The organism is Streptosporangium sp. NBC_01469, from assembly GCF_036227305.1.
Classification (GTDB): domain Bacteria; phylum Actinomycetota; class Actinomycetes; order Streptosporangiales; family Streptosporangiaceae; genus Streptosporangium.
On sequence record NZ_CP109465.1, the window covers coordinates 8504377 to 8561240 of the forward strand.

At 70.6% G+C, this 56864-nt stretch carries 50 protein-coding genes, 4 tRNA genes and 1 riboswitch; of the genes, 32 read left to right on the forward strand and 22 right to left on the reverse strand.

Going from position 1 to position 56864, the window contains the following annotated elements; all coding sequences use genetic code 11:
- Positions 1 to 68: 68 nt before the first annotated feature.
- The 4 genes from OG587_RS36960 to trxA form a co-directional block, all read right to left on the reverse strand.
- Positions 69 to 1220 carry a glutathione-independent formaldehyde dehydrogenase gene (locus OG587_RS36960; RefSeq protein ID WP_329083443.1) on the reverse strand — a complete coding sequence of 384 codons (1152 nt, stop codon included), beginning with the start codon at positions 1218 to 1220 and terminating at the stop codon, positions 69 to 71.
- A 186-nt stretch (positions 1221 to 1406) separates the two neighbouring features.
- A complete protein-coding gene (locus tag OG587_RS36965) occupies positions 1407 to 1856 on the reverse strand; it encodes a DUF1931 family protein (protein ID WP_329083444.1) in 450 nt (149 codons plus the stop codon).
- 27 nt (positions 1857 to 1883) lie between these two features.
- Positions 1884 to 3554, reverse strand: a complete 1671-nt coding sequence (locus OG587_RS36970) for an FAD-dependent oxidoreductase (protein WP_329083445.1) — start codon at positions 3552 to 3554, stop codon at positions 1884 to 1886.
- Positions 3538 to 4308: a thioredoxin gene (gene trxA / locus OG587_RS36975; RefSeq protein ID WP_329083446.1), complete on the reverse strand. Its 771-nt coding sequence runs from the start codon at positions 4306 to 4308 to the stop codon at positions 3538 to 3540. Before trxA ends, OG587_RS36970 begins: the two co-directional genes overlap by 17 nt.
- A gap of 305 nt (positions 4309 to 4613) precedes the next feature.
- Between trxA and OG587_RS36980 the strand changes: the two genes are divergently transcribed.
- The 5 genes from OG587_RS36980 to OG587_RS37000 all read left to right on the forward strand — a co-directional run bounded on the left by OG587_RS36980 (position 4614) and on the right by OG587_RS37000 (position 9309).
- Positions 4614 to 5054: a Tn3 family transposase gene (locus tag OG587_RS36980; protein WP_329083447.1), complete on the forward strand. Its 441-nt coding sequence runs from the start codon at positions 4614 to 4616 to the stop codon at positions 5052 to 5054.
- 645 nt (positions 5055 to 5699) lie between these two features.
- Complete coding sequence (locus tag OG587_RS36985; RefSeq protein WP_329083448.1) at positions 5700 to 6614, forward strand: SRPBCC family protein; 915 nt, start codon at positions 5700 to 5702, stop codon at positions 6612 to 6614.
- 22 nt (positions 6615 to 6636) lie between these two features.
- The gene (locus OG587_RS36990; RefSeq protein WP_329083449.1) at positions 6637 to 7806 is read left to right on the forward strand and encodes a zinc-dependent alcohol dehydrogenase; all 1170 of its coding nucleotides are present in this window, start codon (positions 6637 to 6639) and stop codon (positions 7804 to 7806) included.
- A 216-nt stretch (positions 7807 to 8022) separates the two neighbouring features.
- Positions 8023 to 8466, forward strand: a complete 444-nt coding sequence (locus OG587_RS36995) for a ribosomal maturation YjgA family protein (protein WP_329083450.1) — start codon at positions 8023 to 8025, stop codon at positions 8464 to 8466.
- A 33-nt stretch (positions 8467 to 8499) separates the two neighbouring features.
- Entirely contained in the window at positions 8500 to 9309 is an 810-nt protein-coding gene (locus OG587_RS37000) for an Fpg/Nei family DNA glycosylase (protein ID WP_329083451.1), read from the forward strand.
- 200 nt (positions 9310 to 9509) lie between these two features.
- Here the strand turns inward: OG587_RS37000 and OG587_RS37005 are convergent, their stop codons facing one another.
- A complete protein-coding gene (locus OG587_RS37005; RefSeq protein WP_329083452.1) occupies positions 9510 to 10364 on the reverse strand; it encodes a tryptophan 2,3-dioxygenase in 855 nt (284 codons plus the stop codon).
- A 149-nt stretch (positions 10365 to 10513) separates the two neighbouring features.
- Here OG587_RS37005 and OG587_RS37010 point away from each other — a divergent pair, with 149 nt between their 5' ends.
- Positions 10514 to 10957 carry an Lrp/AsnC family transcriptional regulator gene (locus OG587_RS37010; protein WP_329094113.1) on the forward strand — a complete coding sequence of 148 codons (444 nt, stop codon included), beginning with the start codon at positions 10514 to 10516 and terminating at the stop codon, positions 10955 to 10957.
- 72 nt (positions 10958 to 11029) lie between these two features.
- Here the strand turns inward: OG587_RS37010 and OG587_RS37015 are convergent, their stop codons facing one another.
- Together OG587_RS37015 and OG587_RS37020 are read right to left on the reverse strand one after the other, a co-directional pair.
- Complete coding sequence (locus tag OG587_RS37015; RefSeq protein ID WP_329083453.1) at positions 11030 to 12292, reverse strand: alpha/beta hydrolase; 1263 nt, start codon at positions 12290 to 12292, stop codon at positions 11030 to 11032.
- A gap of 28 nt (positions 12293 to 12320) precedes the next feature.
- The gene (locus OG587_RS37020) at positions 12321 to 13007 is read right to left on the reverse strand and encodes a GntR family transcriptional regulator (protein WP_329083454.1); all 687 of its coding nucleotides are present in this window, start codon (positions 13005 to 13007) and stop codon (positions 12321 to 12323) included.
- Between the two features lie 122 nt (positions 13008 to 13129).
- Between OG587_RS37020 and OG587_RS37025 the strand changes: the two genes are divergently transcribed.
- From OG587_RS37025 to OG587_RS37045, 5 genes are all read left to right on the forward strand, one after another.
- Positions 13130 to 14524: an MFS transporter gene (locus OG587_RS37025; protein WP_329083455.1), complete on the forward strand. Its 1395-nt coding sequence runs from the start codon at positions 13130 to 13132 to the stop codon at positions 14522 to 14524.
- Positions 14525 to 14759: 235 nt separating this feature from the next.
- Positions 14760 to 15788 (forward strand): SPFH domain-containing protein, encoded by a 1029-nt coding sequence (locus OG587_RS37030; RefSeq protein ID WP_329083456.1) that lies wholly within the window; start codon positions 14760 to 14762, stop codon positions 15786 to 15788.
- Between the two features lie 214 nt (positions 15789 to 16002).
- Positions 16003 to 16560, forward strand: a complete 558-nt coding sequence (locus OG587_RS37035) for a GNAT family N-acetyltransferase (protein ID WP_329083457.1) — start codon at positions 16003 to 16005, stop codon at positions 16558 to 16560.
- Between the two features lie 183 nt (positions 16561 to 16743).
- On the forward strand, positions 16744 to 17559 hold the full coding sequence (locus OG587_RS37040; RefSeq protein ID WP_329083458.1) for a sirohydrochlorin chelatase: 816 nt from the start codon (positions 16744 to 16746) through the stop codon (positions 17557 to 17559).
- Between the two features lie 66 nt (positions 17560 to 17625).
- Complete coding sequence (locus OG587_RS37045) at positions 17626 to 18033, forward strand: nitroreductase family deazaflavin-dependent oxidoreductase (RefSeq protein WP_329083459.1); 408 nt, start codon at positions 17626 to 17628, stop codon at positions 18031 to 18033.
- 84 nt (positions 18034 to 18117) lie between these two features.
- Here the strand turns inward: OG587_RS37045 and pgeF are convergent, their stop codons facing one another.
- Complete coding sequence (gene pgeF, locus OG587_RS37050) at positions 18118 to 18804, reverse strand: peptidoglycan editing factor PgeF (RefSeq protein WP_329094115.1); 687 nt, start codon at positions 18802 to 18804, stop codon at positions 18118 to 18120.
- 96 nt (positions 18805 to 18900) lie between these two features.
- On the opposite strand from pgeF, the gene OG587_RS37055 reads away from it, so the two are divergent.
- Positions 18901 to 19266, forward strand: a complete 366-nt coding sequence (locus OG587_RS37055; RefSeq protein ID WP_329083460.1) for a PH domain-containing protein — start codon at positions 18901 to 18903, stop codon at positions 19264 to 19266.
- A 20-nt stretch (positions 19267 to 19286) separates the two neighbouring features.
- Here OG587_RS37055 and glgA read toward each other — a convergent pair whose 3' ends face one another.
- Positions 19287 to 20477, reverse strand: coding sequence for a glycogen synthase (gene glgA / locus OG587_RS37060; RefSeq protein ID WP_329083461.1), 1191 nt, complete (start codon positions 20475 to 20477; stop codon positions 19287 to 19289).
- Between the two features lie 48 nt (positions 20478 to 20525).
- Between glgA and glgC the strand changes: the two genes are divergently transcribed.
- The 3 genes from glgC to OG587_RS37075 all read left to right on the forward strand — a co-directional run bounded on the left by glgC (position 20526) and on the right by OG587_RS37075 (position 23171).
- Positions 20526 to 21752: a glucose-1-phosphate adenylyltransferase gene (gene glgC / locus OG587_RS37065; protein WP_329083462.1), complete on the forward strand. Its 1227-nt coding sequence runs from the start codon at positions 20526 to 20528 to the stop codon at positions 21750 to 21752.
- 385 nt (positions 21753 to 22137) lie between these two features.
- Complete coding sequence (locus OG587_RS37070) at positions 22138 to 22803, forward strand: TetR/AcrR family transcriptional regulator (protein WP_329083463.1); 666 nt, start codon at positions 22138 to 22140, stop codon at positions 22801 to 22803.
- The gene (locus OG587_RS37075) at positions 22800 to 23171 is read left to right on the forward strand and encodes a VOC family protein (RefSeq protein ID WP_329083464.1); all 372 of its coding nucleotides are present in this window, start codon (positions 22800 to 22802) and stop codon (positions 23169 to 23171) included. The genes OG587_RS37070 and OG587_RS37075 overlap by 4 nt, the downstream gene beginning before the upstream one ends.
- 318 nt (positions 23172 to 23489) lie before the next feature.
- Here OG587_RS37075 and OG587_RS37080 read toward each other — a convergent pair whose 3' ends face one another.
- From OG587_RS37080 to OG587_RS37105, 6 genes are all read right to left on the reverse strand, one after another.
- The gene (locus OG587_RS37080; RefSeq protein WP_329083465.1) at positions 23490 to 24641 is read right to left on the reverse strand and encodes a mechanosensitive ion channel family protein; all 1152 of its coding nucleotides are present in this window, start codon (positions 24639 to 24641) and stop codon (positions 23490 to 23492) included.
- 61 nt (positions 24642 to 24702) lie between these two features.
- Positions 24703 to 25698, reverse strand: a complete 996-nt coding sequence (locus OG587_RS37085) for a ribonucleotide-diphosphate reductase subunit beta (RefSeq protein WP_329083466.1) — start codon at positions 25696 to 25698, stop codon at positions 24703 to 24705.
- An 86-nt stretch (positions 25699 to 25784) separates the two neighbouring features.
- Positions 25785 to 28199, reverse strand: a complete 2415-nt coding sequence (locus tag OG587_RS37090; RefSeq protein ID WP_329083467.1) for a ribonucleoside-diphosphate reductase subunit alpha — start codon at positions 28197 to 28199, stop codon at positions 25785 to 25787.
- Positions 28200 to 28315: 116 nt separating this feature from the next.
- Positions 28316 to 28518, reverse strand: a riboswitch (cobalamin riboswitch).
- A gap of 4 nt (positions 28519 to 28522) precedes the next feature.
- Positions 28523 to 29542: a tripartite tricarboxylate transporter substrate-binding protein gene (locus OG587_RS37095; RefSeq protein WP_329083468.1), complete on the reverse strand. Its 1020-nt coding sequence runs from the start codon at positions 29540 to 29542 to the stop codon at positions 28523 to 28525.
- Between the two features lie 266 nt (positions 29543 to 29808).
- Complete coding sequence (gene glmS / locus OG587_RS37100) at positions 29809 to 31629, reverse strand: glutamine--fructose-6-phosphate transaminase (isomerizing) (RefSeq protein ID WP_329083469.1); 1821 nt, start codon at positions 31627 to 31629, stop codon at positions 29809 to 29811.
- 43 nt (positions 31630 to 31672) lie between these two features.
- Entirely contained in the window at positions 31673 to 31948 is a 276-nt protein-coding gene (locus tag OG587_RS37105; protein WP_329083470.1) for a hypothetical protein, read from the reverse strand.
- Between the two features lie 153 nt (positions 31949 to 32101).
- Between OG587_RS37105 and OG587_RS37110 the strand changes: the two genes are divergently transcribed.
- The 8 genes from OG587_RS37110 to OG587_RS37145 all read left to right on the forward strand — a co-directional run bounded on the left by OG587_RS37110 (position 32102) and on the right by OG587_RS37145 (position 37861).
- Complete coding sequence (locus OG587_RS37110; RefSeq protein ID WP_329083471.1) at positions 32102 to 34321, forward strand: N-acetylmuramoyl-L-alanine amidase; 2220 nt, start codon at positions 32102 to 32104, stop codon at positions 34319 to 34321.
- Between the two features lie 88 nt (positions 34322 to 34409).
- Positions 34410 to 34481, forward strand: a tRNA-Gly gene (locus tag OG587_RS37115).
- Positions 34482 to 34506: 25 nt separating this feature from the next.
- Positions 34507 to 34577 (forward strand) — tRNA-Cys (locus OG587_RS37120).
- 74 nt (positions 34578 to 34651) lie between these two features.
- A tRNA-Gly gene (locus tag OG587_RS37125) sits at positions 34652 to 34723 on the forward strand.
- Positions 34724 to 34736: 13 nt separating this feature from the next.
- A tRNA-Val gene (locus tag OG587_RS37130) sits at positions 34737 to 34808 on the forward strand.
- Between the two features lie 263 nt (positions 34809 to 35071).
- Positions 35072 to 36358, forward strand: a complete 1287-nt coding sequence (locus tag OG587_RS37135; protein ID WP_329083472.1) for a YibE/F family protein — start codon at positions 35072 to 35074, stop codon at positions 36356 to 36358.
- A 232-nt stretch (positions 36359 to 36590) separates the two neighbouring features.
- The gene (locus OG587_RS37140) at positions 36591 to 37022 is read left to right on the forward strand and encodes a PPOX class F420-dependent oxidoreductase (RefSeq protein WP_329083473.1); all 432 of its coding nucleotides are present in this window, start codon (positions 36591 to 36593) and stop codon (positions 37020 to 37022) included.
- A gap of 314 nt (positions 37023 to 37336) precedes the next feature.
- On the forward strand, positions 37337 to 37861 hold the full coding sequence (locus tag OG587_RS37145) for an NUDIX domain-containing protein (RefSeq protein WP_329083474.1): 525 nt from the start codon (positions 37337 to 37339) through the stop codon (positions 37859 to 37861).
- Positions 37862 to 37961: 100 nt separating this feature from the next.
- Here the strand turns inward: OG587_RS37145 and OG587_RS37150 are convergent, their stop codons facing one another.
- Entirely contained in the window at positions 37962 to 38543 is a 582-nt protein-coding gene (locus OG587_RS37150; RefSeq protein WP_329083475.1) for a hypothetical protein, read from the reverse strand.
- Between the two features lie 376 nt (positions 38544 to 38919).
- On the opposite strand from OG587_RS37150, the gene OG587_RS37155 reads away from it, so the two are divergent.
- From OG587_RS37155 to pcp, 5 genes are all read left to right on the forward strand, one after another.
- Positions 38920 to 39807 (forward strand): hypothetical protein, encoded by an 888-nt coding sequence (locus tag OG587_RS37155; protein WP_329083476.1) that lies wholly within the window; start codon positions 38920 to 38922, stop codon positions 39805 to 39807.
- Positions 39808 to 39838: 31 nt separating this feature from the next.
- Positions 39839 to 40897: a hypothetical protein gene (locus tag OG587_RS37160; protein WP_329083477.1), complete on the forward strand. Its 1059-nt coding sequence runs from the start codon at positions 39839 to 39841 to the stop codon at positions 40895 to 40897.
- 113 nt (positions 40898 to 41010) lie between these two features.
- Positions 41011 to 42864: an endonuclease/exonuclease/phosphatase family protein gene (locus OG587_RS37165; protein WP_329083478.1), complete on the forward strand. Its 1854-nt coding sequence runs from the start codon at positions 41011 to 41013 to the stop codon at positions 42862 to 42864.
- 28 nt (positions 42865 to 42892) lie between these two features.
- Positions 42893 to 43318 (forward strand): thiol-disulfide oxidoreductase DCC family protein, encoded by a 426-nt coding sequence (locus OG587_RS37170; protein WP_329083479.1) that lies wholly within the window; start codon positions 42893 to 42895, stop codon positions 43316 to 43318.
- On the forward strand, positions 43315 to 43941 hold the full coding sequence (pcp, locus tag OG587_RS37175) for a pyroglutamyl-peptidase I (RefSeq protein ID WP_329083480.1): 627 nt from the start codon (positions 43315 to 43317) through the stop codon (positions 43939 to 43941). Before OG587_RS37170 ends, pcp begins: the two co-directional genes overlap by 4 nt.
- 47 nt (positions 43942 to 43988) lie before the next feature.
- On the opposite strand, the gene OG587_RS37180 is transcribed toward pcp, so the two are convergent.
- Both OG587_RS37180 and OG587_RS37185 read right to left on the reverse strand, forming a co-directional pair.
- The gene (locus OG587_RS37180) at positions 43989 to 45035 is read right to left on the reverse strand and encodes a hypothetical protein (protein WP_329083481.1); all 1047 of its coding nucleotides are present in this window, start codon (positions 45033 to 45035) and stop codon (positions 43989 to 43991) included.
- Positions 45036 to 45124: 89 nt separating this feature from the next.
- Positions 45125 to 46561: a glutamate--cysteine ligase gene (locus OG587_RS37185; protein ID WP_329083482.1), complete on the reverse strand. Its 1437-nt coding sequence runs from the start codon at positions 46559 to 46561 to the stop codon at positions 45125 to 45127.
- Between the two features lie 407 nt (positions 46562 to 46968).
- Between OG587_RS37185 and OG587_RS37190 the strand changes: the two genes are divergently transcribed.
- Complete coding sequence (locus tag OG587_RS37190) at positions 46969 to 48006, forward strand: alcohol dehydrogenase catalytic domain-containing protein (RefSeq protein WP_329083483.1); 1038 nt, start codon at positions 46969 to 46971, stop codon at positions 48004 to 48006.
- Between the two features lie 81 nt (positions 48007 to 48087).
- Positions 48088 to 48480 (forward strand): hypothetical protein, encoded by a 393-nt coding sequence (locus OG587_RS37195; protein ID WP_329083484.1) that lies wholly within the window; start codon positions 48088 to 48090, stop codon positions 48478 to 48480.
- Positions 48481 to 48544: 64 nt separating this feature from the next.
- Here the strand turns inward: OG587_RS37195 and OG587_RS37200 are convergent, their stop codons facing one another.
- Positions 48545 to 49618: a class I SAM-dependent methyltransferase gene (locus OG587_RS37200; RefSeq protein WP_329083485.1), complete on the reverse strand. Its 1074-nt coding sequence runs from the start codon at positions 49616 to 49618 to the stop codon at positions 48545 to 48547.
- 239 nt (positions 49619 to 49857) lie between these two features.
- On the opposite strand from OG587_RS37200, the gene OG587_RS37205 reads away from it, so the two are divergent.
- Positions 49858 to 51774 (forward strand): S9 family peptidase, encoded by a 1917-nt coding sequence (locus tag OG587_RS37205; protein WP_329083486.1) that lies wholly within the window; start codon positions 49858 to 49860, stop codon positions 51772 to 51774.
- 358 nt (positions 51775 to 52132) lie between these two features.
- Here the strand turns inward: OG587_RS37205 and OG587_RS37210 are convergent, their stop codons facing one another.
- From OG587_RS37210 to sigJ, 3 genes are all read right to left on the reverse strand, one after another.
- Positions 52133 to 52810: a DoxX family protein gene (locus tag OG587_RS37210; protein ID WP_329083487.1), complete on the reverse strand. Its 678-nt coding sequence runs from the start codon at positions 52808 to 52810 to the stop codon at positions 52133 to 52135.
- Between the two features lie 17 nt (positions 52811 to 52827).
- Positions 52828 to 54036 (reverse strand): cytochrome P450, encoded by a 1209-nt coding sequence (locus OG587_RS37215; protein WP_329083488.1) that lies wholly within the window; start codon positions 54034 to 54036, stop codon positions 52828 to 52830.
- A gap of 173 nt (positions 54037 to 54209) precedes the next feature.
- A complete protein-coding gene (sigJ, locus tag OG587_RS37220; protein ID WP_329083489.1) occupies positions 54210 to 55208 on the reverse strand; it encodes an RNA polymerase sigma factor SigJ in 999 nt (332 codons plus the stop codon).
- Positions 55209 to 55492: 284 nt separating this feature from the next.
- On the opposite strand from sigJ, the gene OG587_RS37225 reads away from it, so the two are divergent.
- Entirely contained in the window at positions 55493 to 56686 is a 1194-nt protein-coding gene (locus OG587_RS37225; RefSeq protein WP_329083490.1) for an NAD(P)/FAD-dependent oxidoreductase, read from the forward strand.
- Positions 56687 to 56864 lie beyond the last annotated feature (178 nt).

Genomic DNA, 56864 nt, shown 5'->3' on the forward strand with positions numbered 1-56864 from the left:
CAGCCCCGAGCGAAGGCCGGCCGCCGTGATGGCGTGCGCACTCGCGGCGGTGGTCCGGGCGCCGCTTGTCAGCTGAGCTCGCCGGGATGGATGACGACCTTGGTCCAGCCGAGATCCCTCCGGTCGAAGTGCTCGTAGCCGTCCGGTGCCTCGTCCAGGTCCAGTTCGTGCGAGACGACCCAGGACGGCCGGGCCTTTCCTTCGTGGATGAGCGTGCGGAGCTGCCGGTTGTAGCGCTTCACGTTGCACTGGCCGTTGCCGATCATCTGGCCCTTGAACCAGAACATCCCGTAGTCGAAGGCGATCTCGCCCTGCTTGAAGAGATCGTCCGGGCTGCCGGGGTCCGACGGGATGAAGACGCCGACGACGCCGATGGTCCCGGTGAACTTGACCGATTTGACGAGGTTGTTGAGCGTCATGTTGGGGTGCTCGTGTCCCTGTGGGTCGTGTGCCTGGTAGCCCACGCACTCGCAGCCCCGGTCGGCGCCCAGGCCCTTGGTGAGCTCCATGACCTGATCGACCGGTGGCGACTGGGAGTCGTCGATCGCGATCGCGCCGATCTCCTCGGCTTTGGCGAGCCGGTCGGGGTGGCGGTCGACGACCATCACCTTGCTCGCGCTCTTGAGCGTGGCGGAGTAGGCGGCCATCAGCCCGACGGGCCCCGCCCCGTAGATCACGACCGAGTCGCCCGCCTCCACCTGGGCGAGTTGAGTCGCGTGCCAGCCGGTCGGCCAGATGTCGGCGAGCATCACGTAGTCGTTCTGCTTCTCCTTCGCATCGTCCGGGAGGATGAGGCAGTTGAAGTCGCCGTAAGGCACGCGCAACAACTCGGCCTGGCCGCCGTTGTAGGGTCCCATGTCCGCGAAGCCGTAGGCCGCCCCGGCCATGCCCGGCTCGGGATTGGTGGTGAGGCAGTAGGCCGTCAGGCCCTTTTCGCAGTTCGCGCAGAAGCCGCACGAGATGTTGAACGGGATGCAGACCACGTCGCCGACGCGGACGTGGTCGACGGCCGATCCGACCTCGACCACTTCGCCGAGGTTCTCGTGACCGAGGACGCGGCCCGTCTCGAAGTCGGTCCGGCCTTCGTACATGTGCAGGTCCGACCCGCAGATGTTGGTCGTGGTGATGCGAACCAGGACATCGGTGGGCCGCTCTATGTGCGCGTCCGGGACTTCCTCGACGTTGACCTGTCGGGGTCCGTTGTACACGATCGCTTTCATGATTTCCTCGCATGCGGTTGATTGCGAAGGATCGCCTTACCCGTCGACGACGGGGCGAGAGGTTCTACGCCGTACAGCAGGTCAACGGTTCGTTCCTCCTTCCTTGCTCACCGCGACCGCACCCCCTGGGAGGGCTCGGCGCCGGATTCATCGGGCGTCCGGGGCGGGCCGGCCGTCCCGGCCGCCTCAGAGCAGCAGGTCGAAGACACGTGTCGTGCGCTCCCACTGCTCGGTCGCGGGGTTCTTCACCTCCGGATCCACGATCTTGAAAGCCTGAGCCAGTGCCACTGACAGGCCGCCGACGATCTCGGGCAGGCGTCCGACGGTCTCCTCGCCGACCGACAGGTCGAGCGGAGGCAGCGCGGCGAGCTGCTCCAGGATGGGTTTCAGCTCGATGTCCTCGTCGAGGAGGCGGAACCGGTGGATGCTCTCCTGGAGGCCCTTGGTGACGGGTAAATCCCAGGGTTCGATGATGTCGCGACGGTTCGCCTTGGCGTGGGCCTGGCCGATCACCAGAAGGTCGTAGAGCTTGTCGTTCACGAAGTCGCCGTAGCGCCGCAGGTCGTCCTTGTCGACATCGACACCTGCGGCGCTGCGGAAGAAGCGTTCGAATCTCGACACCGCCATGACAGCCATGGAGGTCTCCTTCCTTCCGGCCCGGAGTCACTCTCCGGCCCGGAGGTAGTCGTGGATCAGCCGTACGGCCATGGCGCCTTCACCGACCGCCGCGGCCACCCGCTTGACCGACCCGCTCCGCACGTCCCCGGCCGCGAACACGCCCGCCCTGCTCGTCTCCAGCGGAAACGGCCGGCCGGCGGAGCCGGGCGTGCCTTCCTTGCCGGACCGGGTGGCGTCCGCGCCCGTCAGGATGTAGCCCCGCGGGTCGAGCGCGATCTCGTCAGCCAGCCAGGCGGTGTACGGCTTCGCGCCGATGAAGATGAACATCGCGCGGGCCTCGATCGTGGAACGCTCGCCGGTGACGTTGTTCTCGGCGATGACCGCGGCGAGCCTCTCTTCTCCCATCAGTTCCCGGACCTCGGTGTTCAGCATGATCTGGATCCGGGAGTGCCGTTCGATCTCGACGGCCAGGTAGCGGGACATGTTCGCAGACAGCGCGTCCTCGCGCACGAGCAGCCGGACGCGGGCGGCGTGCCGGGCCAGGAAGAGGGCGGCCTGGCCGGCCGAGTTGCCTCCGCCCACGACGACGATCGGATCTTGCTCGCACATCTGGGCTTCGAACATGGTCGCCGCGTAGTAGACGCTCGTGGGCTCGAACCTTTCCAGGTTCCCGACATCGAGCCTCCGGTAGCGGACGCCGGTCGCGACGATCAGGGTGCGCGCGTGGATCGTGCCGCCCTCCCCTACGGTGACGATGTGATCGCCCGCGTCCAGGTGCAGTCCGCACGCCTGTGCGGGGACGCGGAAACCCGCGCCGAACTTGCCGGCCTGGATCGCCGCCCGCTCCGCCAGTTCGCCGCCGGAGATCCCGGACGGGAAGCCGAGGTAGTTCTCGATCCGCGAGGAGGTACCCGCCTGGCCGCCCGTCGCGACATCGTCCAAGACCATCGTCGCGAGGCCCTCCGACGCCCCGTAGACCGCCGCCGCCAGCCCCGCCGGCCCGGCCCCGATGATGAGCAGGTCGCATCGGCTCTCCTGCACCTGTGGTGCGAGGAGTCCGACCGCCCGGGCCAGCTCCGCGTTGCTCGGGTTGCGAAGCACCCTCTCGCCACGCCAGATCACGACCGGGGTCTCCTGCGGGGTGAGGCCCATGCTCCGCAGGAACCGCTCCGCCTCCTGGTCCTGCTCCAGGTCGATCCACCGGTGCGGCAGCCGGTTGCGTGCCGCGAACTCCCGCAGCCGCCGGGAGTCGGCCGAAAAACGGGAGCCGATGATGCGAAAGCCCGCCCCCAGTCCGATGAGCATCGTGCGGCGGATGAGGTAGGCCCGCAGGATGAGGTCGCCCAGTGCCGAATCCCCGGCGACCAGGCGGCGCAGCGCGTCCGCCGGCACGGCGAGAACCTCGCCGTCCTCGGCCACCACGCCGGTGACGAAGCCCACCTGGCCGGTGAGCACGTTGAGCTCTCCCAGGAACCGGCCTGCCCCGTGGACGCCGATCACCTGGTCGTCCGCTCCGAATCCCTCGACCGTCGCCACCTTGCCGGCCAGGATCGCGAAGAACTCGGTGCACGGAAGGCCCTCCGCGTACAGGACCTCGTCCTGGCGGACGCGGCGCCGCTCACCGTGCGGAGCCAGCGCCTGGAGCCGCGCGTCGCTCAGCCGCGGGTAGGCCCCCTGCGGGTCCGGCGTCTCGCGGAGCTCAGGCGGCCAGCGCATCGTCTATCCATTCGCGGAGGGCGGGAGCCGGCGCCGCGCCCGACCGCCGGGTGACGACCCGGCCCTGATCGATCACGACAAGCGTCGGGATGGCCTGTACGGTGAAGCGTTCCGAGAGCCGGGGCGCTTCGTCCACGTTCACCTTCACCAGCTTCAGGCGACCGGCCAGATCGGCCGCGACCTGTTCCAGCGCCGGGCTGACCATGCGGCACGGCCCGCACCAAGGGGCCCAGAAGTCGACGACCACCGGGATCCGGGCCGCCTCGACGACCTCGCTGAAGTCGTCGTCCCCCGCCTCTGCGACCCAGGGAAGCGGCTGGTGGCATTCGCCGCACCGCGGGATCCCCGAGGCGGCACGGGGCAGCCGGTTCTTCCGTCCGCATTTCGAGCATGGGACGACGCTCGTGTCCTTGGCCTGTGACCGCATGGTCAGACCTCCGGATTCTCGTACATCACCCAGAGCGTGCCGCCGGTCATTCCGGCACGGATGACAGCGCCGTCGCTCGTAGCTGCCGGTCACGGCCGCGGGCAGCGACGTGAACGCCCTGCGCTGCATGGCGTAGCCGATCGCACCCCAGATCAGGCCGAGCATGATCGCGGAGCCCGGGACCCGCCCCGACCAGGGGCTGACGACCAGGAACGCCAGGCCGATCGGCAGACCGATCCAGACACCGGTGCTCGCGCCGGTGAGCAACGCCCGGCCGAGCGTCCAGCGGCCCAGCACCTTCTCCTCCCACCGCAGGGCCGTCCTCACGATGGAGACATGTTCGACGCGAAGTCGTGCCGGGCGAGTGTGTCCACCGCAGGCTGGACCGCTTCGTAGGCGCGTAGGTCACCAGCACCGTCTTGTGGCTCTCGTGGATGTCTCGGGTTCTCATGGATCAAGTCCTGCTGGTTGATTGTTCCGGCTACCGAGAAGCCTCGGTCACGCGCCGTCAGCCATAGCCTGAAGATCAGCCCTCCGCTCTCTGACCCCTACCGATCCAGTCAAAGGGCTCGGATGGCCCCCCGAAACCCCCAAATATCCATTTTTGGATCAAACAGCAGAAGCCGCGGTGATTGAACCGCGCCGGGATTGCTGGAGGCCAGGAAGACCGGCTTGGCGCGCTCGGCTTCATCACCAACGTCTGCATCCTGTGGAACACCGTCTACACCGCCCGCGCCCTGGACGAGATCCGCGCCGAGGGCCGGCAGATCGCCTCAGCCGACATCGCCCGCCTCAGCCCGCCCGGCTTCGACCACCTGAACTTCCTGGGCCGCCACCACTTCTCCCTGCCCGAGACCATCCGCGACGGCCGTCTGCGGCCACTGCACGCCGTCCGCCGCCTGAACCGTGGCCGGCCACCGACGCTGGGCCCGGCGTCATCGCCGCTTCACCGAACACTCACCCGCTCGCCATCGACCCGAGCCGTAGGGGGTGTCTCACTCCGTACTCTTCCGGCGAAGGCCGGCCGAAGTGGCTCCCGAACTGAACGACATCCACGCAGCCGCAACGTGTGAAGCGGCTCCCGAACGAGCGGATATTCGGCTCTCGTCCCCGCTGATATAGCCAGGACGACCCGCGCGCGAGCCACCCTGCCGTATTCCCTGCCGGGGACACCTGGCGGAAATCACTGACATCAAATCCGTGCGAACCACTGACAGTTTCTCCGCGCACAACACCGGAAGACACATATGCACTGGTCCCATGGTGGATATTTTAGAAGATCTCCGGTCAGGCCCTGCCCTGCGGGCGGTGACGGTGGCCTCCGGGATTTATCCGGGGTGATCGGAAAATGATGTTTGGCAGGTAATGACCGGCCGGTTACCCGGGCGGCCTCGGCGGCGTAGAACTTGAACAGACGTTTCCTCCCGCCTCTTTTCCGTGACCGGGATTGAGGGCAGCCTGAAAAAGGGAGGGTCTTTCCCCATATGCCGGGACACCGTAGCGGCGGACCGCAAGCAGGAGAGGCCCACGGCGGCTGGAACGGCTTCACGGGTTCCCGCGGATCGCGAGATCTCCTGGCTGCGCAGGACGGCGACGTGCCCCGGAGCTCGTGACCGGCACCACGCACTCCGGCCGCGGTTTCCGGTGCCCGCCGCCTGCGGGCGGGCACCGCCGGTGCCCGCTCACCGTCACAGAGCAACCAGCCATACGGAGACGACATGAGCGAAGAATACGATCGCACGACCGACCGGCTTGCCCGCGCGCTGGGCTGGGCCAGTCTGGGGCTGGGCGTGGCACCGCTCGTCGCGCCGGGCGCCGTCAGTCGGTTCTGCGGCGTCGACGACTCGGCCCAGGCCCGTGGCGCGGTGGTACTGGTGGGCGTGCGGGAGATGTTCCACGCGGCGACCCTGCTGGGCAGCCGTAAACCCGTCCCCTGGGTGTGGACACGCGTTGCGGGCGACATCATGGACTTGACGACACTGAACCGGGCACTCTCCAACCGCACCGGCTGGAGGCGCAGCCGCGTCGCGACCGTCACGGCGGCGGTCGTCGGGATCACGGCCGTCGATCTGTACACCGCGATACGGGCGTGGCACTCGGAGCGAGGGCACGAGGGCCCGATGAGCCTGCACGCGGCCATCACGATCAACCGCCCTCGCCAGGAGGTGTACCGGTACTGGCACGACTTCGAGAACCTTCCCCGCTTCATGACGCACTTGGAGTCGGTGGAGATGACCGGCGACGGGCACTCGCACTGGAAGGCGAGAGGCCCCGTGAAGACCGTCGAGTGGGACGCGGAGATCGTCGACGACCGGTCCGACGAGCTGATCGCCTGGCGTTCCATGCCGGGCGCCCTGGTCGGCAACAGCGGTTCCGTGCGCTTCTCCGACGCCCCCGGCGGACGCGGCACGGAGGTGCGGGTGAACCTCGCGTACGCCCCGCCGGGCGGCAGGGCCGGCCTGGCCTTCGCCAGGCTGCTCGGCGAGCATCCCGAACAGCAGGTGCGCGACGACCTGCGCCGGTTCAAGCAGGTCGTCGAGACCGGCGAGGTGGTCCGCTCGGAAGGCAGCCCGGAGGGCACCCGCGCGCTGCGGCAGGCCATGCAGCGTCCCGCCCAGCCCGTGCCGATGTGAACCGTGACGTGAGGAGAATTCCATGAAGGCCACCTGCTGGATGGGCCGCAACACCGTCGAGGTCCGGGAGGTTCCGGACCCCAGGATCCTGAACTCCCGCGACGCCATCGTCCGTATCACCTCGTCCGCGATCTGCGGCTCCGACCTGCACCTCTACGACGGCTACATCCCGACCATGGAGAGGGGCGACATCCTCGGCCACGAGTTCATGGGCGAGGTTGTGGAGGTGGGCCCGAAGGTGTCGACCCTGAAGGTCGGCGACCGGGTGGTCGTACCCTTCCCGATCGCCTGCGGCAACTGCACCGCCTGCCAGCACGGCATGTACTCGGTGTGTGAGAACTCCAACCCCAACGCGGGCCTGGCGGAGAAGCTCATGGGTCACGCCCCCGCGGGCATCTTCGGCTACTCCCACATGCTCGGCGGCTATCCGGGAGGCCAGGCACAGTACGCGCGCGTGCCCTTCGCCGACGTGGGACCGATCAAGATCGAGGACGACCTGCCGGACGAGAAGGTGCTGTTCCTGTCCGACATCCTGCCCACCGGCTGGATGGGCGCGGAGATGTGCGACATCAAGCCCGGCGACACGATCGCCGTGTGGGGGGCCGGTCCGGTCGGCCAGTTCGCGGTCGCCAGCGCCTACCTGATGGGCGCCGAACGGGTCATCTGCATCGACCGCTTCCCCTACCGGCTGAGGACCGCCGAGCGCGCGGGCGCGGAGACGCTCAACTACGAGGAGGCCGACGTCCTCGACACGCTGCGGGAGATGACCGCCGGGCGCGGCCCGGACGCCTGCATCGACGCCGTGGGCATGGAGGCCCACCACCCCGTCCCCGCCATGTACGCCTACGACCGGGCCAAGCAGGCGGCCAGGCTGGAGACCGAACGGCCGTACGCGCTGCGCGAGGCGATCATGGCCTGCCGCAACGGCGGGATCGTGTCCGTGATCGGCGTCTACGGCGGCATGCTCGACAAGTTCCCGATGGGCTCCCTGATGAACCGGTCGCTGACGCTCAGAAGCGGTCAGTGCCACGTCCAGCGATACCTGAAGCCCCTGCTGGGAAAGATCCGCAACGGCGACATCGATCCCAGCTTCGTCATCAGCCACCGCATGCCGCTCGAGGACGCCCCGCGCGGCTACGAGATGTTCAAGAACAAGGTGGACGACTGCAACAAGGTCGTTCTCACCCCCTAGCCGGCCCGGCCGACGCTCCGGCCCCCCGGCCATCGGCAGGCCGGTGGTCACGAGGGTGGCGGCCGGGACCAGGGGCGGCGGTCACGAGGCCCGTGGTCACAAGGGTGGCAGGACCGAGGTAGGCAGGCACGAGGCCCGTGGTCACAAAGGTGACGGGACCGGGGGCGGCGGGGCCGGGGCCGGCTCACGGATCGGCGCGATCGCTATCGTGGGCGGGTGCCTCCCGTCCCCCGTGCCCGCCCGCCCCTCTCCCCCCGCACCCGCACCCGCCTGCTCGCCGCGCTCGCCGCCGCCGTGACCGTCGCCGCCGGGCTCACCGTCCGCGCGGTCACCGGCGGCTGGTTCGGCAAGTACGCGGGCGACGCCCTCTACACCGTGCTCGTGTACGCGCTGGTGGTGCTGGTGTGGCCCCGGGTCACACCGGTGCGGGCCGCGATCGGCGCGCTGGTGTTCAGCTGGGCGGTCGAGCTGGCCCAGCTGACGCCCGTCCCCGCCGCGCTCTCCGAGGCGAGCGTCGTGGCCAGGCTGGTGCTCGGCAGCACCTTCGGCGCGGCCGACCTCGTGGCGTACGCGGCCGGGGCCGTCCTCTCCGCGTCGGCCCACACCCTGCTCGGGCGCCGTGCCCGGCACCGGCCGGAGCGGGCGTCCGCCGCGCCCTGAGCATCACCGGGCGGCTCGTATGATTTTCTGACCATGCCAGAAGGACACACCATTCACCGCCTCGCCGGAGAGCACCGGCGGGCGTTCGGCGGGCGGATCGTGCACGCGGAGAGCCCCCAGGGGCGGTTCGCCGCCGGAGCCCTGCGGATCGACGGGCGAGTGCTCACCGAGGCCGACGCCCACGGCAAGCACCTGCTGCTGGGGTTCGACGACGAGCGGTGGCTCCACGTCCACCTGGGCATCTACGGCAAGTACGCCTTCGGTCCGGTCCCCGTGCCCGCGCCGACGGGGACGGTGCGCCTGCGCCTCCGCAACGCGGGCGAGTACGCCGACCTGCGCGGCCCCAACACCTGCGAGCTGCTCGACCCGGCCGGGAAGGCCGCGCTGCACGCCAGGCTGGGGCCCGACCCGCTGCGCGCGGACGCCGATCCCGAGGTCGCCTGGCGGCGGATCAGCCGCAGCCGCGTCTCCGTCGGGGTCCTGCTGATGGACCAGTCGGTCGTCGCGGGCGTGGGCAACATCTACCGGGCCGAGGCGCTGTTCCGCCAGGGCGTCGATCCGTCACGGCCCGGCCGCGACCTCACCCACGCCCGGTGGGAGGCGATCTGGGCGGATCTGGTGCTCCTGATGGCCGACGGCGTCCGGGTGGGCCACATCGACACGGTCAGGCCCGAGCACACCCCGGAGGCGATGGGCCGCCCGCCCCGCGTCGACGGCCACGGCGGCGAGGTCTACGTCTACCGGCGCTCCAGCATGCCCTGCCTCCTGTGCGGCACCGAGGTCCGCACGGAGGTGCTCGCCGGGCGCAACCTCTTCTGGTGCCCGGTCTGCCAGGTCGGCTGACTCCCCCGCGCCGGAGCGGGAAGGGCGGAGGACCGGGATGCGGGAGGCCGCCGTCACCGGCACTCGACCGGTGAGGGCGTCACCCGCCACCCCGGCCGTGGCGTACGAGGCGCCGGGATGGGGAAGGGCCATCGGCCCTGGCTCCGGGAGCACCGGGAGCACCGGGAGCACCGGGAGCACCGGGAGCACCGGGAAGCGCCTCACATCAGGGTTCTGGCCGTCCAGAGTTCGGGGAAGATCTCCCGTCGCATGCTCCGCTCAAGCCAGCTCAGGCCGCTGGACCCGCCGGAGCCCGGCTTGGCACCCATCGAGCGGCGTACCGCCATCAGGTGCCGGTAGCGCCACTCGGAGAACTGCTCGGCCAGGTCGGTCAGCGCCTCGGCCAGCGGGGCGAGCGGGCCGCCGTAGACCTCGACCCAGACCGCCTCGACCTCGGGGTCGGGCTCGTGTTCGATGGCGGGGTCGCGGTCGAGCGCCGAGCGGGGGACGGCGTGGCCCGTGCGGGAGAGGAAGGCCAGGACCGAGTCGTAGAGGCTCGGCCGGTGCAGCGCCTCCACGAGTTCCTCGTACGCCTCGGGGTTGCGGCGGTGCGGCCGGATGAGCGCCTCGGACTTGTTGCCGAGCAGGAACTCCACGTGGCGGTAGAGGGCCGACTGGAAGCCGGAACCCTCGCCGAGGGCGTCGCGGAAGGAGTTGAACTGCGCCGGGGTGAGCCAGCTCAGCGCGGCCCAGGCGGCGTTGAGCGCCTCGAAGTGCCGTACGGTGCGCCTGATCGTCAGGGTCGCGGCGGTGACGTCGTCCTCGTCGAGCTGCCGCTGGGCGAGGAGCCACTCGGTGCGGAGCAGTCCGAAATAGAGCTCCATCACCTGGGTGGTGACCAGGAACGGCAGTTCCTCCGGGATGTCGGTGAGGGGGCGCTGAAGCCCGCGCAGGACGGCGGTGCCCACGTAGTCGTCGTAGGGCGTGCCGGCTTCGAAGCCCAGCGTCGGCAGCCCCTCGTTGGCCTCGGCGCGCGCCTTGCGGTCCTGCTCCGTGAGCTGCTTGATGCCGGTCATCACTCCTCCTTCGTCTGTACACCTCCATCGTGGTCTGTATCGGTCTGTACGGAAATAATGAAAGAAAGGCGATTATTGGATTGGGCCTTCGGAACGGAAGGCATCGAGCAGATCAAGTTACGATGTGACGGAGCGTGACCGTGGACGCGATGGATTGGGCGTTGCTGGCCGAGTTGCAGGACGACGCGCGGCTGTCGTACAGCGAGCTCTCGCGCCGGGTGCACCTGTCGGCTCCGGCGGTGGCGGAGCGGGTACGGCGGCTGGAGGAGACCGGGGTGATCACCGGCTACCACGCCCGGGTGGACGCGGCGCTGGCCGGGCGCGGGGTGGCCGCCCTGATCAGGATGTCGTGTTACGGGCCCCGCTGCGTGCTCCGCGACGAGCAGGCTCTGGCCTGGCCGGAGATCCTGGAGGTGCACCGGGTGACCGGTGACGCGTGCTGCCTGCTGCGGGTGGCCGCCTCCTCGATGACGGCCTTCGAGGAGATGATCGACCGGCTCGCTCCGTACGGCCACCCGTCGAGCATGATGGTGCTGTCCAGCCCCGTCCCCTGGCGTCCCCTGGCATCCCCTGTCCTCCCCCCTGAGCTCTGAGCTCTGAGCTCTGGAGGGCCTTCGCCCGGCGCGCCCGTCACGCCCCAGCGGGGCGCCGTCGGCGGGAGCGCGTCAGGAGGGCTTGCGGTGCTCGGCGACCGCCCCGGCGGTCGCCCGCCAGATCGGTGACGCGGGGTCGATGACATCGAAATGATCGCCCGACATTTCGAGATATGTCACCTGATCGCCTGCCTCCTGGGCGGCTCGCGCGTAGCGACGGCCGAAGTCGACCAGGTCCAGGTCGTCCCCGCCGCCCTGCACGATGAGCTGGGGGACGCCCAGGGGAAGCCGTTCAAGCGGTCCCGAACGCCGGTAGGCCCCGGGCACCTCGGCCGCGGATCCGCCGAGCGCGACGGCGACCGCCCCGGAGCTCATGTGCCTGCGGTCGCCCTCGGCCAGGTCGAGCACCCCCGCCAGGGAGACGGCCAGGGTGACCCGGCGGTCGTCGGCGGCGGCGCGCAGGGCGAGCTGCCCGCCCGCCGAGTGGCCGATCACCACGAGCGGGCCGCGCGCGCTCTGCGCCGCGAGGGCGACGCCCCGGGCGACATCCTCGGTGGTCGCGTCCCAGCCGTGCAGGTCGGGACGGCGGTATTCGAGGTTCCAGGCGGCGAACCCGCGCTCGGCGAGGTCGATGGCGAGCGCGTCCATCAGGTCCGCGCCCCAGATCGAGCGCCAGAAACCACCGTGCAGCAGCACCACGGTGGGCGCCTGTTCCCCGTCCTCGCGCGTCGCCACCGCCGTGGGTATCTGTCCGTTGGTCTCGTACGGCGGCATCGTGGTGGGCGCCTGCCCGACGACCCCGTACGGGGGCCGCATCTCCGCCCACTGGTCGGGGTGGTCGCCGTAGGCGATCCGGTGCGCGGGCCGGCGCAGGCGGTGGACGGCGTGCCTGATCGCCCAGGTCAACCCCCAGATCCCCCGCCCGTGCAGGTGAGTGCCCACCATGCCCCTCGTACCGCCCGCGCCCGCCTCTCCGCCCCCGGACGCCGTGCCACCCGCGCCCGCTTCGCCGCTCGCGGAAGCCGTGCCACTCCCGGACGCCGTGCCGTCCACGAGCGCCGGGAGGGGGGCGTCGGCCTTCGTCAGGTCGAGCCAGACCGCGTCGGGGCGCTCGGCGAACAGGCGGCGGACCTCCGGATCCGGGCCCGGCAGGACGACCAGGACGTCCGGCGACTCCAGCGCCGCCCGGAAACCCGGCAGATCGGAGGTCGCCGACACCGTGCCGCCGAGACCGAGGGCCGCGAACTCGCGATCGGCCACCTCGGTGAGCAGGCGAAGGTCGGCGACCAGACCGGGACCGGTGAGCACGATCACATGCGGATTCGGAGGAAACATCCGCTTATTCTGCCCCATTACGCCGTGTTTACGGCTCGGGGATATATGCCTGGATCAGTAGTTTCTCGGCGTCGTCCAAGTAGATCTCCAGGGCCTGTCCGGCCTCGGCCGCGCGTCCGGCCTCCATGAGCTCGACCAGCTCCAGGTTGCGGGCCACGAAGGGCTCGTGGAAGGCGCGGGGGTTCTTCATGACGTGGAAGACCAGGCGCAGCTCGGCCAGCAGCTGGCGCATCACCTCGTCCAGGCGGGGGCTGCCGTTCAGGGCGGCGAGGTTCTGGTGGAAGCGGATGTTGGCCGTCCCGACGTCCCGCCAGCGTCCCTCGTCGGCGGCGCGGGACGCCTCGGTGACGGCCTCCTTGACGGCGGCCAGGGCGTCACGGGGGGCGTGCGCGCTGTTCCGCACGGCGGCGCCCTCGATCACCCTGCGCATCCGGTAGAGGTCGGCCACGTCCTCGGCCGACAGCACGCGCACGAACACCCCCCGGTTGAGCCGATGCTCCAGCAGGCGCTCGTGACCGAGCAGCCGGAACGCCTCGCGCAGGGTGTTGCGCGAGACCTCGAGCGCCGCGCCTATGCTCTCCTCCGACAGGCGCTGACCTGGGACGAAGAGCCCCTCGGCGATCCGGTCACGAAGGATGTCGGCGACCACCTCCGCCGCGCTGCTGCGCCCGAGACGACCGCGATCGCGCTGTAGCGCTTCGGTGACGTTTTCCACGCCCCCAAGAAATCATCAAACAAACCTATTGTCGAATTGTTGAACGATTCTTATGTTGATGGGGGCCACAGCAAGAAGCTGGCTCACGGGACATCCCCACAAGAAGCTAAGGAGCGCATGCGATGGCAAGCTCCCAGACCAGGCGGGTCATTGTGGCCGGGCTGGTCGGCACCTCCCTGGAGTGGTACGACTTCTTCCTCTACGGTTCGGCCGCCGCGCTGGTCTTCAACAAGCTCTTCTTCCCCACCTTCGAACCGCTGACCGGCACGCTGCTGGCGTTCCTCACCTACGCGATCGGGTTCGTCGCGCGGCCGCTCGGCGGCATCGTGTTCGGCCACTTCGGCGACCGGGTCGGCCGCAAGAACGTGCTGGTGGTGACTCTGCTGCTGATGGGCGTCGCCACCTTCCTGATCGGCCTGCTGCCCGGCTACGCCACCATCGGCGTGGCCGCCCCGCTGCTGCTCGTCACCCTGCGCTTCGTGCAGGGGCTCGGCCTGGGCGGCGAGTGGGGCGGGGCCGTGCTGATGTCCATCGAGCACGGCGACCCCCGCCGGCGCGGGTTCAACGCGAGCTGGCCGCAGGTCGGCGTGCCCGCGGGAAACCTGCTGGCGGCGGGCGTGCTCGGGGTCATGTCCGCGACGCTTCCCGAGGAGGCGTTCCTGTCGTGGGGATGGCGGGTGCCGTTCCTGCTGTCGGGCGCGCTGGTGGTCGTGGGTCTGTGGATCCGCCTGCGGATCGTGGAGTCGCCGCTGTTCGCCCAGGTCGAGCGGGCGGGCGCGAAGGCGCGGATGCCGCTGGTGGAGGTGCTGCGCACGCACCCGCGCGCACTGGTCTCCGCGGGCTTCGCGCGCATCGGTGTGGATGTCGCCTTCTACATCTTCGTGACCTACGTCCTGGCCTACGTCACCGGTCCCCTCGGGCTCGAACGCGGGGTCGCGCTGAACGCGGTGCTGATCGGCTCCGCCTTCCAGCTCTTCCTGATCCCGCTGTTCGGCGCACTGTCGGACAGGGTCGGCCGCCGCCCGGTCTATCTGGCGGGCGTGATCGGGGCCGCGGTCTGGGTGTTCGCCTTCTTCCCCCTGCTCGACACCAGGTCCTTCCCGGTGATCGCGCTGGCCTCGGTCGTGGCGCTGGCCTGCCACGCCGCGATGTACGGGCCCCAGGCGGCCTTCATCGCCGAGTTGTTCAGCACCCGCCTGCGCTACAGCGGCGCCTCCATGGGCTACCAGGTCGCCGGGATCTTCGGGGGCGCCCTCGCCCCGATCATCGCGCTGTGGCTGTTCGACCGGTTCGGCGGCACCCTCGCCATCTCGCTCTACGTGGTCGCCGCGCTGGCCGTCACCACGGTGGGCCTGGCCATGGCTCCCGGGACGCGTGACGACGACCTCCCCGGCACTCTCGACGGCGCCGCCGCCGGAGACATCACCGGAGACGCCGGAGACGCCGAATACATCGCCGGAAGCGCCCGTGACGGCGACCCGGGAACGCGCACGGGGACCGCTTCCCGGGACGCCTGAGTCACCTCCGTGGCCACCGGCCCTCCCCGGCGGCCACGGTTTCCCCCAAAATCCAGAACCACCCGGCTTTTCGGACATCTCACCGAACTCACCGGCCCGCCGACTCGTCAAAGTCCGTTGGAGCACGTTAGGAACCGCCAGAGCCCGCCACGAAGGGAAGCCGGGCGGGCCGGTGGCCGGGGACGGCCATCCCCGGCCACCGGCCTCCGGTGCCCGCCCCCCAAGGAGGATCTACATGTCCATCGGAAAAAGCGTCGCCGCCGTGGTTTTCGCGGTCATCGCGGTGATCGCCCTGATCAGCGTCGGAGGCGGCTTCGAACGCACCGAACCGGGTCAGGTGGCCGTCGTCAGGGACGGCGGCCCGCTGGACGACTCCGGGATCCGGCAGGTCATCCCGCCCGACTCCGGGCTCACCTGGGTCGGCCTGTGGTCGTCGGTGCACTCCTACCCCTCCCAGCAGCGGATCTACACCATCACCACCGACGCCAAGCGGGCCAGCGCCAGCGGCGTGGACGAGGTGACCGTGCCGAGCTCCGACGGGGTGAACCTCGGTATCGAGGGCACTCTCTACTTCACGCTCAACCTCGACCAGGAGATGCTCAAGCGCTTCGACGACAGGTACGGCACCCGCACCTATCTGGGCCAGGACGGCGAGTCCCGCTACGCGTGGGACGGGGACGAGGGATGGAACGCGTTCTTCATCCAGTCCGTGCGACCGGTGATCTACAACGCCCTGCGCAGCCAGATCGGCGCCGCCGAATGCGCCGAGCTGCTCTCCTCCTGCTCTCTGGTGCAGACGACCTCCAACAAGAAGGCCGCCCCCGCCGTCCCCGCCGTCATCGACAGCAATGCCTCCATCACCCGCGCCCAGAACGGCATCAACCAGCTGCTGGAGCGCGACCTGGAGCAGCTGCTCGGCGGCCGTTTCTTCACCGGCCTGCGGTTCACGCTGGTCCGGGTGACGCTGCCGCCCGAGATCCAGGCCGCGGTGAACAAGACCCAGGTCGCCCAGGCGGGGATCGCCGAGGCCGCGGCGCGGGCCTCGCAGGCCGACGTCGAGGCCGAGTCGAAGATCAGGCAGGCCGAGGCGGACGCGAAGGCGTCGGTCGCGCTGGCCAAGGGCGAGGCCAAGGCGAACAAGGAGCTCCAGGAGAGCTACCGGAAGTGCCGTGCCTGCGTCGAGATCGACAAGCTGAACGCCCTCCCCGACGGCATCACCGTCTACGCTCCGGGCAACTCCGACCTCGTCGTCCCGGCGAAGTGAACCCGGCCCCGTGCGCGCACGGGGCCGGACGTACGCGGGACGGTAGGTGTCCGGGCCCGCGCACACGCGAGGCCGTGCTCGCCTGAGTGGGGGCACAGGAACTCTGGGCCTGGGCACACGCGAAGCCGTGCGTATAAGATCACTAAAATGATGGTATGTCCGCTTACCGGAAAGATCTCTAGCCGTGGAACCTCCGAGACGTTAGCGTCTGCGCATGCGCCACGTTGAGATCTCGGGCAAGAGACTCCGGCTCAGGGAAATCACCATCGACGACGTGGACGCCCTGCATGCCGTATACGGTGACCCGACGGCCACCGAGCATCTGCCGTTCGACCCCCGCACGCGCGAGGAGGTCGAAGAAACGATCATCGAGGCGATCAAGTGCTCGGAGGTCGAGCCGCGGCGTCTCTACGTGCTGGCGGTGACCGACCTCGACAACGGCGAGGCCTTCGGCGTCGCCCGGCTGCACATCGAGGCCGACCACCCGCACAGCGCGGAGATCGGCCTCGGGCTCCGTCCCGACCACTGGGGCCGGGGCATCGGCACCGACCTGATCCGGCTGATCCTGACGTTCGGCTTCCGCGATCTGCGCCTGCACCGCATCTGGGGGGCCCGCTCCCCCGCCAACACCGCCGCCCAGCTGGCGATGCTGGTCGCCGGGATGGTCGAGGAGGGCAGGATCAGGCACCACGTACGGGCCCGCGGGGCCTGGCGCGACTCCATCGTGCACTCGGCACTGGAAGACGAATGGGAGGGCCACCGTGACGTCTGATCTGACAGGTTTCCCCGTCGTGAACCGGCCGTGAACCAGCCGTGATCCGGTCGCGGACCGGCCTCGGACCCGCCTCGGAGGCGGGGGACCCCACCCCCGAGGCTCGCCTTTTCAGAATGTTGTGACGGAAATGCTGCCGTTTCCGGTCACGGGAAGTGTCAAATGGCCCTAGAGTCCGCGCATGTGAGCGAGAGTCCCATCCTCCCCGTACGAGGGCGCCCGGTGCGGCCCTCCGGAAGGCACCGCAGGCCGGTGCCCTCCCAGCTCCCGCCCGAGGCACCAGCACTGGTGCTGGCCGCGCTCGGCGACGCCTCCGGCACAGCCGCGGAGCTCGCGGCCCTCATCCGGGGGGACAATCCACAGATCCAGGTCCGCCTGGCCGCGCTCGGCGAGGACGGCAAGGAGCTGACCTCCGAGCTGGAGGCGGCGGCCAGGGAACGCCCCGAGGACGCCACGGCCGCCATCGTGGTGCCGCTGCTGACCGGCCCGCACCCGGTCGCCGACCGGCTGATCTCCGCGGCGGTCGCCTCCAGCAAGGTCTCGGTGACGGTCACCGACCCCCTGGGGCCGCACCCGCTGCTCGCCGAGGCTTTGCACATCCGCCTGTCGGAGAGAAGCCTGGCGCGGGCCGACCGGATGCGGCTGCTCAACGTCTCCAGCCCGGTCGACGCGGTCATCCTCGCCACCGTCGGCGGCGAGGGCGCGGCGGCGGAGGCGCAGCCGACGGCGGTGCTGCTGGCCTCGCGGCTGACCCTGCCCGTCCTGGTCGCCTCCCTCGACAGCGCGCCCGCCGTGGCCGACGCGGCCGGTCGGCTTCGCGACATCGGCGCCCAGCGCATCGCCCTGTCCCCCTGTCTCCTGGGCCCGGAGGCGCCCCCCGGGCTCGCGAGCGCGGCGGCAGAGGAGGTCGGGGCCGAGTGCGCCGACGTTCTCGGCGCGCACGATCTGATCGCGGACCTGGCCGCCCGCGCCTACGGGAGCGTTCTGTCGGCGGATTGATCGATCCGGTGTGACGAGTCCCCTCTGAGGGGTAATGACCTGCGTAGTTGTCAGAGGGGATAGATCATGTTGTTCGGAAAAGAGCACGTCGAGAGATATCAGGCGACCGACGGCGCCGAAGGACACGAGTGGCAGGGCACCACCGCCCTGCTGCTCACCACCATCGGCCGCAGGTCCGGCGAGCCGCGGACCAGCCCGCTCATCTACCAGCGCCACGGCGACGACCTTCTCGTCGTGGCCTCCAAGGGAGGCTCCGACGAGCCGCCGCTGTGGTACCTCAACCTCCAGGAGAACCCCGAGGTCGAGGTGCAGGTGCTGGGTGACCGGTTCAGGGCCAGGGCCCGCACCGCCACGCCCGAGGAGAAGCCGGAGATGTGGTCGATCATGACCGCGGCCTGGCCCGCCTACGACGAGTACACGAAGAAGACCACCCGGGAGATCCCCGTGGTCGTGCTGGAGCGCGTCACGTCATGATCGGCGCCACGTCGGCCGGTGGGCCCCGTACGCGACCGGGGCCGGCCCTTCCCGTACGCGGGCCCGAACCGGGGTGAGGGCCGCTCAGGGCTCCAGCCAGACGTAGCCCGCGAACCTGCCGGTCGTGCCCTCCCTGCGGTGGGAGAACAGGTCGGCGCTCTCGATGGTGCAGCGGGTGTCGTGGGTGATCTCCCCGACGCCCGCCTTGCCCAGCTGCGAGGTGATCGCGGCCCGCAGGTCGAGGGCCGGGGTGTCCTGGCGGGTGATCGACCACGCCTCGGGAAGCATCACCGCGACCTCGTCACGCATCTCGGCCGGGACCTCGTAGCAGGTGCCGCAGGCCATCGGGCCGATCAGGGCGGTCATCCTCGCCGGGTCCGCGCCGCGCCCGGCCATCTCCTCGACCAGGGCCGTGACCACGCCGGACATGGTGCCGACCCGGCCCGAGTGCGCGGCACCGACGAGTCCGGCCCCCGGCTCGGCCAGCAGGACGGGCGCGCAGTCGGCGCAGAGCGCGGCCAGGCCGAGGCCGGGCACGTCGGTGCAGACCCCGTCCAGCGGCGGCGGGTCGTCGCCGAACGGCTCCCTGACGTAGCGGACGTCAGCGCTGTGGACCTGCCGCATGAACACGACCCGCTCCAGGCCGAACTCGGCGGCCGTCCTGGCCCTGTTCGCCGCGACCGCGTCCGGCTCGTCGCCGCACATGCCCCCGAGGTTGCGGCTGCCGTACGGATCGGCGCTGACGCCGCCATGACGATCGGTGATCCTCATCTGAAAGTTCACGGGCCGACCTTACCCGCCCAGGAACCCGGTCCCCGGGACGTTCGTTTCACAGAGACACAGATCCCCCGAGAGATCGCGAGCGTCATGGCCCAGGTTGTGTACGACCGCAAGGAGCAGTACCAGCAGATCGAGAGCGGCCTCATGCCCGGCGAGCAGATCATCGCCGTCTACGACGCCATCGGCACGGGCACCGGTTTCCTGGGGCTCACCGACAGGCGTGTGATCGTGCAGGACAAGTCGTTCGTCGGCAAGAAGGTCGCCATCACGAGCATCCCCTACAGCAAGGTCTCCGCGGTGAGCGTGGTGAGCAACAAGTCGTTCGCGGGCTCGTTCTTCTCGTCGGGGGCCATCGCCATCCACGTGGGCACCCACACCTACGAGGTGGAGTTCCGGGGCGACAACAAGGCGCATCACGTGCACAACGTGATCCTGCATTTCATCACCGCCTAGGAACTCCCTCGCGGAAACCGTCAGGAGACCGGCGTCTCCCCGCGGGCGACCCGCCGGTAGAGCTCCATCGTCCGCTCGGCGATGCGCTCCCAGGAGAAGTGCTCCACCGCGCGGATCCGTCCGGCCTCACCCATCCGGGTGGCGAGGGCGGGGTCGGCCAGCAGCCGGTTGACCCGCTCGGCGAGGGCGGCGGCGAAGGCGTCGGGGTCGCGCGGGGTGCCGTCGGCGGTCTGGTCGATCGGGACCAGCAGGCCGGTCGCGCCGTCGGCCACGACCTCCGGGATGCCGCCGGTGGCGGTGGCCACGACGGCGGTCTCGCAGGCCATGGCCTCCAGGTTCACGATGCCCATCGGCTCGTAGACGGAGGGGCAGACGAACACGGTCGCGTGGGTGAGGATCTGGATCACCTCGGGGCGGGGAAGCATCTCCGAGATCCAGACGACGCCCTCGCGGTCGAGCCCGCGCACGAGCGCGGTCACCTCGGCGGCGATCTCGGGCGTGTCGGGCGCGCCCGCGCAGAGCACCAGCTGGGCGTCGGGGTGGAAGTCGCGCGCCGCGTGGAGCAGGTGGACGAGGCCCTTCTGCCGGGTGATGCGGCCCACGAAGACGACGTACGGTCTGCTCGGGTCGATGCCGTGCCGCTCCAGGACGTCGGTGCCCCGGTCGGGGGCGTACTCGCCGGTGTCGATCCCGTTGTGGATCACCGTGACCTTCTCCGGCGGGATCTCCGGATAACTCGCCAGCACGTCGCGGCGCATTCCCTCGGAGACCGCGATGATCGCGTCGGCGGTGGCCAGCGCGCCGCGCTCGGCCCACGATGACAGTGTGTAACCGCCGCCCAGCTGCTCGGCCTTCCACGGCCGCAGCGGCTCCAGGCTGTGCGTGGTCACCACGTGTGGCGTCCCGTACAGCATCTTGGCGACGTGGCCGGCGAAGTTGGCGTACCAGGTGTGGCTGTGGACCAGGTCGGCACCCTCGCAGCCGGCCGCCATCTCCAGGTCGACCCCGAGCACCTGCAGCGCGGCGTTGGCCGTCTCCAGGCCACCGGGCACCCGGTAGGCCGCGACGCCCTCCTCCGGTCGTGACGCTCCGAAGCAGCGAACCCGGGTGTCGGCGAGCCTGCGCAACTCCCGGGCGAGGTATTCGACGTGAACTCCCGCCCCTCCGTAGACGTCGGGGGGATATTCACGGGTCAGTAGATCCACTCGCATGCGATCAGCCTAGTGTTTCATCCCTGTTCATCAGGTTAAGGTCCACCTATGAGAGTCCTCGCGATCGTGCTCGCCGGTGGAGAAGGTAAGAGGCTCATGCCTCTGACAGCTGATCGAGCGAAGCCTGCGGTGCCTTTCGGGGGGATATACCGGCTCGTCGACTTCGTACTGTCCAATCTCGCCAACGGTCACTACCTCCAGATCGTCGTGCTGACGCAGTACAAGAACCACAGTCTCGACCGGCACATCTCCCGGACATGGCGCCTGTCGGCGATGCTCGGCAACTACGTCACGCCGGTCCCGGCCCAGCAGCGCCTCGGCCCCCACTGGTTCTCGGGCTCCGCCGACGCGCTGTTCCAGAACCTGAACCTCATCTACGACGAGATGCCCGACCACGTCATCGTGTTCGGCGCCGACCACATCTACCGCATGGACCCGCGGCAGATGGTCCGGCAGCACATCGACAGCGGAGCCGAGGTGACCGTGGCCGCGATCCGGCAGCCGCTGTCGCTCGCCGACCAGTTCGGGGTCATCGAGACCGACCCTGCCGGGCGCAAGATCACGGCCTTCCGCGAGAAGCCGAAGGACGCGGTGGGCCTGCCCGACGCGCCCGACCAGGTCTACGCGTCGATGGGCAACTACGTCTTCAAGACCCAGTCGATGCTCGACGCGCTCCGGGAGGACGCGCTCGACCCGACCAGCAAGCACGACCTGGGCGGCAACATCATCCCGATGATGGTGAAGTCGGGCAGCGCGGAGGTCTACGACTTCGCCGACAACATCGTACCCGGCTCCACCGAGCGCGACCGGGGCTACTGGCGGGACGTCGGAACGCTCGACGCCTACTACGAGGCCCACATGGACCTCATCTCGGCGCACCCGGTCTTCAACCTCTACAACAGCCGGTGGCCCATCTACACCGGCCACGATCCGCTTCCCCCGGCCAAGTTCGTGCACAACGACGGCGACCGGGTGGGCAGGGCGATCGACTCCCTGGTCTCCGCGGGCGCGATCGTCTCCGGCGGGCTGGCGGAGCGCTCCATCCTCTCCCCCGGCGTGGTGCTGCACTCCCACTCCCAGGTCGAGGACTCGGTCCTGATGGGCAACGTGAAGGTGGGCCGCGGCGCCATCGTCCGCAAGGCCATCATCGACAAGAACGTGATCATCCCGGACGGCGCCAGGATCGGCTTCGACCTGGAGTACGACCGCAGCCGCTTCGCGGTGACCAGCGGCGGCATCGTCGTCATCGGCAAGAACGAGATCGTCGAACGCTGACCCGGGCCCGCGTGGCCGAACGCCCCCAGGTCCCGCGTCGTCGAGCACCGCCCCGGAGCCTGGCCCGCCGCCGGTTCCCGATCCGGTTCACCGGTGGTTCCCGGCCCCGCCCTCCGGAGGGCGGGGCCGGGAACCACCGCCCGGTCGGCCCGGGTTCCGGTCTCCATCGGAGAACCGGCCGGGCGACCCCGATGTCAGGATCGGACGCACCGCGCCTGCCGGTGTTCGGGTGGTCCGGTGCGATGCGTTCACCGGCCACCTGATCGAACGGCGACGGCCCGGCCACCCGACCGGCGCCCTGGAGCTCGGCGGGCGCCCTTGGGAGAAGCCGGTGTATCGCGAAAAGCCTTTGACGGAGTGAGTACTCACTCCGCAAAATGGGCGCATGGAAAATCAACCCACCCGGCGAGCGCCGGGAATGAGCCCGGAGCGGCGCCGAGAGATGATCGTGGCTGTCGCCCTCCCCCTCGTCGCCGAGTACGGTGCCGCCGTGACCACCGGCCAGATCGCCAGAGCCGCCGGGATCGGCGAGGCCACGATCTTCCGGGTGTTCACCGACAAGAACGAGCTGCTCGACGCCTGCATGGCCGAGGCACTCCGCCCGGACCACGTGATGGAACAACTCGCCGCGATCCCGCTCGACCAGCCACTGGCCGCCCGGCTGACCGAGGCGGCCGACGCCATGCATGCCTTCACAGCCCGGATCGGCACCGTGATCGGCGCCTTGCACGCCTTCGGCCATGTTCGCGAGCGCCCGGCCCCGGAGCCCTCCGCGGCCCCCCGGGAAAAGAAGTCCGAGTCGTTTCGCGACACCAGGCTCAGGGAGACCCGCGAGGTGCTGGCCGAGCTGTTCGAGCCGGATCGCGACTCCCTGCGGCTCCCCCCGGAGCATCTGGCGATGCTCTTCCTGAACCTGGTGCGCTCCAACGGCCGACGGCCACCGGGCGATCCCGAGCTGAGCGTCACCGACATCGTCGACGTGTTCGTGCACGGTGCCTTGACCCGGCCCGACCTCACCCCCAGCCTTCCCCCGTCGAAAGGCTCGTCATGACCGTCACGCTGAACCACACCATCGTTCCCGCGCTCGACAACCGGCGGGCGGCCGACTTCCTCGCGGCCATCATGAACCTGGAGTGCCTGCCACCCGCCGGGATGAAGGGGCACTTCGTCCCGGTCCGGGTGAACGAATCCCTCACCCTCGACTTCATGACCGTGGAATCTCCCGTGGGTCACCACCTGGCCTTCGACGTCGACCCGGCCACCTTCGACGCGATCCTCGCCCGGCTCAAGGAGCGGGAGGTGCGGTACGGCAACCACCCGGCCCATCACGACAACGGGCGGATCGACCACCCGCTCCGCCCGCGCGGCCTGTTCTTCGCGGACGAGACGGGCAACCTCTACGAGGTCATGTCCGACTGACAGTGACGGGGACCCTGCTGACCTGCGGGCTCTGGCGGCCTCGGTGGAGCGCCCGCAAGCAGTACGCCTGGGATGAGCGCTGCTACCTGAGAGGGTGCGACGGCTGCGGGTGCGACGGCTGCGACGGGTGCTGCGACTGCTGCAAGTGCTGTGGCAAGTGCGACGGATGCTGCTGCGACTGCGGCGCATGAGCCTCCGGGGCGCGGCCCGGCGGGACCGGAGCGGGTGCCGCCGCGAGCCACGGCATTCGCGCCTCGGAGACCGGGCACACCTCGCGGGCGGACACTCCTGACGGCCCGCGCACGCGCGCCCGTCGACTCAGACCGGGTCCGGCTGGTCGCCGTCCCGCTCGGCGGAGCCGTCCCGCTCGCGGGGGTCACCGCCCAGGCCCCGCGACATCAGGCCGGCGCCCATCAAACCGGTGAGCGTACCGGGAACGGTCGCGGAGGGGGGCGGGGTCTCGACCCGGAAGCGGGGCAGCGCCTCGGGATACCTGTCGCGGACGAAGGTCACCATGTGCTCGCGGATGTCGCACTTGAGATCCCAGGCGCTGGCCGAGTCGGCGGCGCTCATCAGGGCGCGCAACTCCAGCAGCCCGTTGGGAAGGGTGTCGGTGACCTGGAGGGTCCAGTCCTTCTGGTCCCAGAGCGGGTGCTCGCGCAGGGCCCGGTAGAGCTCGGTGCGCAGCTCCTCCACCGGCACCGACCAGTCGACGATGAAGATCACGTGGCCGATCACCCGACTGCTGTGCCGGGTCCAGTTCTCGAACGGGTTGGCCGTGAAGTAGGAGACCGGCAGGACGAGCCGTCGCTCGTCCCACAGCCGCAGCACCACGTAGGTCAGGCTGAGCTCCTCGATCCGGCCCCATTCCCCCTTCACCACGACGACGTCGTCCAGGCGGAGCGCGTCGCTGAAGGCCAGCTGGAGCCCGGCGAGCATGTTGCCCAGGGTCGACTGGGCGGCGATACCGACGACGACACCGGCGATCCCGGCCGAGGCCAGAAGTCCGGCCCCGAGCGCCTGGACCTGCGGGAAGGTGAAGAGCATCGCGCCCAGCGCCACCACGATGATCACCGCCGAGGCGACCCGGCGGACCAGGGTGATCTGGGTACGGATGCGCCGGGCCCTGCGGTTGCCCTCGCCCTCGACGGTGATCAGCCGTTCCAGCACCACGTCGGTGACCGCGAAGGCGGCCTGGATGACCAGCCAGGTGACGCACCCGATCATCGCCAGGCTGAGACCGCGATAGACCAGCCGGCCGACCGAGCTCAGCGCCATCTCGGGCTCGTAGGCGGTGTAGGCCGTCACGACGGCGGCCGTGGCGAACCCCGGCCAGGTGCAGCGGCGCACGAGCGGACCGGCGAGAACCCATTTCTCACCGATCAGTCGCGAGCGCAGCACCCGTCGCACCACCTCCACCGCCACGACGGCGGCGACAACGGAAACGATCAGCATGATCCAGCCGGACACTTGAGGCGTCCCCCTCGACGTCTTTCATCCTCGTCGTTCTCTTACCTGGATCACCAGCTAATCAGAAGGATTCGTCGAACGTGACATTCCCCTCGACGGCTATCTGGTAGGCCGAAACCCGCCGTTCGAAGAAGTTGGCCAGCTCCTGCACGTCCTGCAACTCCATGAAGGCGAACGGGTTGGCCGTGCCGTACCGGACGGGCATCCTGAGCCTGACCAGACGCTGGTCGGCCACGTACTCCAGGTACAGGCGCATCTGGTCCACGCTCATCCCGAGCAGGCCGTCGCCGCACAGGTCGGCCGCGAAGGCCAGCTCGGCCGCCACCGCCTCCTCGATCATCCGGGTCACCTGCTCGGCGAGCCTGTCGTCGAACAGGTCGGGCTCCTCGGCCCGTACGGTCTCCACGACGCCGAAGGCGAACTCCATGTGCATGGACTCGTCGCGGAACACCCAGTTCGTCCCGGTGGCCAGGCCGCTGAGCAGGCCCCGGGAACGGAACCAGTAGACGTAGGCGAAGGCCCCGTAGAAGAACAGCCCCTCGATGCACGCCGCGAAGCAGATCAGGTTGAGCAGGAACGCCCGCCGGTCCTCCCTCGTCTCCAGCCGGGTCAGCCCGCCGAGCGAGTCGATCCAGCGGAAACAGAACTCCGCCTTGTCCCGGATCGAGGGGATGTGCTCGACCGCGGCGAAGGCCTTGACCCGCTCGTCCGGATCGGGCAGGTAGGTGTCCAGCAGGGTCAGGTAGAACTGGACGTGCACCGCCTCCTCGAACAGCTGCCTGCTGAGATAGAGGCGTGCCTCGGGGGCGTTGAGGTGCTGGTAGAGGTTGAGGACGAGGTTGTTGGCCACGATCGAGTCGCCGGTGGCGAAGAACGCCACGAGGCGGTTGATCAGGTGGCGCTCCTCGGGCGTCATCCTCGCCAGGTCCGCCAGGTCGGAGGTGAGGTCCACCTCCTCGACGGTCCAGGTGTTGCGGATCGCGGCCCGGTAGCGCTCGTAGAACTCGGGGTACCGCATCGGCCGCAGGGTGAGATCCATGCCGGGGTCGAGCAACATCGGGGTAATGCCTTTCTGGGTGGTCGCGGCGGCGCTTCTCCGGAAGCCGCGGTGCTTCTCGAAGAGTTTTCGAGGAACCGGGACGGCTACTGGCAGGCGTCGCAGTACTCGGGGTTCTCCAGGGAGCAGGCGACGGCCTCGGGGTCGAGGACGGTCCGCTCCACCGGCGCCGCCACGGTGGCCTGCGCGATCCGGGTGGCCGGGCGCGAGCGCAGGTAGTAGGTGGTCTTGAGGCCCGACTTCCAGGCGTAGGCGTACATCGAGGAGAGCTTGCCGATGGTCGGCGTGGCCATGAAGAGGTTCAGCGACTGCGACTGGTCGATGTACGGGGTGCGCGCGGCGGCCAGGTCGATCAGCGCCTTCTGCGGTAGCTCCCAGGCGGTCCGGTAGAGCGTCCTCAGGTCGGCGGGGATCTCGGGGATGTCCTGTACGGAGCCGTCGGCGCGCTTGATCGCGTCGCGGATCGGCGAGGTCCACAGGCCACGGGCCTGGAGGTCGCGGACGAGATAGCGGTTGACCTGGAGGAACTCCCCCGAGAGGGTCTCGCGCTTGAAGATGTTGGAGACCTGCGGCTCGATGCACTCGTAGCAGCCCGCGATGGAGGCGATCGTGGCCGTCGGCGCGATCGCGATCATCAGCGAGTTGCGCAGGCCGGTTTCGGCGATCCGCTCCCTGATCTCCGCCCACTCCGCGGACCTCGCCGCCCCGTAGTGGTCGGGGTGGAGCACCCCTGCGGCGGCCCTGGTCTCCTCGTACGAGGGATGGCGGCCCCGCTCCACGGCCAGGTCGGAGGAGATCCGGTAGGCGGCGAGCGCGATCTCCTCGGAGATCCTGGTGGACAGCTTCAGGGCGCGCGGCGAGTCGAACGGCAGCCGCAGCGTGAACAGCACGTCGGCCAGGCCCATCACGCCGAGCCCGATCGGGCGCCACCTCTGGTTGGCGGCCCTCGCCTCGGGGGTCGGGTAGAAGCCCAGGTCGATGGTGCGGTCGAGAAAGCGCACGGCGGTACGGACGGTCGCGCGCAGCCGGGCCCAGTCGATCCCGTCCTCGGTGGAGCCCTCGGCCAGGTGGGCGGCGAGATTGATCGAGCCGAGGTTGCAGACGGCGGTCTCCGCGTCGCCGGTGACCTCCAGGATCTCGGTGCAGAGGTTGGACAGGTGGATGACGTTCTCCGGCCTGCCCGTCTGGTTGGAGGTCCGGTTGGCCGCGTCCTTGAAGGTCATCCAGCCGTTGCCGGTCTGGGCGAGCGTGCGCATCATCCGCCCGTACAGGGTCCGGGCGGGGATCTGCCTGGTGAACCGGCCCTCGGCCTCGGCGGCCCGGTAGGCGTCGTCGAACGCGGCGCCGTACAGGTCGGTGAGGTGCGGGACCTCCTTGGGGTCGAACAGCGACCAGACGCCGTCGGCCTCGACCCGGCGCATGAACTCGTCGGGGATCCAGTTGGCCAGGTTCAGGTTGTGCGTGCGGCGGGCCTCCTCGCCGGTGTTGTCGCGCAGTTCCAGGAACTCCTCGACGTCGGCGTGCCAGGGCTCCAAATAGACGCAGGCCGCGCCCTTGCGGCGGCCTCCCTGGTTGACCGCGGCGACGCTGGAGTCGAGCGTGCGCAGCCAGGGCACGATGCCGTTGGAGTGGCCGTTGGTGCCCCGGATCAGCGAGCCCCGCGAGCGGACCCTGGTCCAGGCGATCCCGATGCCCCCCGCGTACTTCGACAGCCGCGCGACCTGCCCGTAGCGCTCGTAGATGGACTCCAGCTCGTCACGGGGCGAGTCGAGCAGGAAGCACGAGGAGAGCTGGGGCCTGCGGGAGCCGGAGTTGAACAGCGTGGGCGAGCTGGGCAGGTAGGACAGGGTGGCCATGAGCGCGTACAGCTCGGCGGCCTCCTCGACGGTCTCGGACAGGCCGCAGGCCACCCGGAGGAAGAAGTGCTGCGGGCGCTCCAGGACCTTGCGGGTCCGCGGGTGGCGCAGCAGGTAGCGGTCGTAGACGGTACGCAGCCCGAAGTACTCGAACCTGGTGTCGGCCTCCGGGTCGACCAGCGCGTCCAGGACCTCGGCGTGGGCGGCCACGAACTCCGCGAGCCCGTCCTGGATCAGCCCCGCCTCGTGGGTCGCGGCGACGGACTCGGAGAACCGGCGGACGCCGTGCTCGGCGGCCTCGTCGGCGATCAGCTCGGCCAGCATCGCGGCGGCGACCCTGGAGTTCTCGGGATCGGTGATCACCCGGGCGGCCGCCTCGTCGATGGCCAGCCTTCGGTCGTCCGCCGCGCTCCCGGCGCTCACGGCGCTTCCGGCGTCGCCGCTGCCCGTCGCGGTCACCGCCGCGCTCCCGGCGCTCACGGTGTCGCCGGTGTCCACCGCGGCCGCCGCCGCGTTCCCGGTGTTCCCGGTGTCCACCGCGGTCGCCGCCGCGTTCCCGGTGTTCCCGGTGTTCCCGGTGTTCCCGGTGTCCACCGCGGCCGCCGCCGTGCTCCCCGCAGCGGTCTCCGCCAATGCCTGTGTCACGTAGTGCCCCTCGCTCGATCGGACTTCCCCGTACGGCTCCGCCGGAGGGGCACGCGTCCGCGAGCGATCCCGGGCACGCCGGATCGCCTCGTTCCGCGGGCCCTCCCACGAGGCCCTGGACAATCACGTCACCGGCAGGTCTTCGGACTCACGGGCGCACTGCACATGCCTACCGGCCGTCGCTTCCCAGGCATGGTTCGCCCAGTGCTTGACTGACGGCTTTCGTTCCCGTTCACCGCTGCGGGGCAGTCGCCGGAATCTCACCGGGTTCCCTCTTGCCTCGCCCCTCGCGGGGCGAACCAGCAACGAGCAGGATCCTACATCTAGGGGCGTCTGACGCAACTACCCCAACAAGTTGTGTCGGAGGACTTCAACAGCCCGAGCTCGTGAAGCACACCGCGGGTGCGCGCCGTCTCGGTGGAGAGCCACTGGCGGAACTCGTCGCCGCTGAGATAGACCCGGCTCCAGCCGTGGGCCGCGCACAGGGAACGCCAGCGCGGCGCGGCGTCGATCCTGTCACACAGGGCGATCGCGGCGTCCCGGTCCCCCGGGCTCATGTCCTTGGGGCCCAGCAGGCCGCACCAGTCGCTGTACTCCAGCCGGACGTCGACCTCCATGAGCGTCGGCGCGTCGATCCCGTCGATCCGGCCGCCGGAGGAGACCACCAGGGGCCGCAGACGGCCCGCGGTGATCTCGGGCCGCAGGGCGCGCGCCGATCCCAGCAGGGCCGCCACCCGGCCGACCTGGAGCGCCTCGGCGGCGTCGTCGGGGGCGAGGTATCCGGCGTACTCCAGCAGCCGGGTGTCCACCCCGAGGCACTTGCCGATCATGCCGTAGAGCACGTGGTCGGAGCCGCCCTCCGACCGGCCGCCGACCGTCAGCCCCGCCGGGTTCTGGCGCAGCCGCGCGGCGAAGTCCTCGAAGGTACGCAAGCGGGAGCCGGAGGGGACGACCAGGACCGCCCAGTCGCCGACCAGGCGGGCGAGGGGGGTGGCGGCGTTCACCACGGCGGCGGTGTTGGCGATCTCCGCGGCGGCCACCATCGGCATCGCGGTGACGAGCAGCCTGCCCTCGCGCGCGAAGGGGCCGCGGAAGGCGCCGAACGCGTCGCGCGGGGCGGAGCCCAGGACACCCTGCCGCTCGACGGCCATCGCGGTACGCGCCAGCCCCGACTGGACCAGGACGGTCGCCAGCCTGCCCGCGATCCCGTCCCAGCCGTGGCCGTCGGCGGTCGGTTCGAGGATGAACAGGCGCCTCACCGCCGGATCGGCAGCGCCGCCCGCGTCGCACCCCGCGGCGACCAGGACCCCCGCCGCCAGTGCGAAAAACCCCCTACGGCGCATAAGCGCCCCTTCCCCCAAGAACCCCTCATACCAAAGGTTACTTCTTACTCACTTTCTGTGACGAAGTGGGGGTATGCGGAAATCTCGCCCGCACCCGGACACGAGCCATCGAGCATCGCGGGCGGCCACCTCACGGGAGCCCACGGCGCCCGCGGAGCCCGGGAGCACGCGGAGCACCCGGCGCCCCGGCAGGCCGGACGAAGCGAGGCCGGGGCGCCGGGGGCGAGGGACAGGGGCCGGGGACCGGAGGGATGGGGGCCGGGGCCTCACTCCACCGTGACGCTCTTGGCCAGGTTCCTGGGCTTGTCGACGTCCCGCTCCAGCGCCACGGCGGCGTGGTAGGCGAAGAGCTGGAGCGGGATCGAGAGCAGGATCGGGTCCAGCTCGGTCTCGTTCTTGGGCACCACGACGCAGTCGTCGGCCAGCTTGGGGTCGGCCGTGCGGTGGCCCACCATGAGCACCCGGCCCCCCCGGGCACGGATCTCGCCCAGCGTGGTGAGGTTCTTGTCCAGCAGCTCGTCGTCGGGGACGATCGCCACCGTCGGCATGTCCGGGCCGATCAGCGCCAGCGGCCCGTGCTTGAGCTCGCTGGCCGGGTACGCCTCGGCGTGCACGTACGAGATCTCCTTGAGCTTCTGCGCGCCCTCGCGGGCCACCGGATAGCCCCTGACCCGGCCCACGAACATCATGCTCGGCGACTCGGCGTACTTGCCCGCCAGCTCCTTGATCTGCGGCTCCAGCGCCAGGATCTCCTTGATCTGGTCCGGCAGCCTGCGCAGGCCGTCGCAGATCCTGCGGCCGTCGGCGGGGGACAGGTCACGCACCCGGCCCAGGTGCAGCGCGAGCAGCGCGAAGGCCACGGCGGTCGAGGTGAACGCCTTGGTGCTCGCCACCGAGACCTCGGGACCCGCGTGCAGGTAGACGCCGCCGTCGCACTCGCGGGCGATCGCGCTGCCCACGGTGTTGACGATGCCGAGCACCCTGCCACCCTTGCGCTTGAGCTCCTGGACGGCGGCGAGGGTGTCGTAGGTCTCCCCCGACTGGCTGATCGCCACGTAGAGGGTGTCGGCCTCCACCACCGGGCTGCGGTAGCGGAACTCGCTCGCCGGCTCCGCGTCGGCCGGGATGCGCGCCAGCTCCTCGATGAGCTGCGCGCCGATCTGACCCGAGTAGTACGCGGAACCGCAGCCGATGATCTTCACCCGGCGGAACGAGCGGGTCTCCCGCGCGTCCATGTTGAGGCCGCCCAGGTGGGCGATGTGGAAGCGGTCGTCCAGCCGCCCGCGCAGCGTCCTGGCCACCGTGTCGGGCTGCTCGGAGATCTCCTTGAGCAGGTAGTGCTCGTAGCCGCCGGTGTCGTAGTGCCCGGCCTCCCAGTCGACGGTCAGCGTCTCCTTGGCCGTCTCTCGCGCGTCGCTGGCGAAGGTGTTGAACCCGTCGGCCCGCAGCACGGCGATCTCGCCGTCCTCCAGGTGAACCACCTGGCGCGTGTAGCGGACCAGCGCGGCGACGTCGGACGCGGCGAACATCTCCTTCTCGCCGATGCCCAGCACGATGGGGCTGCCGTTGCGCGCCACGACCACCTCGCCGGGACGCTCGGAGTCGATCACCGCGATCCCGTACGTGCCGACGACCCGCTTGAGCGCGGTCCTGACGGCCTCCTCCAGCGAGTCGGCCTCCTTCACCGTGCGGGCGATCAGGTGTGACAGCACCTCGGTGTCGGTCTCCGACAGGAAGATCGCACCGTCGGCCTCCAGCTTGGCGCGCAGCTCGTCGGCGTTCTCGATGATGCCGTTGTGCACGACGGCGATGCGCTCGTCGGCGGACAGGTGCGGGTGGGCGTTGACGTCGCTGGGCGCGCCGTGGGTGGCCCAGCGGGTGTGGCCGATGCCCAGGCCGCCCTTGAACCGCGCGGGCACGACCGCCGCCAGGTCGGCCACCCGGCCCTTGACCTTGCGCATCTTGAGGCCCTTGTTGGAGACGACCACACCGGCCGAGTCGTAGCCCCGGTACTCAAGACGCTGCAGGCCTTCCAGCAGGATGGGTGCCGCGTCCTTGGGCCCTACATAGGCCACGATTCCGCACATGTAGCCACTCCTTATTCATAAACGATTGAGGTGCCGTCATCTGTTACCCGTAGACGATCCGGCGAAGCTGTCGCAGGGAGAGTTCGGGTGCCGCGACACGGCGTACCGCCAGCTCGGCGGCGACCCTGGGGAAGATCTCGTCGTTGACCAGCCCCCTGGCCTTGAGCTCCGTGTGGCGCCGCCGGACGAACTCGTCGACGGGCTCGGAGAAGTAGGCCAGCACGTCCGCGACGACCCGTGCCGCCTCGCCCGGACCGAGCGCGCTCGTCCGGGTCAGGTGGGTGATCAGATCCTCATGCGGATTCCGTGCCGTGGACACAGAGCAGGACCATACGCATCCGTGAGAGAACACACCAAGTTTCCTGCCCGATTTCGGGCAGAGAATCTCTTCAACATCTCAACCCCGCCGCAATGCGCGACAGTCGGTAATCTCTGATAACTCTAGGTAGTTACCAGAGGGGGAGGAACCGCTATGCGCCGCCTGCCGGGGATCACCGTCGTCGCCGCTCTCGCCGTCCTGGCCTCGGTCGTCCCCGCGGAGGCGGCACGTCCCGGGGATCGGCCGGCGCGGCTCCGGACGCACCCGGCCCTCTCCGGGACCACGGCACCACCCGGCACTGCGACGGGGCCGGGGGCGAGGCCGGGCACGGCGACGGGGGCGAGGCCGCGGTCCGGCAGGCAGGCCGCCTTCACCGAGGCGGCACGGGCGTACGGGGTGCCCGAGAGCGTGCTGCTCGCGGTCTCCTACCTGGAGTCCCGCTGGGAGGGCCACGACGGGCTGCCCAGCGTCTCCGCCGGGTATGGCCCGATGCACCTGGTCGACGGCCGGGCCGAGCCCGGACGGCCCCACGGCGCCGGGGAGGATCCACGCGGCGACGAGACCCGACCTCGCGTGATCGCCCTCCCGCCCGTGGCGGCGGACCCGCCGGAGGACACCCTGCGACGGGCCTCGGAGCTGACCGGCCTGTCCCCCGACCGGCTGCGCGAGGACGCCTCCGCCAACATCATGGGCGGCGCCGCGCTGCTCGCCGACCACCGGCGCCGTACCGGCGGGGGATCCCTCGACGACCCGGCGAGCTGGTACGACGCCGTGGCCCGCTACCCCGGCACCCGGGAGAGGGGCGCGGCGGGAAGGGAGGCCGCGCTCTCCTTCGCCGACGAGGTCTACGCGACGATGAGGGCCGGCGCCTCACGGGTGACCGACGACGGCGAGCGGGTGACACTCCCCGCCACACCGGACCTGTCCACACCCTCCAAGCCGTACACGCCCTTCGGGTCGTCCGAGCCGTCCGGGCGTTCGGAACCCCCTGGACCATCGGAACCCTCCGGGCCGTCCGGGCCGTCCGGGCCGTCCGGGCCGCGAGCACCGCTCCCCCTGGAACGGCGCGCCTCGCCCTCCGGGCCACCCCTCGCGTCACCCGCCCCCACACCCACCCCGGTGCCCACGCCCGCGCCCACCCCCGCCAAGAAGATCACCATGATGCTCGCCAAGCGGCCCGCCCCTGTGCCGGGCCCCGACTGCCCGAAAAGCGTCTCCTGCGAGTGGCTCCCCGCCGCGTACAAGCGGCTCCCTGGCGGCGGGTACGGCAACCACGACCGCTCCGACGGCCCCCGGGAGATCGACTACATCGTGATCCACGACGGGGAGACGAGCTACGACGCCATGACCCGCCTGGTCAGGAACCCCGCCTATCTGAGCTGGCACTTCACCATCCGCTCCGCCGACGGCCACATCGCCCAGCACCTGCGGGCCAGGGACGTCGGCTGGCACGCGGGAAACTGGTACGTCAACTCCCGCTCCATCGGCCTGGAGCACGAGGGCTACCTGGCCAGGGGCGGCGCCTGGTTCACCGAGGCGATGTACCTGGCCTCGGCCAGGCTGGTCCGCCACCTCGCGGCCAAGTACGACATCCCCCTCGACCGGGCGCACATCCTGGGACACGACAACGTGCCGGGCACCACCCCGGAGACCGTGGGCGGAATGCACGAGGACCCCGGCCCCTACTGGGACTGGGCCCACTACTTCGAGCTGCTCGGCAGGCCGCTGCGCGCCTCGGGCGGCGACGCCGCGCGCTCGGTGCTGATCAGGCCCGACTACGGCACCAACAGGCCGGGATTCACCGGCTGTACCGGGGGGTGCCGCAGCCTGGGCGCCGCCTCGGTCTGGCTGCGCACGCGCCCCTCCTTCACCGCGCCGCTGGTCAGGGACGTCGGCAAGCACCCCACCGGCGACTCCACGTACAGCGTCTACGACCACGCCGCCCGCGCCTCCACCGGCCAGCGGTACGCGCTCGCCGAGCGCAGGGGCGACTGGACCGCGATCTGGTACCTCGGCCAGAAGGCGTGGTTCCACGACCCGGCCGCGGCCCCCACCTCCGTACGCGCGTCCGGCCCTCTGGTGACGCCCAGGCCGGGCCGTTCCCCGGTGAAGGTGTACGGCAGGGCCTACCCGAAGGCACCCGCCTACCCGGGGGGCGTTCCCGTGCAGACCCTGACCCCGCTGCAGTACTCGATACCCGCCGGGCAGGCGTACAGCTCCGGCCCGACGACCCGGGCCTCGTACCTCAGGGCAGCCGCCTTCGACCCGTCGGTGCACCGCGTCGTCACGGGCGATGCCCGCTACCGGCAGATCCAGTTCGGGCACCGGATCATGTTCGTCCGGGCCTCCGACGTCCAGCCGGTCACCAGGTGAGGATCTCCGGGGTCCGGCTCGTTGCGCACATCCGCCCTGTGGAGGCGCTAGAGTTTTCACGTGCCCCGGAGCCGTTTCCGGGGGTCACGCGGAAGTGGCTCAGTGGTAGAGCATCACCTTGCCAAGGTGAGGGTCGCGGGTTCGAATCCCGTCTTCCGCTCCGGCGGGCCCGCAGGGGCCTGACCGGTGGAGTGGCCGAGAGGCGAGGCAACGGCCTGCAAAGCCGTCTACACGGGTTCAAATCCCGTCTCCACCTCATTGCACGACCATCGGACCCTCCGGGATCCGGTAAAGTAGTGCGAGCGCCGAGGGGAAACCCGAAGCGAATACGCGGAAGTGGCTCAGTGGTAGAGCATCACCTTGCCAAGGTGAGGGTCGCGGGTTCGAATCCCGTCTTCCGCTCTGGTTCACCCGAGGACGATTAGCTCAGCGGGAGAGCGCTTCCCTGACACGGAAGAGGTCACAGGTTCAATCCCTGTATCGTCCACCCGATTTCACCAGCTCAGAGGCCAGATCCGGAGATCGCGGATCTGGCCTTTCGCGTTCGGCCGTCACCCCCGGTCTCACCGGAGGCCGTCGCGCCGCGTTCGGACAGGTTTTCCGGAAACCCTGACCTCTGGCGGCAGGCCTCGAGATGCCCTACCCGGTTCAGGCGCGTCAGGAACTCGCCACACCGGCGTACGGCGACACGGTCACCTTCGCGGTACGGTACTTTCGCTTTCCCCGCCCCTAAGGAGAGCTTTTTCGACCATGGGTGCCAACCATTCACACGGCCCGGCCGCCCCCAGCTCCCGTGGCACGGTGTGGGCGACACTGGCCGTCATCGTTCCCCTGGCGCTGGCCACGCTGACCGCCCTGATCTGGCTGTGGCCCGCCGAACTCACCTCCACCGGCCAGCCGTCGGCCGGCCTGCAGCGGGTGACCGGGACGATCACCACCGTCACCCTCACCCCGTGCCCGCAGGAGCCGCCCGCGGACGGGCAACCCCCCGGTCAGCAGCCGCCGGCCGACCCCGCCACCTGTGGCGACGCCAAGGTCGAGCTGACCAGCGGGCCGCAGACCGGTCGTTTCATCACCAGCGGCCTGCCCAGCGGACCCGGCTCACAGAAGTTCGCCGCGGGCGACGACGTGATCCTGATACATACGCCGGGCGGCGGTGAGCTGGAGATGCCGCCGTACCAGATCTCCGACCACGACCGGTCCTCCCCGCTGTGGCTGGCCGGTGTCGCGTTCGCGGTGGCGGTGATCGCCTTCGGACGCTGGCGCGGGGTGATGGCGCTGGTCGGGCTGGCCATCACGTTCGTGCTGCTCCTGATGTTCGTCATCCCGGCGATCCTGACCGGGGAACAGCCGCTACTGGTCGCCATCGTCGGCGCCGCGGCGATCATGCTCACGGTGCTCTACCTCACCCACGGCTTCACCGTCCCCACTTCGATGGCCGTGGTCGGCACCCTGATCAGCCTCAGCCTGACCGGCCTGCTGTCGTACGCGGCCATCGGCATCGCCCAACTCAACGGGATCACCGACGAGAGCTCGTTCTACCTGGACGTCAGCTACCGGATCAACACCGAGGGCCTGCTGCTGGCCAGCATCATCATCGGCTCGCTCGGCGTGCTGGACGACGTCACCGTCACCCAGGCCGTCACCGTCACCGAACTCGCGCACGCCAACCCCGGCTACACCTTCGCCCAGCTGTACCGGGCCGCCGCCAGGGTCGGCCGCGCCCACATCGCCTCGGTGATCAACACGATCATCCTCGCCTACGCGGGCGCGTCTCTGCCGCTGCTCCTGCTGGTCAGCGTCGGCGACCAGCCCATCGGCGAGGTGCTGACCAATCCGGTCATCGCCACCGAGATCATCCGCAGCGTGGTGGGCACCCTGGGGCTCATCGCGGCCGTCCCGATCACCACCGCCCTGGCCGCGCTGGCCAGCGCCCGGCAGGCCACCACCGACCACCGGCCACTCCCCGCGGCGCGCCACCGACGGCGGATGGACCCCTTGAACGACTCCATCACCCAACCGACATCACCACGGTGAGTCCTCCGCGCTCGCAGGTCACCGGGACACTCACGTGAACCAGTCCCGCCCCGGATCGCACCCGGCCGGCGAACGAATCCACACCCGAGCGCGCGATACCTGCTCAGCCCGATCCTGTTCCCGGCCGAGGAGGCGTCCGCCGCCCCCGAGGCTGGTTGAGCCGCCACCACACCCGGCCCTCGGCTCCGCGTCGCCAGGAATAACCGGCGTCCCGTCGCGACTTGGCCCTGGCATGACCGCCACGCCATTCACCCCGCGCACTCTGCTCGCGGAAAGCCGGCTCGGTGTCCTCGCGACGATCAAGTCGGACGGCCGCCCCCAGCTCTCCCCCGTCATGCCCTTCTACGACCAGGAGGCCGATGTCATCTACGTCTCGATGACCGAGGGACGCGCCAAGACGGCGAATCTGCGTCGAGACCCACGAGCCACGCTGGAGGTGACCAGCCCCGACGGCCTGGCGTGGGCCACCGCCGACGGCACGGCGACACTCACCGGGCCGGGGACCGACCCCCGCGGCCCCGAGGTCGAGGCACTGGTCGACTACTACCGCGTCGCCGCCGGGGAGCACCCGGACTGGGACGAGTACCGGTCGGTGATGGTGTCCGACCGCAGGGTGCTCATGGTCATGACGGTCGACCACGTGTACGGCGAGAAGATCGGCTGACAGCGCTCGGAAGAGGCGTCTAACGTCCAGGTCCGCGCCGGCGACGGCGAGCGGGCCGTGCGGCCGACGCGGGCACGATCATCCACTGCGGTGCGCGCCGCCAGGCCCCCGGCGCGCACCGGCGAAGCGGCGAATCGAGAAAGCCGGGAAGCCGGGGATCGGGGAAACCGAAGACGGCCTCGCGATCGCCGACGCCGCGATGCCGTTGACCGGCGTCGCTTCCGTCACGGTGCCGGTGTCGCGCCGCCCCACGATGACCGCCCGCCCCGGTAGCGTGGGGCCGAGATCAGGTAACCACGTTGGGAGCACGCCGCATGCGCTGGCAGGTTCACTCCGAAGAACCTCTCTACACCGACCGATGGCTCGATGTCCGGGTGGCGGATGTGGAGCTTCCCGACGGCAGGCACCTGGACCACCGGCTGATCCGTACCGCGCCGGGAGCCGGGGCCGTCGTCACCGACGATCGGCGCCGGGTGCTGCTGATCTGGCGGCATCGCTTCATCACCGACTCGTGGGGCTGGGAGATCCCCATCGGCGGGATCGACGACGGTGAGGAGCCGCCGGCGGCCGCCGCGCGCGAGGTCGAGGAGGAGACCGGCTGGCGGCCCGGACCGCTGCGCGCGCTGCTGCGCGTCCAGCCGACCAACGGGATCTCCGACTCGGTCCACCACATCTTCCACGCCGACGGCGCCACCCACATCGGCCCGCCGGCCGAGGCATGGGAGGCCGAGCGCATCGAGTGGGTGCCCCTCGCCGACATCCGCGACATGGTCGGCAAGGGTGACGTCACGTGCGGCACCAGCATGGCCGCGCTGCTCTACGTCCTCACCGGGCCGTAGAAGACGCACAGGGCCAGGACCTCACGGGGCCGTAGGAGAGACTCACATGGCCGTAAGAATCACCGGGACGTAGAGCGCGAGGCGATCCGTCCGGACCGGCTCAGCCTCCGGCTCCCCTGTACTTGATCGGCGCGCCGTCGCCGGTGGCCGGCAGGTCGCCGCGCCGCACCGGGGGGTGTCGCGGCGGGGGTGTCCGGGGGCCCTTCCAGGTCACCTGCCACACGCCGGCCATGGCGGCCTTCAGCACGGCCCGGTCGACGAGCCCGACGGGGCAGTTCAGCCAGATGAGGTGACCGGCCCGGAGCACCGCGTACTCGTGCCGGCCTCCCCCCGAGCGGTATCGGCCCACCTCGTCACTCTCGCAGTTCACCGGTGCCGTCCACGGTTCGGCGCCCATGATCCTCGTGCTTGCGAGCCGGGCGGACTCGGACGTGCTGTGATGGACTCTCAGATCTACGTGCCCGCCCGGCGACCAGTAGGTGGCGCCGAACCCGTCGTCCCCGACCACACCGGCCGACAGGTCCGCCAGCTCGAATCCCGGCAGGTCCACCAGGTAGATGAGATCCGGATCCACCCCCTGCGACAGCGACCGGTCCACCGAGTCCTGGCTGAGCGACGCCCTGGGGCCGCGGCCGGACGCGAGGAGGATGACGGCCGCGAGAAGGACGAGACGGTGTTCCAACTCGGTCGCCGTCTTCCACGGCGCCTTCCTCCGCGGATCCGCGCCCTGCCCGTGTCGTCCGCCGTCGCGATCCCCCGGCCGGGGTCCGGACGTCTTCGCGTCTCCGCTCCCCCACCCGGCCTTGTCGCTCCACCGAGCCCCGTTGTCCATCCCGCGCCTTCCCCTCGCCGCTCGCCATGGCCCCGCGTCCCGGACCGGCCGCCCCGGACCCGCCTCTAGAGCGGCCCCGCTTCCACCTGGGACGATCTCCGGGCAATCATTACGATCATGCTTTCGGCACGCGATACTCGATGATAGGGAGGCACCATGTAAGGACGCATGACCTGAAACATGGTTAATCGCTATGCTCTTGAAACACGGCAAAGGGGGCGAGCCTGTGCAGCGCGTGGTGGTCGATCCTGAGGTGCCCAGGGATGTCGCCGATCTCTTCCGCCGGAACGGTCCCCTGCTCTACCGCCTTCGCACCGGACGCCCGCCCAGGGACGTGAACGACTCCAGGGTCCCGGGAATGCTCGTAGGGATCTTCGGCGGGACGGTGGCTCTCGCCGCGAGTGGCCTCTTCGTCATCGGTGCTCCGCCCACGGCGTCCGTCGCGATGCTCACCACGCTGATCAGCATGTACATCCTCATCCTCGGGGTGATCTACCTCGCCAGGAAGCCCTCTCCCGTCGACTCCGTCGAGCGGCTCCTGTACGCGCACTCGCGGCACTGGCAGGGACGTTTCCTGCTCCTGGAGGACTTCGACCACGACGCCAGGCACCTGCTCGGCCGGGTCCAGCGGGCGATCGACCACGTCCTGCGCTCGCGGGTCAACGCGATGGGCATGCTCGACAGCGTGCGCAACTCGGTGATGCTCCCCGCCGAGGAGTGGGAGATCGCCCGGCTGCTGACCAAGCTCTCCGCGCTGCGGGCCAAGCACCGCAACCTCGCCAGGGGTGGCCGGAGCCCCGAGGTCGTCGCGGCGATGGCGCCGCTGGAGCGGGCACTGGCCGCCAGCGAGGCCGCCGTGCTCGCGCGGGTCGAGGCCCTGGAACGCTACGCGGGCCACGTGGCCGAGGCGGAGCGGGCGCTGCTCTCCCATGGACAGATCGAGGCCCTGCGGGCGCACCTGCCCGAGTACGAGCAGCTCGTCGCCGAGACGGGCGCGGCCAGATTCTCCGGACCGGAGATCGGCCATCTCAGCGAGGACGCCGACATGCTCCGGCGGGCGCTCCGCGAGAGCGTACGCTCGGCGCACGAGGCGTTCCGCCATCTCGACGGCTGACGTGAATGTGATCGAACGGAGGGGCGAGCCTGTGCGGCGAGTGGTGGTCGATCCTGAGGTTCCCCCCCGGACCGCCGACCTGTTCCGCCGGCACGCGTCGATGTTGTCGCGCATCCGTGCCGGTTGGAGCCCCGAGCCTCCGCCGCCCAACTCGCGCCTGCCCGGACGCTTCCTGAACGTCGGCGGAGGGGTGGCGGCGCTCTTCCTGGTGTGCCTGATGTTCCTCGCCGACGTCGGGCAGCTGCTGTTCTTCATGCTCGCGCTGCTCGTCTTCGTGGTCTTCGTCGGCCTGCTGGCCGCCCGCGAGCCGGCGGAACCGGAGACGATCGAGCACGAGCTCTACCGCGAGGCCCGCTGGTACGAGGGCCGCTACCTGCTCCCCGCCGAGGACTTCGACTACAAGGCCGGACAGCTGCTCGACCGGACCCAGCAGGCGATCGACTACATCCTGCGCTCGCGGGTCAACGCGATGGGCATGCTCGACAGCGTGCGCAACTCGGTGATGCTCCCCTCGCAGGAGTGGGAGATCGCCCGGCTGCTGACCAAGCTCTCCACGCTGCGGAACGAGCACCACGAGTTCGTGTACGGCGGCAGCACGCCGGAGGTGGCCGCGGCCATGGCGCCGCTGGAGCGGGCACTGGCCGCCAGCGAGGCCGCCGTGCTCGCGCGGGTCGAGGCCCTGGAACGCTACGCGGGCCACGTGGCCGACGCCGAGCGGGCGCTGCGCGCCCACGACCAGATCGAGGCGCTTCGCGCGCGGCTTCCCCGCTACGAGGAGCTGCTGGCGGAGTCCGGCGCGGACGTCTTCGCCGTACCGGAGATAGGGAGGTTGGCCGAGGACGCCGGTCACCTGGAGCAGGCGCTGCGCGACAGTGTCCGCTCGGCGCACGAGGCGTTCCGCCACCTCGACGGCCCTCCCGCCGCTCCTCCCGGCGGCTCCCCGCCCTCCGCGAGCGGACCTTCGGCCGGTCCGCACGGGCCTCCGGACCGGGGGGACGGACCTCCCGCCTCCTCCTCCCACACGCCTACCGATCCTTTCGGGTTCCCTCCTTTCCCCGGAGACCCGGCGGAGGAACCCCCGGCCCGCTGAGGCACTCCGGCGGGCCCGTCTCCGGCCCGGGTCCCGACCGCGCTTCGGGCGGATCTCGCCCTTGTCATGGATCGCGAAGAAGGCGAGGATAGCTCGCGTTCTTTGGAGGTAGCATGCGGATCCGCCTGGACGTGACCCTCGGCGTGGTCGTGCTCGTCGACGTGCTCCGGGTCTTCCTGCCGTCGCTGATCACGCTCTTCGGCCGGGCGGGAAGCACCCCCGCGGAGATGATGGGCCTGTACGCCCTCTCCTGGTTCGTCCTGGCCTTCCTGACCGTCCCGCTGGCCAGGTCCGTCCGGCCGCCGCTGATCGCCCTCGGCGCCGCCGGCCTGCTGCTCCTGGCCCGGCTCGTGCTCCAGCTGACCGACGGCGGGGACCCGCAGCTGTACGTGTCCGGCCTGGGCCTGCTGGCCGGGCTGGTCTGGCTGGTGGCGACCGCGATGGGCAGCCGGGACGCCCGGCCCGTGACGGGCGGGGTGATCGCCGGTCTGGCCGCCTCCACGGTGGTCCACGCGGCGCTGGACGGCATCGACCTGATGTGGCGGCCTGGAGCGGTCCCGTGGATGTTGCTGCTGGTGGAGCTCCTGCTCTTCTGCGCGTTCACGATCCGGGCCGAACCCCCTGACGAGGAGTACTCCGGGGCTCCGCGCGCCTGGCTGGCGATCGGTCCCGCCCTGCTGCTCTGGGGCCTCTACACGGGCAACACCGCGCACGCCCAGGCGGCGACCGACTCCGCGCAGCAGGCCGCCGCCGTGATCGTGGCCGCGTTCGCGGTGGTGTCGGCGGTGCCCGCCGCGCTGCCGGTGCTGCGCCGCCCGCTCCCGCCCGCGATCGCCCTGGTGGCCTCGGCGGTGGCTTTCACGCTGGGCAGGGCCACCGTGGACGGCGTCCACGGTGTGGCGCCCGGCTGGACGATCGTCGCGCAGATCGTCGGCCAGGTCGCGCTGGGAGCCTGCCTGGCGCACGCCGCGACGACCTTCGGCCAGGACCGCCCGGCCCGGCGGGGCCTGACGGCGGCCGGGGGGATGCTGCTGTTCGTCGTGTTCGTCTTCGGCTACTACGCCGCCTACGACCTCTACCTGTCCAACGGCTGGGTGCCGGTCTGCGCGGCGCTCGTCGTCGCGTTCCTGGGCGTGGCGGGCAGCGCGGGCCTGCCGCGCCGCTCCTACGACCGGCGGTTCGCCGCGGCCGCCGCGGCCTCGGTCGCGCTGGTGGCGGCCGTTCCGCTGTGGCAGGGCACCCGGCCCCGCTGGGAGGGGCCGGGCGACGGGCTGCGGATCGCGGCGTACAACATCAGGATGGGGTACGGCGAGTCCGGCAGGCTCTCCCTGGAGCGACAGGCCGACGCGCTCAGGGAGCTGAGGCCGCACGTGGTGGTGCTGAGCGAGGCGGACAGGGGCTGGCTGCTCAACGGCGGCCACGACGGGGTACGGCTGATCGCCGAGCGGCTGGGTATGCGCTACGTCTGGGCCCCGGCGACCGACGAGGTGTGGGGCGACGCCCTGCTCACCACGCTGCCGATCACCGCGATAAGGAACCACGTGCTGGTCCAGGGCGGCCCGACCGGCGCGCAGGCGCTGGAGGTCGGGCTGCGGTGGCGGGGCGAGGACGTCACCGTGATCGGCACCCACCTGCAGCCCCCGCCGGGCTGGCGCGAGCTCGACCAGGTCGAGCAGCTCGGGGAGATCGTCAGGAACGCCGCGGGGAGCGGCGCCCCGGTGATCGTGGCCGGTGACCTCAACCTCCAGCCCGGTGACCCGGCCTGGCGGGTGCTGACCGGCGCGGGCCTGACCGACCCCTTCGCCCCGGTCAGGCCGTTCAACACCATCCCGTCCCGAAGCGGCCCGGCGGAGCAGATCGACCACGTGCTCGTCACCCCGGGTTTCACCGGAAAGGACCAGGCCAACCCCGATGTCCCGTACTCCGACCACCGTCCGGTCGCGGTCACCCTGGTCGCCGGGCCTTGATCGGATTCCGCTGGGTAATGTCAGATGCATGACGGGACAACCTGTACTGGTCTTCGACGGCGACTGCGGTTTCTGCACGACGAGCGTCCGGTTCGCCGAGCGCCGCGTCGGGGTGCGCGCCCGGGTCGTCCCCTGGCAGCTCGCGGATCTCCGGGCGCTGGGCGTCACCCGCGAGCGGGCCGAGCGCGAGGTGCTCTGGATCGAGGACGGCCGGGTGTACGGCGGAGCGCGAGCGGTGGCCGGGCTGCTGATCGCCGCCGGTCTCCCGTGGAGCCCCCTGGGGTTCGTGCTGCGGGTCCCGCCGTTCCGGTGGATGGCCCAGGGGGTCTACCGGCTCGTCGCCGCCAACCGTCACCGCCTGCCGGGCGGCACCCCCGCCTGCGCCCTGCCCTCGAACCCCGGGCCCGCGGGTTCCCCCGTGATTCCGGGCTCCGCGACCTCGGAGCGCCGATGAAGGGCGTCCTGCTCGCCGGGCTGGAGTCCCTCGACGGCGCCGGCAACCCGTCGTGGGAGGCGATCAGGCTCGTGCCCGGGGTGCGGACCGCGCTGCTCCCCTGCGCGTTCGGCGGGGCGCTGGAACACCTGCGCGAGGCGGTGGCGGAGCACGATCCGGCGGTGGTCGTGTGCGTCGGGCAGGCCGGAGGGCGGCCGGACGTGACGGTGGAGCGGGTGGCCGTCAACCTCGACGACGCCCGCATCCCCGACTGCGCGGGGTACCGTCCGATCGACGAGCCGGTGGTGCGCGGCGGTCCCGCCGCCTACTTCTCCACCCTGCCGGTGAAGGCGTGCGTGGCGGCGGCACGGGCCGTCGGGGTCCCGGCGAGCGTCTCGCAGAGCGCCGGCACGTTCCTGTGCAACCACCTCTTCTACGGCCTCATGCACATGATCGCCACCGAGAGACCGGCGATCCGCGGGGGGTTCGTGCACGTGCCGTTCAGCCCCGAACAGGTCCTGGGCGAGGCGAGGCCCTCCATGCCCGTCACGGTGGTCGCCCAGGCGCTCACCGCGATCGTGACCACCGCCGTCTCCGTCTCCCTGGGCGGCGACCTCCGCCTGGTCGGCGGCTCCCTCCACTAGGACCGAGGGCCGCTGAGGGCCACCGACGGGTGCCCGGCACGGCTTCCTCAGAGCGGCACGCCGTACACCGCGCGACGGCCCGCGAACTCGCTCACGCTCCACAGCGTCCTCTTGTCCCGGACGCAGGTCAGATCCTCCGGGCCCACCGGATAGGGCCGCCTGCGCACCGTGTCGCCGACCACGATCAGGGTGCCGTTCCCGGTGGAGCCCGCGGTCTGGCTGAGATACCAGGCGCCCTCGTAGGAGAGCGCGCCCTGGATCTTGCCCGCCGGCAGCGCGTAGGCGTCCACGGCCTTGACGACGCCCCCGGCGGGGGCGTTCAGGGCTCCCCCCTCGGTCAGCGGCCAGCGGGCCACCCGTCCGACCGTGCCCGCGGTGTCGATGTACTCGCCGGAGATCAGGGTGTCGGGGGCGGTGCTGCGGTCGACGGCGGCGAAGGAGAAGCGGACGGTGCCGCTGGTGGTGGTCCAGGCGTCGGTCTGCGGCATCACGTACCGATAGCCGAACGCGTCGTACACACTGCCCTTCCTGCCGATGGTCTCCGTGCCGTCCCCGTCGATCTCGAAGATCTGCCGGGTGTCGAAGACCCGCAGGCCCCGCGTGGTGTCGGCGACGTACAGCAGGTTGCCGTACCAGGCGACGCCGCCGGCGTGGATGTTGATCGGCGCGATGTTCCCGTCGGCTCCGGCCCGTACGAGCAGGACGTGCCGGTAGCGGAGCGTCGCGGTGTTCAGGAAGCTCAGGCGCACGCCCCGCTCGGCCCCCGACTCCGGCGTGTGGTACCAGCTCACCACGAAGGTGCTCCCGCCGATCCCGGCGTCGGAGGCGCAGGTCAGGCCCTGGGGGTACCACTCCTTGGTGGCGTTGTCCCCGGCGTCGAAGCAGTACCAGTCGACCGGCTTCGGCCGCATCGTGGCGAACGCCCCGGCACCGGCCGACCCCTTCCTGGCCGTGACGCGGTTGGCCTTGGCCAGGACGGTGTCGAGGGATACCCGCTTGAGCTCCTTCTCCAGGATCTTGATTCCGGCCGCGAGGCCGCCACCGTCCCGCTTCAGCCCGAACGGCTCCGCCGATACGGCCTTCATCTGACTCATGAGGGGTCTCTCCCTGTCCGGTTCCACCAGGATTGGCGGATCAAGATACGGAGTTCATGAGTATGCCGGTACTCAAATCCCTTTTGTAGTTAGAAAGACCAGGTGTGAACGGGCTCCCCGGCCAGCGACAGCTCCCGGTACCGGCTCACCACGCGCGCCGCCGCAGCCTGGTCGCCGCCCTCTCTGGCCAGCGCCTCCCGCTGCCAGATCGCGCCGGTACGGCGGCGGACGACACGTTCCCGCACGATGTCCAGCGCCCACCGGGTCTCGTCCGGGTCCACGCCCATCCTGTCGAGTCCGGCCTCGGCGACCGGCAGCAGGTCCAGGGCGAGCCGCTCGGCCGGGATCTCCTCGTCCAGGCCCGGCCAGCTCATCGGCGCGTCCAGGCCGTGGATCGCGGCCCGGTAGAAGTTGCGGTAGGCCCCGGCGAACGGGAAGTCCTCCACCGGCTGGACGGCCAGGGCGGCGGTCAGCCCGAGCAGGAACGCGCTGTTGGCCGCCATGTCGGGCGCGCTCGGCCCGGCGGGCAGGGCGCGCATCTCCACCCGCAGGTGGCCGCCGTCACGGGGGTCGTAGACCGGCCGGTTCCACTGCCACACGGTGCCCTGGTGGAGCCGGAGCTCGGCCAGCTCCGGGACGCCTCCGCCGGGTCCCTCCTTCGGCGCCGAGGTCATCGGCAGCACCGGCTCGTAGTCGCGGACGCAGGTCTCGAACATCTCCCCGATGCCCCGCACCCAACCGGAACCGAACCCCACCCGCCGGTTCCTGCGGTCGAGCCGCTCCACGTCCCGGTCGTCGGCGGCCTCCTCGAACAGCGCGATCCTCGTCTCCTCCCACAGCCGCCTGCCCAGGAAGGCGGGTGAGTTTCCGCTGACCGCGAGGACCGGGCCGATGGCCAGCTGGGCGGCGTTGTAGACGCGGGCGAAGTCGGCGGGGGCCGTGCGGAGATGGACCTGCCAGGAGGTGTTGGCGCTCTCCAGGATCACCCCCTCGACCTCCAGTTCCAGCAGCTCGACGCCCTCGACTCGCACCCGGAACGGCTCCGTGCGCAGCCGCCGCATGCCCCTGGCCAGCGCCCGGTAGCGGCCCTCGCCGCTCAGCGCCTCGTGGGTGAAGTCGAACTCGCTCAGCGACGGCAGGATCCCGATCACCACGGCCTGCCCGCCCTGCGTGGCGGCCGCCGCGTCCACCACGGCCATGATCTCCCGCATCTCGCGCACCAGGGCGGTGAACGGCCGCCCGGCGATCGGCAGCGGGGTCAGGTTGGCCTCCAGGTTGAACCTGCCCAGCTCCAGCGTGAGCCGGTCGTCGTCCGCGACGGCCTGCACCTCGTGGTTGCGGGGGAGCGGCCGCCCGTCGGGCGTTATGAGGAACATCTCCAGCTCGGCTCCGATGGTCGCGGGACCGGCGCCGAAACCCGGCCTGGCGAGCACCTCGTGGAGGGTGTCGAGCTGCTCAGCCAGTTTCGCCCTGAAACGGAGGAACTCCGCCTCGGTATAGCGGTCCTTGTCGACTTTCTGCCCCATCGCACCGTCCGATCAGTTGACCCTTGTGCCCCTCCCTCTCTCCCAGAGTGCGCCTTCTAATCAGGGCGCACCGCCATCGGGGGCGCGCACGGCGTATCGGGGGTCCCGCGGCTCTCCGGGCGGCCCGGGGAGCGCCCGGCCGGGCGGGTCTCCGGCCGGGCGTCCGGACCGGCTGACCCGCCGGAACGGCTCGGCGACTGGATCGGCTCTGCTGACCGGCCGGACCGGCTTGGCGACCCGACCTGGCGACCGGGCCGGCTGACCGGCCCGACCGGCTCGGCGGCCCGACCGGCTGACCAGCCCGGACCGCCGGCCTGCCGGACCGGCTCACCGACCGAATAGGCTCACCGGCCAGACGGGGTCACCGGCGGAGAGAGCCGGAGGCCGGAGCAGAGGAGTGTGGGCGGGTGCGAGCGGTGGTCTTCGACGCCTTCGGGGCCGATCCAGAGGTCCGGGAGGTACCCGCCCCCGAGCCTCCGCCCGGCGGAGCGGTGATCCGTGTGGAGGCCACCGGGCTGTGTCGGAGCGACTGGCACGGCTGGCAGGGTCACGACCCCGACATCCGGGTCCTCCCCCACGTGCCGGGGCACGAGCTCGCCGGGGTCGTCGAGGCGGTGGGCTCGGGCGTCACCTCGTGGCGGCCCGGCGACCGCGTCACCGTCCCGTTCGTCTGCGCCTGCGGCTCCTGCGCGGCCTGCCTGTCCGGCGATCAGCAGGTCTGCGAGCGCCAGACCCAGCCGGGGTTCACCCGCTGGGGCTCCTTCGCCGAGTACGTGGCCGTCGACCACGCGGACGTGAACCTGGTACGGCTCCCCGAGGAGATGGCCTTCACCACCGCCGCGAGCCTGGGCTGCCGCTTCGCCACCTCGTACCGCGCCGTGACCGCCGTGGGCCGGGTGCGGCCGGACGAGTGGGTGGCCGTGCACGGCTGCGGCGGCGTGGGCCTGTCCGCCGTCATGATCGCCGCCGCGGCCGGGGCCCGGGTGGTCGCCGTGGACGTCTCCGCGGGCGCCCTGGAGCTGGCCCGGCGGTTCGGCGCCGTCGCCTGCGTCGGCGCCGAACCGCCCGAGGCCGATGTCGCCGCGCGCGTCAGGGAGCTGACCTCGGGCGGCGCCCACGTCTCCATCGACGCGCTCGGCGGTCCCGGGACGTGCGTGGCGTCGATCGAGAGCCTGCGCCGCCGGGGACGCCACGTCCAGATCGGCCTGCTGCCCGGCCTCACCCCGGTCCCGATGGGCCGGGTGATCGGCTACGAGCTCGAACTCCTCGGCAGCCATGGCATGGCCGCCCACGCCTACCCCGCGATGCTGGAGGCCGTCGCCGACGGCACCCTGAGCCCGGATGCCCTGGTCACCCGTTCCATCGGCCTGGAGGAGGCGGGGGCCGCGCTCGCCTCGATCGGCTCCGTCCCCGGGGTCACGATGATCCTGCCGTCCCGGCGCTGAAGGGGCCGCCGGCCGTGTTTCTGTCGGCCCGGGTTGCTATAGATGACGTCTGTCACCCCCCGACGATCAAGGGATGCACCGATGGCGTTGGTCACCTTCCGCGACGAGACCGCGACCGGCAGGGCGTTGGAGGAGTTCACCCTGCCGGACCTGCCCGAGCGGATCTCCGCCAGGGAGCTGGTGCGGCTGCGCGTGCGCGAGGAGGTGGCCCGCCACAACGCCGCCCCCTCTCACCACTTCCGCGGCCTGGTCCGGCCGAGCGACGCCGAGATCGAGGTGAACGGATACCGGATGCGCACGGCCCGCAGGCTCGACTGGGAGAGGCAGGCCGACGCCGCCGAGGCGGCCTTCGCCCGTAACGGCTTCCTGCTGCTGATCGGCGACCGGCAGATCGAGGACCTGGATCAGGAGATCGACCTGACCGTCGACCCGGTCGTGTCCTTCGTCAAGCTCGTGCCCCTGGTCGGAGGCTGACGCGGGCCGGCGCGGGCCGACGCGGGCATGGTCTTTGGGTCTCCGGATCTCGTTCTCCGGCGGATCAGGTCAGGCGGCGGACCTGGAGGTTCGCTCCCCACCTGTCGATGGCCTCGTCGTCGGCGAAGGCCAGGGCCCTGAGCATGTTCCCCCCGTCGCTGATCTCGACGTTGCGGCGCAGGCGCCGGCTCAGCTGCTCCGGCAGCCTGGTGGTGCTCGCCTCGACGGTGTCGCCGTAGAACGGGGTGAAGGCCACCCCGGCGAATCCGGTACGGCGCAGCAGGGCGGGCATGGTCTCGGCCGAGTAGAACATCAGGTGGTTCCTGGTGAAGCCGTTCCAGCCGCTGCCGTACGCCTTGAGCTGCAGGGAGGCGGCGTTCACGGTGAGGACGAGCAGCACCCCGCCGGGGGCGAGCAGGGCGCGGAGGCGCCTGAAGTCGTCGATCGGGCGGGGCAGATGGGCCAGGACCGACCAGAGGGTGATGACGTCGAAGCCCCCCGCGGCGACCTCCGGAACGTCCTCCGGGGTCCCGAGATAGGCACGCGCGCCGGTGAGGCGCTCGTTGGCGGCGGCCACGGAGTCGGGTGAGAGGTCGACCCCGACCGCGTCGAAGCCGCGCTGCTCGGCGAGCCGCAGGAAGAGCCCGGTGCCGCAGCCGAAGTCGAGCAGCCTGCGCCCCTGCCCGGAGGAGAAGACGGGGCCGAAGGCGTCCATCGTCAGCCGGTAGCGCCGCTGCCGGTTGGCCGCGTACTTCCCGGTCAGGAAGCCGCTGTAGCCGGTGGCGTACAGGTCGCCCAGCCGCTCGGGCCGGATGTTGGGGTTGCGGTAGAGGAAGCCGCACGCCGGGCAGCGCACCACCCGGTAGCTCCATGCCCGTTTGTCCCCGGCCGGTTGGAACATCGGCTGCTGGCGTGTCTCCCCGCACAGCTGGCAGGTGACGAACTCCTCGATCTCCTCCAGGAGTGTCCGCTCCCGGTAGTCCTGGAACCTCATGACGGGGGCACGGCGAATTCTCAGGCGCCATTGGATCTCGCGGGCGAGCCTTTCCCCCGGGCGGACGTAAACCCTCTGACCCCAGGGGATCCGGTCGTAGCGGGAGCCGTACACGACCCGCGAGAGCGTTCGTTTGGCGGACACCGCGGCCATCCCTTCACCAGGACCTTCCCGAAAAGGAGGGTTAACGTCAAAAGTGGCACGACACCATCAATGACTCAACCGTCCTTTCGTATCGGCGCCTTCAGGTATTCGAAGGGACCGGATAAACAATCACCTTCCCCAAGGGGAAGAACACAACAAGAGCACCATCTCCACCAGAACAGACATAGCACTTTAAACCAGCCTTATTAATTACTAAAGGGGTGATAGCGTTGTTGGCTATGCGCCCTGAAGACCTCGCCCTGCTCACCATCCCCGGCAGCGTCACGCTCCACGGCGACCTTCTCCTCGTCGACGTGGCCCGGCCCGACCTGGAGGCCGACGCCTACCCGGGAAGTCTGTGGCGGGTGCCCGCGGACGGCCCGCCCGTCCGGTTCACCTCCGGCGACCGCGACAGCGCGCCGAGCGTCTCCCCCGACGGCGCCTGGGTCGCCTTCCTGCGCGCCGACGCCGACCGCGAGGGCGCCCCGCAGCTGTACGTGATGCCCACCGGCGGTGGCGAGGCGTGGCCGGTCACCGATCTGCCGCTGGGCGCGGGCGTCCCGGTCTGGGCGCCGGACTCCCGCCGGATCGCGTTCGTCGCCCGGGTCGCCGAGCCCGGCCGGTACGGCACCGAGGAGGGGGTGGGCGCCGCGGCCGAGGCGCCCCGCCGGATCACCGGACTGCGCTACCGGACCGAGGGGATCGGTTTCACCTTCGACCGGCGGCAGAGCCTGTTCACGGTCAACGCCCTCGCCGACGTCCCTCAGCCGGTACGGCTGACCGAGGGGCCCTACGACGTGGAGTCTCCCGGCTGGACGCCGGACGGCGAGCACGTGCTGGTCTCGGCCCCCCGCGACCTGGACGGCGAGAGCCTGCACACGGACGTGTACGCGGTTCCGTCCGGTGGGGGCGCCCCGATCCTCGCGGTGCGCAGCGACGGCTCCGCCGGGCATCCCGTCGCCCTGCCCGGCGGGGAGGTGCTCTACCTCGGTACGGAGTTCTCCGGCGTCGACGCGGCGGCCCGCAACACGGGCCTCTACCGCGCGCCGCTGCGGATCGGCGGCACGGGCGAGGGCGGCGAGGTGGCGGCCGGGACCCGGCTGACCGAGGAGGAGTCGGTGGACTGCGAGCAGCTGCCTCCCGTACCCCGGGAGGACGGCGTCCTGGTCGCGGTGCGGACGCGCGGCGCGGTCGAGCTGCGCCTGGTGCCCTCCGGCGCCCTCGACGCGCCGCTGGAAAAGCTCGTCCCGGTCCTGGGTGAGCGGGCGAGGGTCAGGGCGTTCACCTCGTGCGGGGAGCGGATCGTCGCGGTGGTGTCCACGCCCTCGAGCCCCGGCGAGGTGGTCACCCCCGACGGGGCGCTGACCGACTTCTCGGGCACCCTCGCCGGGATCAGGCCACTGCGTGAGATCACCGCCGTCTCCGCCGACGGCTACCCGGTGCACGGCTGGCTGGCCCTGCCCGAGGGCGACGGGCCGCACCCGGTGCTGCTGAACGTGCACGGCGGCCCCTTCCATCAGCACGGGTGGGCGTTCCTGGACGAGACCCAGGTCTACACGGGCGCCGGGTACGCGGTGGTCCTGCCCAACCCGCGCGGCTCCTGCGGGTACGGCCAGGCGCACGGCCGGTCGGTGATCGGCGCGCTGGGCGGCGTGGACGCCGACGACGTGCTCGCCCTGCTGGACGCGGCGCTGGCCGACCCCGCGTGCGACGCCGAACGGGTGGGCGTGATGGGCGGCTCCTACGGCGGCTTCATGACGAGCTGGCTGGCCGCCCGCCACGGGGACCGGTTCAGGGCCGCCTGGAGCGAGCGCGCGGTCAACGCCTGGGACTCCTTCACCGGCTCCTCCGACATCGGCTGGTTCTTCGCCGAGGCCTACTGCGGCCCCGATCCGGAGGCCCAGCGCGCGATGAGCCCGCTCTACCAGGCCGACCGGATCACCCTGCCGTTCGCAGTGGTCCACTCCGAGGACGACATCCGCTGCCCGGTCGAGCAGGCGCAGCGGATGTTCGTCGCGCTGCGCCGCAACGGCGTCCCCGCCGAGCTCCTGCTCTTCCCCGGCGGGGGACACGAGCTCACGCGCAGCGGCCGCCCGAGGCACCGCCTGCAGCGCTTCGAGGCCGTCCTGGAGTGGTGGGCCCGCCACCTGTCCTGACCTTCCTTCGGGCAGGGAGATCCCTGGCGGAGTGCAGGTTGCCGACGACGCGCTCGGGGTCGAGCGGTCCCGCGTACTCCCCCAGGTCGGTCTCGCGCGGTCTCCAGCGGGGACAGCCCGGCCTGCCTGCCACGCTCGGCTGTGGCGAGCACGAACCACAGATAGCCCTGCACGTGGTCGATGACCTCCGGCCCGCACACCCCGCCGTGTCCCGGGACGACCGTCTCCGCGCCCAGCGCCCTGAGCTCGTCGAGCGCCGCGACGGCCGCTTTTCGCCGGTGCGTGCGACGCTGTTTCGTGCGCCCACGACGGTGTCACGGAACCATGTGTCGGCGAGACGTCGAGACCTTCAAGGCCACTACTCGTCGATCCAGCCGTTCTCAACCGCCCACCCGTGCGTCATGGCTTCGGCCGCGGGCAGCGTGAGGAACGAAACGGCATACAGGACAACGAGGAGCCCGATCGGAACGACCCAGGCGCGAGGACGGGTTTCCGGCAAGCCGGCCCCATTTTGTCCGGCGTTGGCAGGGCGGCCCCGACGAAGCCGCGTCGCCGGGAGCCGACGATCGGCAGGCCTCAGCACCCACGACGCGATGGCGCACGTCCCGAACACCAGCGGCACTCCCCACGTCTGAGGCCCGTCGCCGACTATCAGATGCGACACCACGGCACTCGACCACAGGAAAAAGGCACCCGCGTACGCCCATTCCTTGATCAGCGGGAGCCTGGGCGCGATGATCGCGACGGCCGCACCGGCCTGCCACACGGTGAGAATGTAGGCGAAGTAGTGCGGGTATCCCAGGTGGCGCAACTGGACTTCCACCCATTCGATCGGCAGAAGGTTCCACACCGATCCGGCAACCAACTCGAAGACGATTACAAACGTGGTGGTCCAAAAGGCGATGGGGCGGATCCGGCTCCGGTTCCAGCCGCTTCGTGCGACGGTGGTCGGCTTCTCGTCCCTCGCGTGCTGGAACGTTTTGGTCGTTTGAGTTTGCATCTCAGCCTCCTCGTCAAATCGATCTGGCATGTTCATGAGATTCCTCTTGCGTTTCACCAGGTCACCGGCAGCGAGTTCAAGCCGTACACGATGCTGAAGGCCCGGAAGTCGGCCTGCTCGTCCGGGTCGGCCAGGGCGAGACCGGGAAAGCGGCGCAGCAGTGCCGGGAAGGCGATGCGCATCTCCATCCGCGCCAGCGGCGCCCCGAGGCAGTGGTGCACACCGTGGCCGAAGGCGGCGTGACCGGCGGCTCCCCGGGTGATGTCGAGGGTCTCGGGATCGTCGATGAAGGCAGGGTCGCGGTTGGCGGCGGGAAGCGAGCAGATCACGAGCGAGCCCGCGGGGATGGCCTGCCCGGCGATCTCCACATCCGTCGTGGTCATGCGCGGCGGCAGCAACTGCACGATCGACAGCCAGCGCAACAGCTCCTCGACGACGGGCTCGACCAGCGCCGGGTCCTCGCGGACCATGGCGAGCTGGTCCGGGTGCCGCAGCAGGGCCAGGGTGCCCAGGCCGAGCATGCTCGAGGTCGTCTCGTGCCCGGCCAGCAGCAGCAGTCCCGCGATGCCGACCAGCTCGTCGGTACTGAGATCGTCGCCGTGCTCGCGCACCAGCATGCCCAGCATGTCCTCACCCGGATCCGCCTGCGCGCGGGCCACCAGGCCGGCCAGGTAGGCACGGTCCTCCCGCTGCGCCGCGTTCAGCTGCTCCACCGGCAACGACACATCCAGCAGGCGCACGGAACGATCCTGGAACTCGGCGCGGTCGGCATACGGCACACCCAGCAGTTCGCAGATCACCAGCGACGGCACCGGCAGCGCGAAGTGCTCCACCAGGTCGGCCGGCTTACCGGCCCGCTCCAGATCGTCCAGGGCCGCCTGGACGATCTCGGTGATCCGCGGCTCGAGCCTGCGCATCCGCCGTACCGTGAACTCCGGGGTGAGCATCCGGCGCAACCGCGTGTGCTCGGGCGGGTCGAACCCGATCAGCTGGCCGGCCCGCATCGTGGCCAGCTCGTCGGCGTCCACCTCACCAGCCCCCGGGACCGGCGCGAGGGCGCTGCTGAACCGGGCCGGATCCGCCAGCACCTGGCGGACATCCTCCTGGCGGCAGACCAGGTACGCGGACCCGCCGAACAGCGTCGCCACCTGCACCACCCCCTCGCCGTCGCGAGCCCGGGCCAGCTCCTCGACCGGGTTGAGACCGTTCCGCCGCATGTGCAGCGGCAATTCCAGTGCTTTCATCATCTTCTGTCCATCCATCCTGTGATCGTGTGAGACCGTCTGCGCCACCAGGCAAGTCTGTGGAGGCGCCTGAACATTGAGCGTCGAGTGTGGTGCCACCGGCCTGCGGTGATACCGTCCGTCGCGGGTGGGGGCACCGGCGAAACTCTTTGACCTCGGGCAGGGCGCGCTCGAAACCAAGCGTGTCCGTGCTAGCTGAGGTCACCTTCCATCGCTCGGGCGTCACCTGCTGTTCCTGGGTCTCCGAGTGCCGCGGCCCCACCGGTCCACGGCCGGAGCTTGTCGGGGTTGCGTACCGCCCAGATGTGCTTGATCCGGTCGCCTGCGACCTCGAACGCGTACACCGACACGGTGACGCCGTCGTGCTGGGCGATCAGGCCGGGCTGGCCGTTGACCGCACTCTCCAGGATCGTCAGGTTGCGGAGCCTGCCCTCAAGATGGACCAGGGAGCGCGCGATCTGCTCGGCGCCTTCGATCGGGCGAAGCACGGCGCCGACGACGCCACCGCCGTCGGCGATCGCCGTGGCGTCGGGGTCGAGGAGGCCGATGAGGGCGTCGATGTCCCTGGCCTCCCAGGCTCGCTTGAAGTCCCTGACGATGCCGGCCTGCTGGGATGGCAGAGCCCGGGGAGCCCGCGACACGCGAATACGACGGCGGGCCGAGGAGGCCAGCTGACGGCAGGCCGCGGGGGTACGGCCGACGATCTCGGCCACCTCGGCGAAGGGGTAGCGGAAGACGTCGTGCAGGACGAACGCGACGCGTTCGGCCGGGGTCATCGAGTCGAGCACGACGAGGAAGGCCATGTTGACCGACTCGTCCAGGGTGACCCGGTCGGCAGGGTCAACGGTGATGCCGTCCGACCGCCCGCTGATCCACTCCGTAGGTTCGGGCAGCGGTTCGGGGATCCACTCGCCCACGTAGGTCTCTCGCCGGGCCCGTGCCGAGGAGAGCACGTTGAGGCAGAGGCGGCCGGCGACCTTGGTCAGCCAGGCGCCGGGGGATTCGATGACGTCCTGCTGTTGCCGGGACATGGCGTACCAGCGGGCGTAGGTCTCCTGGACGACGTCCTCGGCGTCGGCCAGGGAGCCGAGGAGCCGGTAGGAGAGATTGATCAGCTGACGCCGCTCGCCCATGAGCTCGGCCAGGCCCGGATCCGGCCGGCCGCCTCCTGGCTCGGACTGGATGGTCATGATGTCGTCGGCTCCCTTGGTCGTGTCTTCCTTACCGGTTCGACAAGACAGCGCAGTGAACTGTGAGGTTGGCGCGTCGCCTCACATTTCGAGGTCCTGTGTTGTCGGACTGGTGAGACTCCATCCAGCACGCGGGTAGCAGCCCCCGGCGGGTATGCGAATCGCCGTCGAGAACCCCGTGTCGGAACACGGAATCGTCCCCGCGCCGGCCATTTCGTGTTGAAGAACCCCCATCGCGTCGCAAGCCTCACACCCTCGCTGAGATCGAGAAGGGAAACCTCTCCATGTCCATGCCCGAACACCACACCCCCCACAGGGTCGTCGTCATCGGCGGCGGTTACGCCGGAACGCTCGCGGCCAACCATCTGCGGATGCGCGCCGACGTCGACATCACGCTGGTCAATCCCCGCCCGGAGTTCGTCGATCGCATCCGGCTGCACCAGTTCGTGGCCGGCACCGGCGAGGCCACGGTTGACTACGGCACGCTACTCGGCGAGGGCATCCGGTTGGTCGTCGACAACGTCACACGCGTCGACACCGCCGCTCGCACGGTACGGCTGGCGTCGGGCCGCGCGCTGGACTACGACTACGTCATCTACGCGGTCGGCAGCACCGCGGCGATACCGTCATCGGTGCCCGGCGCGGCCGAATTCGCGTTCGACATCGCCGAATTCGAGCCCGCGCAGCGGCTGCGCGCCAGGCTCGACGAGTTGCCTCCCGACGCTCCGGTCACCGTGGTCGGCGGTGGGTTGACCGGCATCGAGACGGCCGCCGAACTGGCCGAACAAGGACGCAGGATCACGCTGGTGTGTGGCGGAATCCTGGCACCCTCAGTGAGTGCGCCGGGTCGCCGATACGTCGCCAAGTGGCTGTCCCGGCACGGTGTCGCCGTGCTCGAGGCCAATGAGGTGACCGAGGTCCGGCCGGACGCGGTCGTCTTCGCCGACGGTACGGTGCGTGCGAGCGCACTGACCATCTGGGCGGCCGGTTTCGGTGTGCCGGAGTTGGCGGCCGCGAGCGGGCTGCGCACCGACGAGCTCGGCCGGCTGCTCACCGACGAGACGCTGACCAGCGTCGACGACGACCGCGTCGTCGCGGCCGGCGACGCCGCCGCACCGTCGGGCCGGCCACTGCGGATGAGCTGCCAGGCCGCCGCGCCGCTCGGGGCACAGGCCGCCGACACCGTGCTGAGCCGCATCGCGGGAACCGAACCGGCGGTGATCAACCTGGCCCTCACGGGGTCGTGCGTCAGCCTCGGCCGGCACGCCGCCATGCGACAGCTCGCCCGCAAGGACGACACCTCGGTGAACGTCTACGTCGGCGGCCGCATCAGCGCGGCGTACAAGGAGCTGACCTGCAAGCTCGGGGTGTGGAAGATCCGCCGCGAGGCCCGCAGGCCGGGCTCCCTGCTCTGGCCCAAGGGCGGCCCGCGTCCCGAGCAGCCGGCCCCCGCTCCGCGAGGGGTCCCGTCCCCGTGACCACCGGCGAGCATGCCGAGCGGGTCGCCCTATCGCGTCCGCCGCTGTTCACGATCGTCCACGGAATACTCGGCTCGGCACCCGAATCCGATGACATGTTGGCCCTCAGGGAGAAATAAAACGATCGATGGCGGTGGCGTGCGCAGTTTCAGCCCCAGCCGGGCAGCCCGCCCGCGCC

Bases quoted from the DNA above. Each gene is read 5' to 3' on its own strand.
- OG587_RS36960 (WP_329083443.1), bottom strand. From the start codon at position 1,220: ATGAAAGCGATCGTGTACAACGGACCCCGACAGGTCAACGTCGAGGAA.
- OG587_RS36965 (WP_329083444.1), bottom strand. From the start codon at position 1,856: ATGGCTGTCATGGCGGTGTCGAGATTCGAACGCTTCTTCCGCAGCGCC.
- OG587_RS36970 (WP_329083445.1), bottom strand. From the start codon at position 3,554: ATGCGCTGGCCGCCTGAGCTCCGCGAGACGCCGGACCCGCAGGGGGCC.
- OG587_RS36985 (WP_329083448.1), top strand. From the start codon at position 5,700: ATGAGCGAAGAATACGATCGCACGACCGACCGGCTTGCCCGCGCGCTG.
- OG587_RS36990 (WP_329083449.1), top strand. From the start codon at position 6,637: ATGAAGGCCACCTGCTGGATGGGCCGCAACACCGTCGAGGTCCGGGAG.
- OG587_RS37000 (WP_329083451.1), top strand. From the start codon at position 8,500: ATGCCAGAAGGACACACCATTCACCGCCTCGCCGGAGAGCACCGGCGG.
- OG587_RS37005 (WP_329083452.1), bottom strand. From the start codon at position 10,364: ATGACCGGCATCAAGCAGCTCACGGAGCAGGACCGCAAGGCGCGCGCC.
- OG587_RS37010 (WP_329094113.1), top strand. From the start codon at position 10,514: ATGGATTGGGCGTTGCTGGCCGAGTTGCAGGACGACGCGCGGCTGTCG.
- OG587_RS37015 (WP_329083453.1), bottom strand. From the start codon at position 12,292: ATGTTTCCTCCGAATCCGCATGTGATCGTGCTCACCGGTCCCGGTCTG.
- OG587_RS37025 (WP_329083455.1), top strand. From the start codon at position 13,130: ATGGCAAGCTCCCAGACCAGGCGGGTCATTGTGGCCGGGCTGGTCGGC.
- OG587_RS37030 (WP_329083456.1), top strand. From the start codon at position 14,760: ATGTCCATCGGAAAAAGCGTCGCCGCCGTGGTTTTCGCGGTCATCGCG.
- OG587_RS37035 (WP_329083457.1), top strand. From the start codon at position 16,003: ATGCGCCACGTTGAGATCTCGGGCAAGAGACTCCGGCTCAGGGAAATC.
- OG587_RS37045 (WP_329083459.1), top strand. From the start codon at position 17,626: ATGTTGTTCGGAAAAGAGCACGTCGAGAGATATCAGGCGACCGACGGC.
- pgeF (WP_329094115.1), bottom strand. From the start codon at position 18,804: ATGAGGATCACCGATCGTCATGGCGGCGTCAGCGCCGATCCGTACGGC.
- OG587_RS37055 (WP_329083460.1), top strand. From the start codon at position 18,901: ATGGCCCAGGTTGTGTACGACCGCAAGGAGCAGTACCAGCAGATCGAG.
- glgA (WP_329083461.1), bottom strand. From the start codon at position 20,477: ATGCGAGTGGATCTACTGACCCGTGAATATCCCCCCGACGTCTACGGA.
- glgC (WP_329083462.1), top strand. From the start codon at position 20,526: ATGAGAGTCCTCGCGATCGTGCTCGCCGGTGGAGAAGGTAAGAGGCTC.
- OG587_RS37070 (WP_329083463.1), top strand. From the start codon at position 22,138: ATGGAAAATCAACCCACCCGGCGAGCGCCGGGAATGAGCCCGGAGCGG.
- OG587_RS37075 (WP_329083464.1), top strand. From the start codon at position 22,800: ATGACCGTCACGCTGAACCACACCATCGTTCCCGCGCTCGACAACCGG.
- OG587_RS37085 (WP_329083466.1), bottom strand. From the start codon at position 25,698: ATGTTGCTCGACCCCGGCATGGATCTCACCCTGCGGCCGATGCGGTAC.
- OG587_RS37095 (WP_329083468.1), bottom strand. From the start codon at position 29,542: ATGCGCCGTAGGGGGTTTTTCGCACTGGCGGCGGGGGTCCTGGTCGCC.
- glmS (WP_329083469.1), bottom strand. From the start codon at position 31,629: ATGTGCGGAATCGTGGCCTATGTAGGGCCCAAGGACGCGGCACCCATC.
- OG587_RS37110 (WP_329083471.1), top strand. From the start codon at position 32,102: ATGCGCCGCCTGCCGGGGATCACCGTCGTCGCCGCTCTCGCCGTCCTG.
- OG587_RS37135 (WP_329083472.1), top strand. From the start codon at position 35,072: ATGGGTGCCAACCATTCACACGGCCCGGCCGCCCCCAGCTCCCGTGGC.
- OG587_RS37140 (WP_329083473.1), top strand. From the start codon at position 36,591: ATGACCGCCACGCCATTCACCCCGCGCACTCTGCTCGCGGAAAGCCGG.
- OG587_RS37145 (WP_329083474.1), top strand. From the start codon at position 37,337: ATGCGCTGGCAGGTTCACTCCGAAGAACCTCTCTACACCGACCGATGG.
- OG587_RS37165 (WP_329083478.1), top strand. From the start codon at position 41,011: ATGCGGATCCGCCTGGACGTGACCCTCGGCGTGGTCGTGCTCGTCGAC.
- OG587_RS37170 (WP_329083479.1), top strand. From the start codon at position 42,893: ATGACGGGACAACCTGTACTGGTCTTCGACGGCGACTGCGGTTTCTGC.
- pcp (WP_329083480.1), top strand. From the start codon at position 43,315: ATGAAGGGCGTCCTGCTCGCCGGGCTGGAGTCCCTCGACGGCGCCGGC.
- OG587_RS37180 (WP_329083481.1), bottom strand. From the start codon at position 45,035: ATGAGTCAGATGAAGGCCGTATCGGCGGAGCCGTTCGGGCTGAAGCGG.
- OG587_RS37185 (WP_329083482.1), bottom strand. From the start codon at position 46,561: ATGGGGCAGAAAGTCGACAAGGACCGCTATACCGAGGCGGAGTTCCTC.
- OG587_RS37195 (WP_329083484.1), top strand. From the start codon at position 48,088: ATGGCGTTGGTCACCTTCCGCGACGAGACCGCGACCGGCAGGGCGTTG.
- OG587_RS37205 (WP_329083486.1), top strand. From the start codon at position 49,858: ATGCGCCCTGAAGACCTCGCCCTGCTCACCATCCCCGGCAGCGTCACG.
- OG587_RS37210 (WP_329083487.1), bottom strand. From the start codon at position 52,810: ATGAACATGCCAGATCGATTTGACGAGGAGGCTGAGATGCAAACTCAA.
- OG587_RS37215 (WP_329083488.1), bottom strand. From the start codon at position 54,036: ATGGATGGACAGAAGATGATGAAAGCACTGGAATTGCCGCTGCACATG.
- sigJ (WP_329083489.1), bottom strand. From the start codon at position 55,208: ATGACCATCCAGTCCGAGCCAGGAGGCGGCCGGCCGGATCCGGGCCTG.
- OG587_RS37225 (WP_329083490.1), top strand. From the start codon at position 55,493: ATGTCCATGCCCGAACACCACACCCCCCACAGGGTCGTCGTCATCGGC.